Below are 57,249 nucleotides of genomic sequence, written 5' to 3' on the forward strand. Positions count from 1 at the left end.
TCGGCGGCTGGCGCCGGCGACTGCGCGAAGCCCGAGACGCTGGCCGTCAACAGGCCCACGCCCAGCGCGAGGGAGAGGAGGAACTTTTTCATTGGGGTGTTCTTTCGTGCCATGAAATGCGTGAAATCAGAGGGCTTCGCGGCCGGTTTCGCCGGTGCGGATTCGCACGACCTGCTCCAGGTCGTACACGAAGATCTTGCCGTCGCCGATCTTGCCGGTGCGGGCTGCGCCCTCGACGGCTTCGATCACGCGCTCGACCAGGTCGTCCGCCACGGCGGCCTCGATCTTGACCTTGGGGAGGAAGTCCACCACGTACTCCGCGCCGCGGTACAGCTCGGTGTGGCCCTTCTGCCGGCCGAAGCCCTTGACCTCCGTCACGGTGATGCCCTGCACGCCGATGGTGGAGAGCGCCTCGCGCACCTCGTCCAGCTTGAAGGGTTTGATGATGGCTGTGACCAGCTTCATGGTTTTGCTACTCCTGAGGAAGATATGGATGGCTCGACCCCTGCAAGGGCCGGGCCTGCTTTTCGTTTTTCTTAGAACGTCTTGGTCAGCGTCGCGATGAAGCGTGCCTTGTTCGGCGAGTAGGTCGTCGCGCCGATCGGGCCGAAGCCGAGGTCGAAGCCGGGGTGGTTCGCCACGGCATAGGCATCCTCGTGGTTGGCGCCCTGGACCGAGCCGGCCAGCGACAGGCCACCGCCGAAGTCCCAGCTGGCGCCGACGTTGTAGTCCAGGTAGTTGCGGTAGCCGAGGCTCTTGATGTCCGACGACATGAAGGTGTAGCCGACGGCGGCCTTCAGCGTGAGGCTGGTCAGCACGGTCTTGCTGTACGACAGGTTCAGGTAGCTGGTGTTCTGGCCCTTCTGGCCCGAGCCCGCCTTGTTGCCGGCGTAGTTGAAGTAGTCCTTCGACACGGTCCACGAGTACTTGGCGGTGAAGCTGCCGAGGACTTCGTCGGCCCAGGTGCCCGCGCCGTAGAGTTCGGTCGTGTTGCCGGCGGTATTGCCCGAGTAGTAGTACTGCAGCACGCCGAAGTCGAGGTCGACCGGGCCGGCCTTGAACTTGTAGCCGCCGTAGAAGTCGCTCTCGATGCTGTTGCCCGGCAGCCAGTTGACGCTGGAGTTCCAGTTGCCGACGTAGAAGCCGCTCTCATGCGCGTAGTCGAAGCCGCCCTGGATGGCGGGCTTGAATCCGCTGGTCTTCACCGGGCTGGTGAAGCTGTTGCTGATCATGTCCTGGTCCTGGCCACGGAACTTGTAGTTGGTGGTGAAGGAGACATTGGCCGTGAGCGGCGAGACGACAGGCGCGGGGGTGGCAGCAGCCGGATCTGCCGCGGGGGTGCTCTGGGCAAAAGCGGCGCCCGACGTCGCGAGCGTGGTGGCCAGTGCAACCAACGCCGTGGCAGTGTTACGGTGCATCATCGAGAAACTCCTACGTGTATTTGAAAGGGTGGGAACCCGTTCAAAGCAGGGAGCGTGCCAAAGGGTTGCGGAGGGTGCTGGAAAACCCGGAGGCTCATTCACAAACGTACACAAAAGGGCGGATAAATAGTCACACAAGTGTCTTCTTGAACAACGGTTGAATCGAAAAGAAAACAAGAGCGCACCACCGAGGTGGATGCACCGTTTTGGTGAGGGAGTGGAAATGAGTTTGTCTTTGGTGCAAAGCCGTGCTTTGCTGGGCCTGGAAGCGGCCAGCGTCACGGTCGAGGTGCATCTGGCCAATGGTTTGCCCAGCTTTACGCTGGTCGGGCTGGCCGATGTGGAGGTGAAGGAAGCGCGCGAACGCGTGCGATCGGCCATCCAGAACGCGGGGCTGGAGTTTCCGAACAACAAAAAAATCGTCGTGAACCTGGCGCCGGCGGATTTGCCGAAGGACTCCGGGCGTTTCGATCTGCCGATCGCGCTGGGCATCCTGGCGGCCAGCGGGCAGGTGGATGCGGCCCAACTGGCGGGTCATGAGTTTGCCGGCGAACTGTCCTTGTCGGGGCACCTGCGGCCGGTGCGCGGGGCGCTCGCGATGGCGCTGGCGCTGCACAGCCGGGGCATCGCGACCCGGCTGGTGCTGCCGGCCGAGAGCGCCCAGGAGGCGGCGCTGGTGCCGGGCTCGGAGGTGTATGGCGCGCGTCACCTGATCGACGTGGTACGGCACTTCCTGCCTGCGGGAGCGGATGCTTCCGTTTTGCCCGAGCCTGAGGTCGACGGCTGGGCGCGCATTCATCCGGAAGCCGGTGCTCACATACCAAGCTATCCGGACTTGTCGGAGGTGAAGGGCCAGGCCGCCGCCAAGCGCGCACTGGAGATCGCGGCGGCTGGCGGGCACAGCCTGTTGATGGTCGGGCCGCCGGGGTCCGGCAAGTCGATGCTGGCCCAGCGCTTTGCGGGGTTGCTGCCGGCGATGACGGTGGACGAAGCGCTGGAGAGCGCGGCGGTGTCGAGCCTGTCGGGGCGATTCGGGATCGAGAAATGGGCCGTCCGGCCGACCTGTGCGCCACACCATTCCGCCAGCGCGGTGGCCCTGGTCGGCGGAGGATCGCCGCCGCGGCCCGGCGAAATCTCGCTCGCACATCACGGCATCCTGTTTTTGGACGAGTTCCCGGAATTCCAGCGGGCCGCGCTGGAGGCCCTGCGCGAACCACTGGAGACCGGCACGATCACCATCGCCCGGGCAGCACGACGTTCCGAATTCCCCGCACGATTCCAGCTCATCGCGGCGATGAACCCCTGTCCTTGCGGGTTTTCAGGCTCACCGCTCAAGGCCTGCCGCTGCACGCCGGACCAGATCGCGCGCTACCAGGGCAAGCTGAGCGGCCCCTTGCTTGACCGCATCGACCTGCACATCGAGGTGCCGGCCGTATCCGCGCAGGAACTGCTGACCGCGCCGCAGGGCGAAGCGACGGCCGGCATCCGCGACCGCGCGGCCACCGCGCGCGAACGCGCCATCGCGCGGCAGGGCGTGCCCAACCAGGCGCTGCGCGGCGCGCAGATCGACGTGCACGCGGGGCTCGACGACGCCGGCATGCGCTTCATGCAGACGGCTGCCACCAAGCTGGGCTGGAGTGCGCGCTCGACGCACCGCGCGCTCAAGGTCGCACGCACCATCGCGGACCTGGCCGGCGCCGGGCAGGTGCAGTCCGCCCATGTGGCCGAGGCCGTGCAATACCGGCGGGCGCTGCGTGACGCCGGATGACGGGACTTTTGATCAACGCGTCCGTATCGGGCGCTTTTGCAACAAGGGCTCGCTGATTCCTTGCACGCCGACCAAGCCCAGCACCGTCAGCAGCGAGGCTTGCGCGCCTTTCCATCCGTCCGTCACGTCGATCCATTCGGTCAGGGCATGGAAGCCACCCGTCTTGCCGCCACCGCCGACGATGATGGCCGGAATGCCGAGCGACATCGGTACGTTGGCGTCGGTGCTGGCGCCTGCGAGCAGCGTCTTGTTGCCGAACGCGCTGTTCGCCCGAACCGCGGCCTCCACGATCACCGAGTCGGCTGCGGTCTGCCCACCGGGACGATCCCCGATGAGCTTGTTCGTGACCGTCAGCGTGTTCACGCCCCAACGCTTGTTCTCCTCGACGACGCCCTCGTCCACGGCGGCCAGGACCTTCTTCTCGGTCGCCATGAGTGGCTCGTTGGCATCCGAGCGGATGTCGACCGCCATGCGTGCGTCCGGCGAGATGGTGTTGACGGAGGTACCGCCGCCGACCGTCCCGACGGTGAAGGTCGTCTTGGGAACCTCGGGGGTCTTGATGTCGGCAATCCTGGCAATGGCGCGACCCATGCCGTGGATCGCGCTCGGGACCTGCCCGAACGCCGCGTAGCTGTGGCCGCCGGGGGCCTTGAAGGTGAACTCGTAGCGACGACTGCCTGTGCCCAGGACCAGTACGCTGCCGTCAGGGGCCGGCTCGAGCCCCACCATGCCGTCGATGTCGCGGTGCTCGGCAAAGATGTGCTTCATGCCTCGCAGGTTGCCCAGCTCCTCTTCGCCCACATTGCCCACGAACAGCAGGTCGCCCACCGTCTCGATCTTGTTGTCGTTGAGAACCTTGAGCCATGACAGCAGCACCGACAAGCCGCGCACGTCGTCGGAAATCCCGGGCGCATAGAGCTTGCCGTCGCGTTCCTTCACCTTGACGTCGGTGCCGGCCGGAAACACCGTGTCCAGATGCGCCGAGATCAACAGCTTGGGCCCGTTGCCCGTGCCCTTGCGCAAGCCGACCGCGTTGCCTTCGCTGTCGATGCGCGCATCGGCGAGGCCCAGCGCCTTCATGCGCGCAACGTAGGCCTCGGCGCGCTTTTGCTCCTTGAACGGCGGCGCCTCGATCTCGGTCAGCATCTTCAGGTCTTCGATCGAGCGCGCATGGTCGGCCTTGACGGCGTCGAGCAGCGTGGCAATGGCCGGCGCTTGCATGAGTCGCGTGTAGGCCAGGTCGACCGCCGGCTTCACTTGCGCCGGCGTCGGCGCGACCGCATTGAAGCTCTGGGCCTGTGCAGCACTGGCGGCCAGCAATGCGACGGCCGGGACCAGGGAGGCAAGCAGGGGAGAGAAGTTGCGGGACATGGGATCTCCGGGAGGGACAGCAAGCCGCATTCTTTCGCTTCCTGGCGCGAGCGGCCCCGATTTATTTGCAACCGATCAGGTGTGGATCGACGCAACGAGGAAATCGATCAGCACGGCCAGTGAGCCCTCGGCCTCGCTACCCCGAAAAAGCATGCCCAGCGGCTCGATCGGCGCATGCAGTTCAAGTGGCAGTTCAACGATCCCATGACGCCCAAGCCGGTCGAGCAGCGAGTGCGGCACCGGCACCACCACGTCGGGCTGCGCCAGCATGCTGCGCAGCAGGTGCGGCGCCAGCGTCTGCACGTTGTGCGCGCTCGGCGGATGCGCCTCTTGCGCCCACAGCGCATCGAGCGCACGCCGCACCGCATAGTGCGCGGGCGGCAGGATCCAGCGCGACTGCGCGAGGTCCGCCAGCCGCAAGCGGCGTCGGCGCGCCGCCGGGTGCGCGGTGCTGGCGACCACCACCACGCGGTCGCTGCGCAGCGCGACGAAGCGATGCCCGGGTTCGAGTTGCACCGGCTCGCGCACCAGCACCATGTCGAATGCGCCGTTGCGCAGGCCCGCGCTCAGGCGCTCGATGTTGCTTTCCTCGATCTCCAGGCGCAGTTCGGGATGGGCGGCAAGCAGGGGCAACAGCACGGGCTCCAGCACGCTGGCGATGGCAGCGTCGATGGCGCCGACCCGCAGCGGCTGCACCCGCTGCGTGGCGAGCGCGGTGAGTTCCTCGGTCGCCACGCGCAAGGCATCGATCGACATGCGCGCATGCCGTGCCACGAGCCGGCCAGCCTCGGTGATGCGCATGCCGCGCGCGTGGCGCTCGAACAATGCCATGCCCAGCGTGGCCTCGAGCTCGCGCAGCATCTGCGTCGCGGCGGGTTGCGTCATGTGCACCGCCGTTGCCGCGCGGCGCAGGTTGGCCTGTGTCGCGAGCGCATCGACCAGCTTCAGGTGGCGCAGGCGCAGTCGCGCGAGCAGGCGTTCGAGCAGCAGTTCGGCGGCGGTGACATCGGGCGAGTTCATCGAAGCGATAAGGCCGGATTATCGAGCGATGGAAATCCGATTGGCCTGGCGCACACGCTGCCCCTACGCTCCAAGGCTTCGCCCTCCTCTCAACCCTTCTTTCGCATCACCTCCATGTCCGCACCCTTCCGCTCCACCGCACGGCTGTGCCTGCCCGTCGCCCTCGCCACTGCCGCGCTGTGCGCGAGTGCCCAGGACAGGTCCGCCGCACCGTCCGCGACCGCACCCGCCGCCGCGCAGGCGCTGTACCCGCAGATGGCCGAGCGCCTCAAGGCCGTGGAGCCGAAGGTCATCGCCTGGCGCCGCGACATCCACCAGCATCCCGAGCTCGGCAACCAGGAGAAGCGCACCGCGGCGCTGGTCGCGGCCCACCTGAAGGCGTTGGGCTTCGAGGTGCGCGAAGGCGTGGCCGTGACCGGCGTCGTCGGCATCCTCAAGGGCGGCAAGCCCGGCCCCGTGGTGGCACTGCGCGCCGACATGGACGCGCTGCCGGTCAAGGAGCAGGTCGACCTGCCCTTTGCCTCGAAGGCGCGCGCAACGTGGGCCGGCAAGGAAGTCGACGTGATGCACGCCTGCGGCCATGACGGCCACGTCGCGATGCTCATGGGCGTCGCCGAGGTGATGGCGTCGATGAAGGACCAGTTGCCCGGCACCATCAAGCTGATCTTCCAGCCGGCCGAGGAGAAGCTGCCCAACGCCGAGATCGGCGGCGCGCGCCGCATGCTGGCCGAGGGCGCATTCGACGCGCCCAGGCCCGACGTGGTGTTCGCGGCGCACCTGGTGTCGAACCTCAACACCGGCGAGATCGGCTACAAGGCCGGCCCGATCACCGCGGCATCCGATGCCTTCCGCGTCAGCGTCAACGGCCGCCAGACGCACGGCTCCGCGCCGTGGAGCGGCATCGACCCGATCGTGCTCGGGTCGCAGATCGTGCTGGGCTTCCAGACCATCGCGAGCCGCCAGGTCAACGTGACCAAGGAGCCCTCCGTGCTCACCGTGGGCACCTTCCAGGCCGGCACGCGCTACAACATCATTCCCGATTCGGCCGAGATGAGCGGCACGCTGCGCACCTACGACGAGTCGATGCGCAAGTTCATCATCCAGCGCATGGGCGAAACCGCCGAACTCATCGCCAGGAGCGGCGGCGGCAGCGCCCATGTGCATATCGAGGAGGACGGCTACGCCGCCACCATCAACGACGCGGCGCTGACCGAGAAGATGGCGCCTAGCCTGGCCCGCGTGCCGGGCGGCAAGGCCATGGTCGTGCAGAAGGGCACCGGCGGCGAGGACTTCTCGTTCTTCGCGCAGAAGGTGCCGGGCCTGTACGTGGTGATCGGCAACACGCCGGTGGGCCAGGATGCGAGCAAGGCCGAGGCCAACCATTCGCCGCGCTTCTTCGTCGACGAGGCCAGCCTGGCGATCGGCACGCGCACGCTGTCGCAGCTGACGCTCGACTACCTGGCGATGGGCAAGTCTGCAAGCCCGGCGCTGTAGGAGTCCATAGAATCCCGGCGACTTGAACTCGCCACCCGAACGCCCCGCCTACGATCGCCGCATGGTGGGCTGGCTGTCGGTCGGGCAGCTGATCACCTGGGGCAGCGTGTTCTACGCGTTCGCGCTGTTGATGGAGCCGGTCGAGCAATCGCTGGCCCTGACGCGGGCCCAATCGTCATTGGCCTTCAGCCTCGGCTTGCTGGCGGAGGGCGTGATGGCCTGGCCGGTGGGACGCTGGATCGATCGCGGCCATGAGCGCGCAGTGATGACGGGCGGGTCGCTGGTGATGGCGGGCGCATTGCTGGCCCACAGCGTGGTGCAGGACGCCGCCGGCTTCTACGCCGTGTGGATCGTCCTCGGCGCGGCGCTGGCGGCCACGCTCTACACGCCGGCCTTCGCCATCGTGACGCGACGCTTTCCCAGCGACTTCCGGCGCGCGATCATCACGCTCACCTTCCTTGGCGGACTGGCCAGCACGGTGTTCATCCCGCTGGTTGCGTGGCTCGTGAACGCGCTGGGCTGGCGGCACGCGCTGTGGGTGCTGGCTGCGATCCACCTCTGCATCTGCGTGCCCTTGCATGCCACCATCTTGCTTGGCGCACCACGGCCGCAGGCGCGCCACGAGGCCGGCGCCGCGCCGACGGCACAGCGATCCGCCTCGCACTTCCTGCGCAGCAAGCCCTTCCTGCTGATCGGTGTGTTCTCGGTGCTACTGATGGCCGTCACGGCCGCGCTGCCACCGCACATGGTGAGCCTGCTGCGCGGCAGCGGCCTGCCGGAGGCGTGGGCCATCGCGGTGCCGGCCAGCATCGGCATCGTGCAGGTGTTCGGGCGGGCGCTGCTGTATTTCTTCGAGCACCGCTTTGACCTGCATCTGGCGAACCGGCTGATCCCCTGCCTGATACCGCTGGGCTTGATGGCGCTGCTCGCGGGCAGCGGGCACGCGGGCGCGGCGCTGTTGTTCGTCGCGCTGTATGGCATGGGCAACGGCATGCTGACCATCGTCAAGGGCACGGCCATTGCGCAGTATGTGAGCCGCGAGCATGTGGCCACGCTGAATGGCGCGCTTGGCTTGCCGATGGCGATTGCACGCGCCCTCGCACCCCTGATGCTCGGCGTGCTGTGGTCACCCGCGAACGGCTATGCCGCCGGGCTGTGGATGCTGCTCGTCGCCAGCGTGGTCGCCGTGCTGGCGCTGGTCGCGGCGCAACGCGCGCGCACGCACTGAGCCGATCGAGCGCCTGGGCGACGCTCAGTGCACCCAGTGGCAGCTGCGATGGTGGTGATGGTCGTAGTGGCAAACCTCGTGACCGTGATGATGATGGTCATAGGACGCCGCAGAGGCGAGGCCCGGAATGAAGGTGGCGAAGCCGCCGAGGAGGATGGCGACGGAGAGGACGATGCGCTTGGTATTCATGTGGCCTGCGATGTGGTTTGTGAAAGACGGATCACATCGTGCTGCGCCACATCGTTACGAGATGTAGGAAGGCGCCCGCAGGTTTCGTGAGCATGAGGGGCGACAGCAGGCCGCGCACGGCCGGGTTGCGCATCGAAAGGCAAGCGTGGTGGCGGTGCTGCCGCCAGTGGCGGCGCAGTGAAGTGCAGCATGCCGAGCGTTGCCCTGCAGCGCCCGGACGCCTCACACGCCGACGCGCGAGTCCATCACTTCATCCACAGGCAACCCATCCGAAGCCGGCCGCCCGCGCAGCGCCACCGCCCACAACAGCAACCCCGCCACCAGCCATCCCGCACCCACTTCCAGCGCCAGCGGACTCAAGCTCAGCATCAGCCCCACGCTCACCAGCAAGCCGATGCACGGCACCAGCCGATGGCGCACGAATCGCACGCTCTTCTCGCGCTTGCCAAAGAAGCGCAGCACCGACAGATGCAGCAGCAGGAAGCCCCCGAGCGCGCCGAAGTTGATCATGGTCGACAACTCATCCGCATGGTCCACGCCCACCAGCGCCACGACCAGCGCGATCACCGAGGTCAGCAGCATCGCCACATGCGGCGTGCCGTGCTTCGCATGGACGCGGCCGAGCACGCGCGGCAGCTGGCCGTCGAGCCCCATCGCGTACATGAGGCGCGCCACGCCCGCGCAGATCGGCACCATCGCGACGATCGCTGCGACCACCACGGTCCACGTCATGACCGCACCCAGCGTCGGGCCCAGCGTGGCATTGGCGACGTCGTAGGCCAGCGATGCCGGATCGCGGATATCGAAGCCCACCATCAGGTCACTCAGCAACGAGGCCTGCACCACGAACAGCACGCCGGTCAGCAGCAGGCTCAGCATGATGGCGCGCCCGATCAGGTGGCGATGCTCCGGCCGCACCTCTTCGCTCAGCGTCGAGATGCCGTCGAAGCCCAGGTACGACATCACGCCCAGCGCCACGCCCGGAAGCAACGACTGCCAGACGATGTGCGACGGCCAGAGCGATTGCATGCCCACCTGGCCCGCACCCTTGCCACCGTTGAGCGCGATCACCGCCGCGATGACGAAAGCCCCGACCGCCGCCACCGACACCCAGAACAACACCGCGCTGATGCGCGCGCTGACGCCGATGCCGAACCAGTTGACCGCCAGGGTCACGAGCACCAGCCCCACCACCCAGGCCTCGCGCGGGATCGCCGGGATCTGGCTGTTGAGCCCGATCGCCGCGAACACGCAGGTCAGCGCCGGAAAGAGGATGTAGTCCAGCAGCATCAGCCAGCCGGCCATGAAGCCCGCGAACGGCCCGAGGGCGACGCGCGCATAGGCGTACACCGAGCCCGCGCGCGGCACGCGTTCCACCATGGTCGCGTAGCTGGCCGCGGTGAAGGCCATGCAGCCCATGCCGAGGAGATATGCGAGCGTCGGCGTACCGCCCGACGTGACGTGCAGGAAGCCGAAGATGACCCACGGCGCCACCGGCACCATGTAGGTCATGCCGTAGATCAGCAGGTCGGAGAAACGCAGGACCGGTCGCAGCTTGCCGTGGGCTTGGCTCATGTGGACTCCAGGGATGGACGTTGCGCTGAAGAAGGCGGACCGTTCGATGCGGCGCCGGATGCCGGCGTCCAGGGTGCTTCGACACGACGGCGAGCGCGTTGTGCCAGGTAGTCCTCGACCACGCTGCAGGCGAGTTCGATGAGCATCGGCGTCAGCTCGATCGCCGTGGCCGTGCCCTTGCGCTCGTGCACCCAGCCGAGGTACGTGGTGCTGCGCGCGGCGAGGAACATCGGCAGGCTGGCCAGGGCCTGGTCGCCCAGGTCACGGTGGCGCCGATAGCCTTCGATCAACGCGGCTTGCGCAACATCGAAGTACGGCTCCAGCTTGAGGAAGTAGAGCGAGGTCGCCACGTCGAACAGGTGCCAGCCGAAGCCCGCATCGTCGAAGTCGATCACGCGCACGTCATCGCCATCGACGAGGAAGTTCTCCGGCACCAGGTCCGCATGGATGAGGCCGTACACCTGCGCGGACTTGCCGATGGCGAGCAGGTCTTCGCGGATCGCCATGCGCGCGGAGCCGAGCAGGCTGCGCTGCGACGGCAGCAGCGCATCGAGTTCCCAGAAGCGCCCCCACAACGGACGCAACCCGGCCAGTCCTTCCTCGCACCAGCTATGCCGCACGAAGCCCTTCGCCGGCTGCCAGCGGCTCGACTGGTTGTGCATGCGCGCCATGGTCTCGCCGACGATGCGGTACTTGCGCGCGATCTCGGCGTCGCCGCCGCTGACGCCGGCCTCGACCGAGCCGAGTTGGCGGCCGTCGATCCACTCGATGATGTCGACCTGGTGGCCGATCGCGCTGCTGGTCGCGCCGATGAGTTCGAAGGGCCGGCCATGTCGCGATGGGATGACCCGTGGCACTTGCAAGCCATCACGTTCCAGCGCGGCCAGCCATTCGGATTCGGAGCGCAAGGCATCGTCGGAGTGATAGCCCTGGCGATGCACGCGCAGCACCGCCTTGCGGCCATCCGCGCAGTCGACGCGGAACACCGCGTTCTCGCGCACCTTGATGAGGCTGATGCCGGTCGGCCGCAGGTTCCAGTGGATCAGGGCCTGCAGCGCGATCTGCCGGAAGGCGTGTTCGTCCGGCGACGAAGGCATGGCGTCGTTCACGTCGTGCGGTTTCGTGTGTTCCGGTGCGTCAAGCCGTGACGCGCAGCGTGGACATCACGCGGTCGAGCGTGTCGATCAGTTGGTCCGCGTTGGCGCCGGTGAACGGCATCGGCGGGCGGATCTTCAGGATGTTGTCGAAGGGTCCGATGCGGCTGATCAGCACGCCGGCGCGGCTCATCGCGTTGATGATTTCCTTGGCGGCATCGGTGGCCGGAGCCTTGGTCTCGCGGTCCAGCACGAGTTCCACCGCGAAGAAGAGGCCGCGTCCGCGCACGTCCCCGATCAGCTCGTGCCGACCCGCGAGATCGCGCAGTTGTGCCAGCACTTGGTCGCCGGTGGTCTTCGCGTTGGCGACCAGGTCTTCGTCCTCCAGCACGTCCATCACGGCCATGCCCGCCGCGCACGACACCGGGTTGCCGGCGAAGGTGTTGAAGTACATCGGGTTCAGCTCGGTGAAGCGCTCGACGATGTGGCGGCGCGCGATCACCGCTGCCATCGGATGGCCGTTGCCCATGGGCTTGCCCAGCGTCACGATGTCGGGCACCACGCCCTGCACCTGGTGGCCCCAGAAGTGGCTGCCGAAGCGGCCGAAACCGCCCTGCACCTCGTCGGCGATGAAGTAGCCGCCGGCCGCGCGCACCTGCTCGGCGACGCGGCGCATGTAGCCCGCCGGTTGGGTCGGCAGGCCTTCGGAAGACAGGCCGGTGCAGAGGATCATGCCGGCGAACTTCTTGCCGTTGTCCTCGAAGCTGGCGATGGCCTGGTCGACCTCGGCGCAGTAGCCATCGACGAGCGTTGCGTCGTCCTGCTGGCCGCGGTCGCGGTACGGGTCGATGACCGGGATCATGCGCACGTCCGGGCCGCGCTGGTCGGGCGTGCTGAGGATGGCGCTCACCTGCGACACCGCTGCCGTGTTGCCGTGGTACGAGTGCGCCGTAGAGATCACGCCCGTGCCACCGCTGCATTCGCGCACCATGCGCAGCGCGAGTTCATTGGCCTCGCTGCCGCTGCAGCAGAACATCACCATCATGTCGGGCTGCGCGAAGGTGGCGGCGAGGCGTTCGGCGTAGCGCACGATGGTCTCGTGCAGATAGCGCGTGCTGGTGTTGAGCGTGCGCGCCTGGGCGCAGATCGCATCGACCACGCGCGGGTGGCAATGGCCGACGTGCGCGACGTTGTTGTAGGCGTCGAGGTACTTCCTGCCGTCGGCGTCGTGCAGCCACACGCCTTCGCCGCGCACGATGTGCAGCGGCTTCTCGTAGAAGAGCGGTGCGCGCTTGCCGAGGATGTCGAAGCGGCGCTGGAGGAGTTCGGTGGATGACATGCGATGTCCTTGGCGTGTGATGTGTGTGTCGGGGTCAGCGGCTGGCGGCATCGACAGGGCCGCTGCGCGAGAGCAGGATGGCCTTGTCGTCGGGCAACAGCGTGGCTGCCGTGAGGCTGAGGCGGTCCTCGCGCAGGGCGGGTTTGAAGTGCGCGCCGCCGTCCTGGCTGTCCAGCACGAGACCGTCCAGGCCCACGGCCAGCACGCGGCTGCCGCGCGCGGCCAAACCGGTGATCGATGAGGTGCTGTGGGTGTCGATGCGGTCCCAATGCGCGCCGTCGTCGGTGCTGCGATAGAGCGAGCCGCGCAGGCCGGCGACGACCCACGCGCCATCGGCGGCCACACCGGTCCAGAACGAGCCCTTGTAGCCCGTCTCGATGTAGCGCCACGCGTGGCCCTGGTCGTCGGAGACCAGCAACATGCCCTTCTCCGCGGTCGCGAGGAGCCGACCCTTGCCATCCGCGAACAGCGCGAGCAGGTTCAGGTCCGCGGTCTTGCTGCCGGGAGGCGGCGTGAGCTTCTGTTCCTTCCAGCTCTTGCCGCCGTCGTCGGTGACGAGCACCAGCGACCACAGGCCGACCGCCACGCCGTGGCTGGCGTCGAAGAAGTGAACGGCGAACAGCGGCCGGTCTTCCTGCGCGGCCATGCGCTGCAGCGCCCAGGTCTCGCCGCCGTCCTGCGTGTGCAGGATCACGCCGCGATGGCCTACGGCCCAGCCCTGCTTCGCGTCGACGAAGCTGGTGCTGTTCAGCTTGACGTCGACCGGCACCGACTTCGCCTGCCGCCATGCCTTGCCTGCGTCATCGCTGAGCAGCACGACGCCGTGGTCGCCGACGGCGACGAAGCGCGGGCCGGCGCCGGCGATGCCCAGCATCTCGGCCTGCAGGGCATGCGCCACACGTTGCGCCGGGACCGCCACGGGCGGGGCGCCGTCCGCGGAAGCCTGCGCGATGGCTGCGAGGCTCGCCAGGCCGCAGCCCAGTGCGACGAGCGAGGCACGCAGGGTGCGCGTGATGAATGCGTTGTTCATGGTCTTGCTCCGCATCTCAATGGCTCAGCAGGCCGGGCGCGCGCATCGGCACCTTGCGCGGGAAGATCCGCTCCAGCCACACGGCAAAGGCCGGCAGCGCAGTCATCGCCATGATCATGTTGACCATGAACATGAAGGCCAGCAGCTTGCCCATGTCGGCCTGGAACTTGAGGTCCGAGAACGACCAGGTCGCCACACCCACCGCCAGCGTGATGGCGGTGAAGATCGTCGCGGTGCCCACCTCCAGCATCGCGTGCTCGATCGCCTTCTCGATCGGCTCGCCCTGGCTCAGGTGCAGTTGCAAGCGGTTGTAGATGTAGAACGCATAGTCCACGCCGATGCCCACCGCCAGCACCATCACCGGCAGCGTCGCGACGGTCAGGCCGATCTGCAATTCCTTCATGAACCAGTAGCCGATGAAGGTGCCGACCGTGAGCGGCAGGCAGCAGGCCAGCACGGCGCGGAAGTCGCGGTACACGGCGAACACGAGGATCACGATGGCCGCGTAGACGTACAGCATCATCGGCAGTTCGCTGCGCTCGACCTCCTCGTCCACCGCGGCCAGCACGCCGGCATTGCCGGAGGCGAGGCGGATGGTCACGCCCGGCTGCGGGTGGGTGTCGCGGAACGACTTCACCGCATTCACCACGCGCTGGATGGTCGCGGCCTTGTGGTCGGTGAGGAACAGGTGCACGGCCGTCATGCTGCAGTCCTTGCGCATCGTGCCGCGGATGCGCGAGATCTCGGCGGCCAGCGCGGCATAGTTGCCGGGGTCGGTCGGCACCACGCTCATCTTCGGATTGCCTTCGTTGTAGCCCTCGTTGTAGAGGCGCAGCTGCTGCGAGAACGACGACACCGAGAGCACGCCTTCCACCGGCTGCAGCGCCCAGGCGAAGCGGTCCTGGTAGAGGCCGATGTCGATGTTGCTGCAGCTTTCCGGCGCGGCCTCGAACACCACCGTCAGCCAGTCCAGGCCGGTGTCGTAGTTGGTCGAGATGGCCACCGCGTCGCGGTTGAAGCGCGACTCGGGCCGCAGCTCCGGCGCGCCCGGCTGCAACGTGCCGACCACGCGATCGCTGCTCTGCCACACCGCGGTCGCGAAGATCGCGCCGACGACCAGCAAGGTGATCGCGGCATTGCGTGGCTGGGCCACTTTCACGAGCATGTGCAGCCAGCGCGCGCGCTGCTCGCGCTGCACCATCGCACGGTCGGCATACGACTTCGGCACGTCGAAGAACGACGCGGCCACCGGCAGCATCACGAGGTTGGTGATGATCTTGAAGCCGACGCCGAGCGAGGCCGTGATGGCCAGCTCGCGCACCATCGGAATGGGGATCAGCAACAGCGTCACGAAGGAAACGAAGGCCGTGACCAACGCGAGCGTGCCGGGGATCAGCAGGCCGGTGAAGCTCGCGCGGCAGGCGTCGTAGCAGCTCTTGCCGTGCGAGATCTCGCGCACGATGAAGTTGATCTGCTGCACGCCATGCGACACGCCGATGGCGAACACCAGGAAGGGCACCAGCACCGCCAGAGGATCCAGCCCAAAGCCTAATAACCGCAACGCGCCGAACTGCCACACCAGCGAGGTCAGCGAGCACAGGATCGGCAGCACCGTGAAGCGCACCGAGTGGCTGTACCAGTACACCGCGCCCGCCGTCAACAGCAGCGCCAGCGCGCAGAACTCGATCACGGCCGACGCGCCATCGGCTATGTCGCCGATCTGCTTGGCGAAGCCGATGATCTGGATCTCGAAGCCCGCATCCTCGAACTTCTGGCGGATCTTCTCTTCGAGGATGCGGTTGTAGGCGATGTAGTCGAGCTTGTGGCCGTCCTTGTCGAACTCGATGAGTTCGGCGGTGATCATCGCGCTGGTCTGGTCGCGCGAGACCAGCGAACCGACGAAGCCGCCCTGCGCGCTGGCCTGGCGGATGGCTGCGATGCGCTCGGGCGTGAGCTGGTCGGGGGTGATGGTGCCGTCGATCAGCGGGTCGGCCCGGAAGCCCTCCTCGGTGATCTCGTTGACGAAGCTGTTGGGCGTCCACAGCGACTGCACGCCGAGCCGCTCGACGCTGGGCAGGAAGGTCACGGCCTGCGTGACTTCGTAGAGGCGCTTGAGGCCGGCCGGCGTCCAGATGGAGCCGTCGCGCGCCTTCACCACGATGTTGAGCCGGTTCGCCCCGAGCACGTCGTTGCGGTACTGCTGGAAGGTGCGGATGTACTCGTGGCCGATCGGCATCTGCTTCTCGAAGCCGGCATCCATGCGCAGTTGCAGCGCGAGCCCGCCCATCACCGCGGTCAGCAGCGCGAGGACGATGAGCAGCGGCTTGCGCCGCGTGAAGAAGAAGTCCTCGAGACGGGCCAGCAGGCGCACCGCGAAGGAGGGAGCAAGGGATGAAGATGACACGGCGTGAAACCCGTTGAGGGCCGGGCGAGGGACACGCAGCCCCGTCGCCCGGCGGGAGCAGGAAGCCTTAGAAGTTGCGCGAGGCGTAGACGCCCACGAAGTCGCGGTCACGCAGCGGCTGGTCGAACACCGATTCGCCACCCCAGAACTTGGCGTAGTTGACGCCGAACTGCCAGGTCGCCGGGTTCTTGATGAAGCTGACCGTCAGGTTGACCGACTTCGCGCCCTTCATGAAGGTGGCAGCGAGGTTGGGCGTCCGGCCGCTCAGTGCCTGGAAGTAGTAGACCTCCGGCACCACCTGCCAACCCGGGATCAGGTTGCCGTCGTAGGTCCAGCTGAAGTCGAAGTTGAAGCCGCTGGAGTACTTGCTGCCGACCGGGTATTGCGCGTTGGTCGCCGCATTGATGGCCAGCTCGTTGCCCCAGCCCCAGCCGCCCGCCGCCACCGGGTCGCCGCCATAGGTCTGCTTCAGGTTCGGATAGCCAATCACGACGGCTTCGGCCAGCAGCGTCGCGGTCTGCGCGCCGAGGAACTTGAGCACCGGCTCGGCGTTCGATGGCGTGAGGCTCAGCATCCCCGTCAGCGCCCACTGGAAACGGCTCGAGTCGACCCAGCAGTTGCCGCCCTGGCTGGAACAGCCCGAGACGTTGGGCGAGATGAAGACCGCGTCCTTCGGACGGTACGACAGCTCGCTGCCGATCGCCCAGTCACCCACCGGCAAGTTCATGCTGACGCCGAACATCTTGCGGTCTTCCAGGTACTTCCACTGCGGGCCGTATTGGGTCAGCGCGAGGTTCGGTGTCTTGTCGGTGTAGCTCATCGCGTACAGGCCGAGGTTCAGTGCCGTGCCGTCGGGCTGGTAGCGCAAGGCCACGCCGCCCTGCCCGGTCTGCTTGGGCTGGCTGTCCTGGATGCCGTAGGTGTTGGCGCCCTTGCCCAGGCCGTTGGTGACGGACCAGTAGCTGCCGCTCGGCGGGAAGTAGCTCTTGTTCCAGTCGGTCTGCACATAGGCCTCGGCCGCGAAGCCGTGGCCCAGGCCGGAGGCAACGCTGATCATCGGCGCGGGCAGCACCGCTTCCTTCAGCTGCGTGCCCGGCTGCGACAACCGCATGATGTCCATGGCGTTGGTGGCATTGATGCCGCCCGGCAGGAACAGGCTTTCGCCCCAGCTGATCACCTGGTTGCCGACGCGCACGCGCACCTGCTCGTCGCCGACAGAGAAGGACTTGCTCACCCACAGGTCGAGCAGGCGGGCCTTGAAGTTCAGGTCGCTGCGCGCGTCCGGGGCGAGCCCGTCGGCGGAATTGATCGGCGGCGTGGAGCTGATGAAGCCAGTGGTGTTCGTGGCCGTGAGGTCCCTCAGCCAGGTAAACCGGCCCATGACCGTGACGCCTTCGGGCATCTTCAGCACCAGTTCATGGCTGCCCTTGAGGTAGGTCGTGAAGGCATCGCCCTTGGCATAGTTCAGGTTGCCCTGGTCGCCCATGCCCGACAGCGGCGAGAGCTCGCCCGCCGGGCCGCCTGTGTTGCCGGCGTTGATGAGCGTGGTGCTCGGGTCCTTCAGGCGGACGCCTGTCCCCGCGCTGACGGTGGAGTCGAAGCTGCCCGAGAGGCTCTCGGTCTGGAAGGTGACGGCGTGCGCGCCCGACATGGCGAAGAGCGCACAGGCGGCGGCGATGCAGGTGGGAGCGAGGCGATGAAGCATGGTGTGTTGCACGGTGCCGCTGCCTCAACGCTCGCTGATCGCGCGCAGGTTCTCGGAGGTGTAGAAGTTCTCCTTGAACTTCGGCTCCTTCGACTCGACGACCCAGCGGATGTCCTTGCCGGCGGCCAGCGGCGTCTGGTCGAACAGGTAGCGGCCTTCGGGCAGGTTGTATTGGACGAAGGCCGGGTTGTCGCAGCTGCCTGTCTCGTAGACCGGGATCACGAAGGACTCGCGCACCTTGTAGAGCTTGCCCTGCGCGTCGTAGTCGTCGGCCACCACGGCAGACCAGCTGTCCTCGTCGAGGTAGAAGGTGCGCTTGGGCGCCGAGTGGCGCACGCCCGCCTTCACGGTGGCCTCGACCACCCACACGCGGTGCAGCTCGTAGCGGCGGCTGGCCGGGTCGATGGAATCCTGCTTCGCCACCTGCTCGAACTTCACCGACGGGTCGTACATGCCGAAGGCGTTGTAGCCGACGTAGATTTCCTTCTTGCCGACCAGCTTCCAGTCGAAGCGGTCCATGGTGCCGTTGAACACGCGCGGTTCGTCCACGGTGTACTGGTTCTCGAAGCCGACCTGCGGCGCGTCATAGGCGTAGGTCGGCATGCGGCGCACGCGGCGCTGGCCGGGAAAGTAGTAGAAGGCTTCGCTCGGCTTGTCGGTGTAGAGCACGTACACCAGGCCCTGGCCCGCGAGTGCGGCTGGCGACTCGTAGGCGAAGTAGGTGTAGTACTCGACCGGCGGCAGGGTGGACAGCAGCGTCGAGCCCTTCTTGCCCCACGGGAAGTAATAGCTTTCGGTCGCGCCGGCCTGGACCCATTCGGTACTGCCCTTGCGCGGCGACAGCGACACGTAGTTCAGCGGCCATTCGAAGCCCACGCCCGCGTACTTCATCTTGTAGTTCCACATCGCCTCGGCGCCGTTCGAAGGCATCGGGAACGGCACGCCGGGCACGACCGCCTCCTTCAGGCTCCAGCCGTCGTCGCCGAGCCTGGCGACGCCGATGTTCTTCTTCGTGTTCTCCTGCACGAAGTCGGGCACGCTGCAGGTACGGCGCGTGGGGTACACGTCCATGCGGTAGCCCTTGGTCTGCTTGATCAGCGCGACCTGGCCGGGCGAGAGCTTGTCGGCGTACTTGTCGACGTTGCCCGCGTCGATGGAGAACAGCGGCTTGTCGCCCTTGAACTTGAAGAAGTCCTCGCGCTTCTTGCCCTGCGACCAGCCGCCCGTGGACGGATCGGCAGCGGCAAAGGCCGGGATCACGCCGTCCTTGCTGGCGGCCTTCTCGGCGCCGGTGGCCGTCAGCTCCGCACCCAGGCGGGAAGCGTCGGCAGCGAAGGACGAAGTCGCTGCCGACAACGAAAAGGCCATGGCGATCGCGACTGCGATGCCGGTGGGGGCGGATCTGGATCTCATGAAAAAGCCTCGCTTGGAGTGGTGCGCAAGCGTCTGAATCAGACGGGTGTGTGGCCGCTGGAGCGGACATGTCAAAGGTACGTGCGCACCCTCGCGGCCGCTTGGACTGGCGTGCACAACCTGCCGGACTAGCGTGCAAGCGCTGCGCGCGTGTTGCACGCGTGTCCGGCATGACGTGCACGCAAATGCCAGCCGCATCGAGGCGTGCTGCCTACGCTCGACGCCGAGGCAGGCCGGTGCGCCGCACCAGCGCCTGCGCCTCGCACGCTCACGGCATCAAGGAACACCATGATTGGAGATTTGAAGGGCAAGGTCGCGCTGGTCACAGGCGCGGGGCAAGGCATCGGGGAAGGCATCGCGCGCGGGTTTGCCGCGGCGGGCGCGAAGGTCGTGATTGCCACGCGCACCGCGCAGAACGGCCAGGCCGTGGCGCAGGCCATCCACGACGATGGCGGCGAAGCGCTGCTGGTGCAGGCGGACGTCGGCCGGCGCGAGGAGATCCGCAAGGCCGTCGCAGCGGCCACGCAGACGTACGGCCGGCTCGACATCGTCGTGCACAACGCGGCGGTGTACCCGGTGATCGCGATCGAACAGCTGAGCGACGACGACCTCGAACGCACACTGGCGGTGAACCTCAAGGCCGCCTTCTGGCTGATCCAGGAATCGCTGCCCGAATTGCGCAAGCAAGGTGGCGGGCGTGTGCTGTTCACGTCGTCGGTCACCGGCCCGCGCGTGGCGATGCCAGGCACCGCGCACTACGCGGCGTCGAAGTCGGGCATGAACGGATTGATCCGCACCGCGGCGCTGGAGTTCGCGCGCGAGAACATCACTGTCAACGGCGTGGAGCCGGGCTACATCATGACGCCGGCCATGTCGGCGCTGGGCGATGGCGACGAGCTGAAACAGATGGCCGCATGCATCCCGATCGGGAAGATCGGCAAGGCTGCGGACATCGCGAATGCGATGCTGTTCCTGGCGTCGGACGAGGCGTCATACATCACGGGGCAGACGATCGTGGTGGATGGCGGGTCGACGCTGCCGGAGAGTCCGATCGTGCTGGATGCGTTTTATCGGGGGTGATGGGGCTTGCCTGAACGGCAGGTGATGTTTTCGTCTGGAGCGGATTCGATTGGCTGCTCACGAGGGACTGGAACGACGCTGATGGGCCCTGTGCGGCCGTTCGTTGTTGCCGAAAGCAGTCATCCGGCAGTTCGCGTCACACGCAGCCGCCAGTCGGTGGCGTCGCGGAACCGCTCTCCATGATCACCGCTCCGAACCCGTTGCGGGCGTTGCAGGCCTGCCTTGGAGGACGCTTGTCGGCGGGTTGTATTGGAGGTTCGGACGGAGCATCAAAGAATGATGGCTTTCCTTTTCTAGATCGGCAGTGATCGCATCACACAACTTGTTCTGTTCTGAGTCGACCCACTCCCGAGCATGGCGAACAAGCAAATCCAGATTCCCGAACGCGCCGTTGTCCAGTGTCACGACCCGAAACATCGCGCACGCCACTTTGGCGATCTTGTGAGGATCGGCCGGATCATTGATCACAGCTCCCACCTCGATTAAGTTGAACGCACTTACATCGTGTGCGATGTGCTTGTTCCTCAGATCTAGAAACCACCTCCACGCCTCAAGCGCCTCCGGTGGATTGTCCGAGTACACCGGGTCGGGCTTGAGTGCTCTACGAACGCCTTTGCTGAAGCACTTGGTGTAGTGGATGATGGCAGAACGCCATAGGACGTCCTGCATGAACTCGGACGGTTGGTCGTTCATTACGGCCAAGCAATCCGCGGCGAAACGCAGGTCCTGAGCGTGCAGTGCAAGATCCCCAAGTTTGTGGGCTTTCTCACCGCCAACCTTGGCAAGCTTGACAGCGGTGGGGAAGCCCTCGACATGAAGGTTCCCGTCGGTGGCAATGATCTGTAGATTTTCCATGGGGCCGATCATGCATACAACAGTCCGGACAGGCACGACTGCCAATCCCTAATGTTGTGCTACGACCCCGTCCTAACCCTAACGGGGCCACATCGTCGAATGCCCGCTCCTGGCCGATTGCCCCCTCGCAGCAAGCTCTACCTGTCGGCTCGTATTTCCCCCGCCGCCACAACCGGCTTCGATTCGTCCACGACACCGCCGGACTTCGATGTCGGCGGAAGCGTGCGCTGTTCGATGACGCGAATGCGGCGAACGACAAGCTCGTCGATCTCCAGCCGCCGTATTCGTGCCCGGCCCACGAAGAGCCGGCCGATCGCCAAGGCACCGATGGCCAAGGCGCCAAGGGCCGCGGCGCCAATCACGATGGAGCCCAACGCGGCCGTGCCGATGGCGTGCGCGCCCGTTGCGGCAGCTGGCAGGGCTCGCGGGGACTTTGACGGCCTCAAGTTCATGGCAACTCCTGGAGGAAGCGCGATCGATCCGCCGCTCAGGGCTTCGTGACGGTCACGCGCAGGAAGGTGGCCGGAACCTCCGTGTGGTCGCTGCGGCCGCTCTGGTTCTGCGCCGCGAACAGGGTCTCCAGCTCGCCCTGCAGCAGCGCCTCCTTGCCATTCTTCGCGGCTGCGTCGAAAGCGTTCATCGTGGGGCCATACCACTGCCGGAACTCATCGACGAAACCGGCTGGCGAACCGTCGAAGCGAAAGACGAAGGTGTCGCGCGAATAGCTGATCGCGTCGGCCGGCACGCCCGCTGCCGAGAATCGCTCGAGCACATGGCTCTCCACACCCCAAAGCATCGGGCTGACGAAGCCCTCGGCGGGCGGCGGCGCGTAGGCGGCGCTGATCTTGAGGAGCTGCGCGACCAGCGTCGGGTCGTTCGGGATCCAGTTCCCCATGACGATGCGCCCGCCGGATCGGGTGACGCGAACCATCGCTTTCGCGACGTCCACGGGTCGCGGCGCGAACATGGCGCCGAAGATCGTCACAACCAGGTCGAAGAGCCCGTCGCCTATGCCTTCCAGGTCGCAAGCATCCCCCTGCCTGAAGGTGATGTTCGAGAGTCCCATCTGCACGGCGCGGCGCTGCCCGGCCTCGACCAGGTTGCGTGCGATGTCGACACCCAGCACTTCGGCGCCCAGCCTGGCCTCCGGAATCGCGGTCGTGCCGTCGCCGCACCCGAGGTCCATGACCTGCATCCCCGGGCGGATACCCAGCGTGTCGACCAGTGCTTCTCCGCTGGACCGCATGGTCGACGCCAGGCGCGTGAAGTCGCCCTTCTCCCACAGGGTTTGGTTGGGATTCATCTCGATTCCTCCAGGTTGTTGCGGGCAGTCGGATTGGCCGGGACGGCCGAAAGACTAGCCGATATTCCCGGTGCAAACCAGCCTGGACAATGCCACGCGCGTCGGCGCCGCCGCGCCCGCGCAACGCCGCTCAAGCTTCGCCTTCGACGCAATAGGTCTGGACCGGCTCCGCCTTCCCCTTGACCACGGCCGGCGGCATGGGCCGCAGCCGAAACTGATCTTGGACGGCGCGCCGGATGTCTTCCGTAATCAACAGGTCGACTTCGAACTTGCTGGTCAGTCCCTCGACGCGCGAGGCGACATTGATCGGATCACCCGTCACGCTGAACTTCGACAGGCCCGCGGTGCCGATCACGCCCGCCACCACTTCCCCGCCATGGATGCCGATGCCGAAGCGCAGTTCCGGCAGGCCCTTCTCGCGCAGGCCCGCGTTGTAGCGCGCCAGTTCCGCGCGCATGTCCAGCGCGGCCATGACGGCGTCGCGCGCCTGCCAGGGATTGGGCTCCATGGCGCCGAACAGGGCCAGCAAGCCGTCCCCCACGAACTCGGTCACGTGCCCGTGGTGGCGAAGGATGGCGGCCGTCATGTGGCGGAAGTAGCCGTTCAGGATGCTCACCGTGACGGTGGGGTCGAGCCGGTCGCACAGGGCCGTGAAGCCGCGCAGGTCGGCGAACAGCATCGTCACCTCGCGCCGCTCCGGCGTGAAGGCGTCACCGAAATGGGTGAGCCGCTCGACCACGTCGGCCGGGACGAAGCGCTCGAACTGGCCTTGCAGTTGCTCCAGCTTGTCGTCGGCCGCCAGCAACAGCCGCTCGAGTTGCCGGTTCTGGCGGCGCCCGCGCAGGACCAGCGCCGCCAGGCCGACGAAGGCAAGGGTGCCGAACGCGGCCAGGACCGACCAGGCCAGGGCCATCACGCCAGCAGCATGGCAAGCCGGACGGTCGCGTTCGCCAGCGAGGCGATGCCGATGGCTTCCAGCAGCTTGGCTTCGCCTATTTCGGCGCCGAGGGCCCGTGTCCGCTGCTGGATCGCGGACGGTTCGTAGTACACCGTGTCGCGCGCCCACGCCAGCAAGCCGCTTTCGCCCGCCGCCAGGCGGGGGCAGCGCAGCGTTGCCAGGGCGCTCTCGATCTCGGCCTGGTCCAGGCCTTCGTCGAGCAGCATCCGGGTCGCCGCGGCATCGCAGTGCGGGCATCCCATCGTGCGCGAGACCACCGCGAACATCAGCGCCTTCGCGCTGCGGCTCAGCGCCCCGGTCTGGAACGCACCGTCGAGCGCGGCCTTCATGACGTTCCCTGCCCGCAGGCCGGCCAGCGGCGCCACCACCACGCCGAAGGGGCCGGCGGCCAGCGCCGCATCATCGAGCGGCGCTTCCGCCGGCTTGCCCTTCGCGAACTTCTTCATCAAGGGCAACGCGAAGCCGAGTAGCCCCCGCAAGGGCCCGCTGGCCATGCGTTCGAAGTCCTTCTCCGGCGGGCAGGCCAGCAGGGTGGTGATGCGGTTGAAGAGGCAGCCTAGAGAGATCGCAAAGGCGATCTCTCCTATTTGCGCCTGCGTGTAGCCGCCCTTCAGCAGCGCGGCACGCTCGGCGGCGGCCGGGCGCGGCCTCGATCGGGCCAGGCTGCGGCAAAAGGCGATGTACGCGCGCTCCTTGTCGTCCAGTTCGGCCATCTGCGTGTCGCGCTCGACCTGCTGGATGAAGGATTCCGGATAGCCCAGGACCTTCATGTAGGCGCGCGTCGCGCCATAGCAGTAGCGGCATGCGTTCTCCTGCGCGGTCACCATGTTGCCGATGCGGTAGAGCCGCTCCGGCAGGTTGACGGGCACGTAGCTGACCGCTTCGTAGGCCGCCTCGCGCAGCCAGCGGATGGGCGCGACACGGCGGTCCACGTCCATGATGCGGGCGCCGCGACGCTTGAGTTCGGCTTCCCACTCCGCGTCGTGCGCCACCGGCAGGACCGGGTCGCTCCACTGGATTTCGTTCAGCAAGACAGCCATGGCCACTCCACCGAAGATGAACACAAGGGCTCTTCGCCGGCATTGTCGCGCGGAGCGTGGCTGCGCGGAGGCTTTCGAGATGCGGCCCCGCTGCAGGTGTTGGCGCAGGATGGCTGAGCGCCGGGCGCGACGATCCGGGGCGCAGCGAGCCGCGTGCGCCCCGCCCGCTAACGGTCACATCACCACGGTCACGACCTTCTCTTCCAGGTAGCCATCCAGCGCGCTCTGCGACAGGTCACGCCCGATGCCGCTGTCGCCGCGGCCGCCCCAGGGCAGGCGCGCATCGAGCGGGCTCCAGCCGTTGACCGCCACTGCGCCCACGCGCAACCGCCCCGCGATCTGATGCGCCTTGGCCACGTTCTGCGTCCACAGCGAAGCGGACAGGCCATAGACCGTGTCGTTGGCCATCGCGATGGCTTGTTCCTCGGTGTCGAAGGGCATGATGGTGCCGACCGGGCCGAACACTTCGTCGCGTGCGATGCACATCGACGGATCGACGTCCGCGAAGATCGTCGGGCGCACGAAGAAGCCGTTCTCCGGCAGCGCCTCTTCGCCGGCCACCATGCGCGCGCCCTGGCGCACCGCGTTGTCGATGTGCGCCTTCACGCGGGCCTGGTGCTTCGCGCTGATGAGCGCGCCCATCTGCGTCTTTGCATCGAAGGGGCAGCCAAGCTGGATCGAGCGGGCCGCGCCGCCGATGGCGCCGACGAATTCCTCGTAGCGCGAGCGGTGCACCAGCACGCGCGTGCCGGCCGCGCAGGTCTGGCCCTGGTCGACGAACAGGCCCATCGCCACGCCGCCGATCGCCTGCCCGATGTCCGCGTCCTCGAGCACGATCTGCGGCGCCTTGCCGCCGAGTTCCAGCGTGAGGCGCTTGAACCTGGGACCGGCCTCGCGGGCGATGCTGCGGCCGACCTCGGTGCTGCCGGTGAAGCTGACCTTGTCCACGCCGGCATGGTTGACCAGCGCACTGCCGACCTTCGCGCCGATGCCGTGCACCAGGTTGACGACGCCTTCCGGAAAGCCGGCCTCGTGCGCCAGTTCGACCAGCGCCGCGACCGCCAATGGTGCATCTTCCGACGGCTTGAGCACCACGGTGCAGCCTGCGGCCAATGCGGGTGCGAGCTTCCAGCAGGCGATCATCAGCGGTGCGTTCCACGGCACGATCAGCGCGGCCACGCCGACGGCTTCGCGCACGGTGTAGTTGAGTGTCGGGCGGCCCATGAAGCCGCCGGTCGGGATCTGGCGGCCTTCGAGCTTGTCGGCCCAGCCGGCGAAGTAGCGCAGCGTGTCGATCGACACGGGCAGGTCGAGCATGCGCATTTCCATCAGCGGCCGGCCCTGCTCGCGGGCCAGCACCTCGACCATCTTCTCGGCATCGCGTTCGAGCAGGTCGGCCAGCTTGTTCAGCAGCTTGCCGCGCTGGGCGCCGGGCATCCTGCTCCACGCGCCGCCATCGAACTGCGCACGCGCTGCGGCCACGGCGGCATCGACGTCCTGCGTGGTGCCGGCCGCGACGCGCGCGAGGACCTGGCCGCTGGCGGGCTCGAACTTGTCGAAGCAGGCACCGTCGGAAGCGTCGCGTTGCTGGCCGGCGATGAAGTGCCGGGTGGAATAGGTGGCGGTCGAGGTTGCGGTGGCGGACACGGAGTCTCCTGTCTTGGGAATGGCGTTGAACGAGGCCGGTGGAAGGCCGGCCCCTGCGTTTCCGAAGCTTAGGAAGATCGATGCGCAGCAGCTTGCACTGGCGTGCAGGGACTATGGGACTTGCGTGCAGACTCGCGGGAAGAGAGCCGAACAGTTGCGAGTCCTGCGGGAAGAGCGGCGCGCCGGCAGTGCGCGCCCGAGGCTCAATGTGCGAGCGCTTGCGCGCGGTACTTCGACGGCGTGCTGCCAAAGCGCTGGCGGAACACGCGCGTGAAGTAGGCCGGGTCGGAGAAGCCGAATTCGAGCGCCAGTTGCGTGATGCTCGGGCCCTGACCTCCGGCATGCGAGAGCACGTCCCGGCAGCGCTCCAGGCGCAGGCGCTGCACCATGGCCTGCGGCGTTTCGCCCGCCAGTTCGAAGGCGTGATAGAGCGTGCGACGGGACACGTGGATGGCCGCGGCGATCTGGTCGGGCGAGAGGTCGTTGCGGTCCAGGTTCTGGCGCACATAGTCCTGCGCCTCGCGCAGCAGCGCATCCTGCGCGCGCTTGCGGGCCGCGCCATTGCTGCTGTCGACGTGCTGGATTTCCTGGGCCAGCAGCGAGGTGACGAAGTCGGCCACGCCAGCCTGGCTCTGCGGCGCCACGCGACTCCCCTCCCCGCGCATCGCGGCCAAGGCGGCCAATGCCACGGCGGCGCCGCCCTCCGTCGGCATCGCTCGGCCGGCGACGCGCTGCGCCAGCGAGGCCAGGCCATCGTGGCCGCCGGTGTCGCAGACCATCGCCGTGAAGGTCGTGTCGCCTTCCATGCGCAACGCGTAGGAGCGACTGGCCTCGTAGACGGTCCAGTGGCCGGCCGGCAGGTCCACCGCGCGCGCACCCATGTCCAGGTGCCCGTGCCCGCGTTCCTGCCACAGCACCTTGATGTAGCGCTGCCCCAGGTGCCGGCAGTCCTCGCCGCTCATCGAGGCCGAGTGCGCGCCGGCGCGCACCTGGGCGACCTTGCAGCGCGAGAAGTTGCCGAGCTGCACGGACGCTTCGAACGGCTGGCTGCGGTCCACCGAAAGCTCCAGTGGAAAGAAATTGCGCCGGACCTCGGCGGCCCAAATGACCGGGTTCACTTCGGTCGGCGACATGACGGAGGCTGCGTGCGTCATCGTGTTTCTCTTGGCCAGTGGCGTGTGATGTGGAATGATATTTAGGTATGAATCAATTCAAATTCATGGTTTCCCCGCGGTTGATGCAAATTCCGGACCAAGAGCAACCAATGAATGACATTTCCTTCGCCACCCGGACTTCGCGCGATGTGGACGAACACGCCACCAGCGTGAGCGCCTGGGACCAGCAGTACGAGCAACTCACGCCCGGCCGCTTCGAGGGCCGCACCGAGGAGCTGCGCCTTGGCCCGGTGCAGCTGTTCCACGAATCGGCCAACCGCGCGGTGCTCCAGTGCGGCAGCTCGCGCCCCGGCACGCACACGCTCGGCCTGGTGCAGCCGGCGGGGGACGCCGGCTGGTTCTGCGGCCACCCGATCGAGGCGGACCGCCTGCTGGCGGTTTCCTCGGACCACGCGTTCGAGTTGATCGCCGGCGCGGGCATGCGCATCACGGGCGTCTCGATCGACACCGCGCACCTGCGGCGCACTGCCGCGTGCCTGCATGCCGGGGACGACGGGCCGCCATCGCGCCTCGGGCCCCGTGCCGTCGACATGCCGCCGCCGGTGCGCGAGGGACTGAAGGCGCTGATCGCCTCGGCCCTGTCGCTGGCCCGGCAGCAGCCGGCCCTGATGCAGCAGCCGACGGTGCAACACTCGCTCGCGCAGACATTGACCGAAGCCGCGCTCGACTGCATCGCGCCCGGCCCGCGGTCGGCATCGGTGCGGCCCGGCGCGGCGACGCGCCGTCGCATCCTCCACGGCGCGCGCGAGTACATGCGTGCCCACGTCGACGAGCCGATCACCGTGCCCGACCTCTGCGCGGCCACGGGCGCCTCGCGCCGTGCGCTGCAGTACGCCTTCGAGGAGACCCTGCAGCTGAGCCCCGTGACCTACCTGCGCGTGATGCGCCTCAACCGCGTGCGCAGCGAACTGGTCGCGCAAGCCCATGCGACCGTCGGCGACATCGCGGCGCGCTGGGGCTTCTGGCATCCGTCGCGCTTTGCGACCGAGTACCGGCGGCACTTCGGCGAACTGCCCTCGGCGACGCGGGCGCGGCGGGGGCAAGGCGGCTGCAACTCGCTTGTGCTTGCACAGGGGTCATCGGCAATTTCGATGAAATGACCGGCAAACTGGTCATTTATGGCGTGAATGTCTGGAATTCTGGACAGATGACTGCTCCCAGCGACTCAAGTTCGGTTCTGGATCGACAACTGCTCCTCCAGTTGGGCGAGCGGCTCAAGCGCGTTCGTCGGCAGCAAGGCCTGTCAGGCGCCGCCCTGGCTCAGCGCGCCGGCATCTCGCGCACCACACTCGCCGCCATCGAATCCGGCGACCCGTCGCCGTCCATGGGGAACTACGTGCGCGTGATGTCAGCGCTTGGCGTCTCGGCAGACGTGGCCCTGTTGTCAAGCGACGCCATGCAAGTCACCCCGCGTATCGCCGAAGGGCCGCGCGAGCGCCGGGTGCCCGCTGTTTCGGTGCTGGTCAAGGCGGATGGCAGTCACGACGCACAGGATCTTCAAAGCCTGACGCTGCACGAGAAGGCGATCAAGTTGATGCGCAGCGATCCGGCATTGATCGCGCAAGCCCTCGCGACCCTGGAAAACTGGCGCAACTCGGGAAGCACGCACTCACGCTTTCTGTGGGACGAATGGTCGGTCATCCTGCACCGGCGCGAATGGCGTCGCGCCCTCAGCATCTCTCGCCGAGGGAAGGAGTTGCGGCAAGCCTCGCCGGTGCCGACGATCCTGCCGCCGCTCGTCCGTGCTGCCGTCCTTGAACAGGTCGGCGCGCTGAAAAAGGGCGTACAGCTCGGGTCGAAGCCACGCGCAACACAGAAGGGGGTTGGATGAACCGGGAAGATCTCGAGCACACCATCCGAGCCGCTGCCGATGTGACCAACGAGTACGAGTTCATCGTCGCTGGCAACCGATCCATCCTGGGTCCGATCTCGACGATACGGACAAGCGGAACATGCGGGCGCGCATCAGACGCTGGTGAAGCTGCTGCGCGAGCGCGGTTATGCCGTACCGTAGCCCCGGCACGGTCAACACGGCAGCGCGGCGGGCCGCACGGTTCGCGTGAGCGGCCCCGTGCCGGATGTCCGACGCCCGTGCCGGCAGGCCGCTATGGCGCGCCACCAGCGCCGCGCAGCTCGGCCAGTCGCCGGGCCACGAGCAGCGACCACTTGTCGAACGCATTCCTGGCGTACGCCCAGCTCTGGAACGAGCTCATGTAGCCGTTCGCCCAGGTCTGTGCGGCGCCTGCTGTGCCGTTGTCGACGTCGGCCGCGTACTTCCGGCCGATCTCCGTGTCGCGGCATTCCGCAAGGACCTTGCCTGCGGCGCCGTCGCGGAACTGCATCTCCATGCCGGTCTGGCCAAGGTACGGCGTCGAGCCTGCGGGCCGGCCCGTGGCGACGCCGGAACCCGCTTCCGCAATGAAGGCATAGGGCACGAGGGTGCCGGTCACGCTCTCGGCGACACCCGTGGGCACCAGGTCCGTGAGCGCGACCCGGATCACCACGACGCCCGGGCCGGCCTGTTCGACGACCTGCATATTGGCCTGGAGGGCCGTCTGCAACGAACGGTAGAAGTAGTCGGTCAGCGTCTTCAGGTCGCTGGGGTCGACGGTCGACGGCGCTGCGTTCTTCGCGGGCGCGAGCGACACCACGATGCGCGAGACCATGGCCTTGTCGTAGCGCTTCGGGTCGAGGGCCGCGTCGCGCCAGCATTCGATGCCGTCGAGCCCGGCCGCCGGCTTGAGCCTTGCGTAGTCGCTCAGGAATCCGCTTCGCGTCATGCGCGTGGCGTCGCTGGCTGTCACCGCGGTGCCGCTGCCGAGCGCCGCGTTGTAGGCCTGGCATCCGGCCAGGCATGCCGCGGCCAAGGCAAGGAGCGCGAGGCGCGAGAGGCGTGCCGTTGCCCCAACCCGTCGGGACATGCGTCTACTTGTGGTCATCGATTTTTTCCATTCAGGGTTGCGCGCGATCGCGCGGAGTGGGCGGGCGAGGGACGCCCGTCCGAAGCGAGTCGCAGCGCGCCACGAAGTTGACCAGCACGCTCGCCGTCCAGGCAAAGGCGAAGATACCCGACATCGCAATGACGGGCGGCACCATTGGGGCCCACGAAGTGGGCCGGTCACGGCGGATCGCTGGATCTCGACTGTCCCGACCAGGCCGAATCAGGGCAAGCCAATCCGCTGGAATTTGGTTAACGTCCGGCGGCGGGGAGCAGACACCATCCAAAGGAGTTCGCTGTGCCCGAGACTGCCCATCGCGGGACCACGCAGGCCCGCCCCGCCGCGCCGACCCTGATGTCACGCGCGCCCGCCTGAGGTCCCGCCTCCCCTTGCCGGCTCATCCCTTGCCCATGTCGCTTGCGGCGCTCCCGCAGCGGCTGCCGTCGCGCCAACCGCGTTCGGGGCTTTGGCTGCATCTGGTCGCACTCTGCTTGCTCCTCGCGTGTGGCAGCGCCACGGCGCAAGCCAGCCGTAATGTCCTCGTCCTGTATTCCAACGGCAGGCTGGTGCCCGGCAACGTCGATGTCGAGGCCGGACTGCGAGCATCGATCGTCAGCACCATCGACAGGCCGGTGCACATCAACAGCGAATTCCTCGACCGGCCCGAGTTCGTGGGAGCCGCCTACGAGCAGGTGATGCTTGCGTACCTGCGCGAAAAGTACGTGGAGCATCCGCCGCAGTTGGTCGTGGCGGTCGGCCGCGATGCGCTGGACTTCCTGCTGCGCCAGCGTTCGCAGCTCTTTCCGGGCGTGCCCGTGGTGCATGCCGCGGTCATCGCCGCGATGCCGCCACGCCTCGGCCCGCTGCCCGACGACGTGGTCGGCGTTCCGATCGACTACGACATCCAGGGCACGGTGCTGCAGGCCTTGCGCTGGCATCCCACGGCGACGCACTTGCTCGTCGTCACCGGATCGACGAAGCGCGACCGCGAGTGGGAGTCCATGCTGCGCGAACGCACCGCGCCGTTGCGCGATCGCGTGCAGATCGAGTTCGCAGCCGGCGTGCCCACCGACCAGCTCGAGCGGCGCCTCGGCAGCCTGGATCGAGACTGGCTGGTGCTGACAGGCGGCTTCTACCAGAGCGGCAACAGCCTGTGGTCCACGCCGCGTGACGCGGCCGCGTTCATCGCGCAGGCATCCGCCGTGCCCGTCTACGGACCGATCAGCACCTTCATCGGCACGGGCGTGGTCGGCGGCCGGGTGCCGCGCTTCCAGAACGCCGGCGACCAGGCCGGCGAGATCGTGAACCGGCTGCTCGACGGTGAGCCGCCCGCCTCGCTCAAGCTCCCCGCGGTGATGGCCAATACGCTGATGGTCGACTGGCGGCAGGCGAATCGCTGGGGCATCGCCGACGAGGACATCCCGCTCGACGCCGTGGTCCAGTTCAAGCGGCCTTCGTTCTGGGAGACCTACCGGACGGCCGGCCTGCTGGGCGGTGCGGCCATTCTTCTGGAGACCGGCCTGATCGCGCTGCTCCTGTTCGAGCACCATCGCCGACTCAACGCGGAGACCGCGCTCGCCCAGCGGGGCACCGAGCTGGCGCACGCCTCGCGGCTGGCGGTCGCCGGCGAACTCACCGCATCGATCGCGCATGAGATCAACCAGCCGCTGGCCGCCATCCTGTCCAACGCCGAAGCGGCCGACCTGCTGCTCAAGTCGGGCCGCGGCAGCCCCGAGATGCTCGATGCCATCCTGGCCGACATCCGGCGCGACGACATCCGCGCCAGCGAGGTGATCTCGCGATTGCGCACGCTGCTGGCCCGGGAGGTCGGCAAGCGCGAGCCCTTCGAGCTCAACGCCGCGATCGCGGATGGTTGCGAGTTGCTGGCTGCGGAAGTGCGACGGCGCGACATGCGGCTCGCGGTGCGTCCTTGCGCAGATCCGGTGCAGGTCGTCGGCGACGCGGTGCAGCTCCAGCAGGTTCTCATCAACCTCGTCATGAACGCGATGGATGCCATCGGCGACCGACCGGAGAACCGCCGCTCGATCCGGGTGGCGACCGTCGAGCAAACCGAACATGTCGAGATCAGGGTGAGCGATCGCGGCGAGGGCGTGACCCCGGAGAACCTGGCCAGGTTGTTCGATTCCTTCTTCAGCACCAAGAGCCGCGGCATGGGCCTTGGACTGTCGATCTCGCGCAGCATCGTCGAAGCGCACGGCGGAAGAATCTGGGCCGTGAGCACGCTCGGCGTGGGCACCACGTTCCACATCCAGTTGCCGAAGTACGTCCAGGCGAACGGCTCGCCGATGCAGCACACGGGCCCCGAGGCGAGCCATCCGGGAGAGCCTCATGCGGGCCACGCCGCTGGCGATCCTGCCCGGGCATGAAGTCCTGCAGCGGCCTGCGTGCTCGTGCTGGGTCCTGGCGAAGATGGGGGCTTGGTTGCCATTCATCTCTCCATTGGTTGCAGACCTTCGGCGCAGCATCGTGGCAGGGCATGCGGCCTTTGGAAATCAGAACGACGGGCAGCCGATTTGCCTCGAAGGGCAATCGCTCGCCAGGCTGTAGACGCGTGCCTTCGCTGCATGCATAGTCGCGTCCGAACGCGCCATGAACGATCCATCCGCACCATCGCCTACACCATCGCCCGCCCCAAGGTCCGCGAACGACCTCGCGCAGGAGCGCACCGACCTCGCCATCGATCGCACAGTAATGGCAGCGGACCGCTCGCTGATGGCCTGGGTGCGCACCGGCCTGTCGATGATCAGCTTCGGTTTCACGATCTACAAGATCATCGAAGGCTTCACGCAGCAAGGCGGCCAGGTGCACAGCGCCAGCATGGCGCGCAACGTCGGTCTCTTCCTCACGGGCCTCGGCACGGTGGCCGTCGTGATGGGCACCGTCGAATACTGGTATCGGCTCAAGGGCCTGCGCCGCGACCGCCCGAACCTGCGGATCCTGCAGCCCTCGCTCGTGATGGCGCTCATCATGTCGGTTGCGGGCGTGCTCATGTTCCTCGGCATCGTCTCGCGCGTGCTCTGATGCATGAGCTGCTCGAACCCTTCGTCCGCACCTGGGCGGACATCACGAACGGCAGCCACAGGCATGTGCCGCTGGCTTTCCGCTTCATCCTGCAGCCCTGCGTCGCGGCCTTCTTCGCCTGGCGTGCCGGCCGGCAGGACGCGCGCGAAGGCCGTCCGCTGTACTTCTGGGGCCTGCTCACGGACTCCGCCCGCCGGCCCGACGCGCTGCGGGAGGGCTGGAAGCACATTGGCAAGGTCTTCAGCCTCGCGATCGTCATGGACTGCGTCTACCAGCTCATCGAGCTGCGCTGGATCTACATCGGCGAGGCCTTGATGATCGCGACGCTGCTCGCGGTGCTTCCCTACCTCGTGGTGCGGGGCCTGGTGCATCGCGTGCTGCGGTCGCGAAAGTAGGGACTGCGCCTGCGCTGCCCCAACGTGCAATTGGCGGCGATGCGATGCCTCGGGAGAATGCCCACTCCCCGCCACTCCCGCTGCGCATGCGCCAGAACCCTGTTGTCCACGTCATCGACGACGACGACGCCCTGCGCGTCGCGCTGCTGCGACTGCTCGATGCGGCCGGCCATGAAGCGCGCGGCTATGCATCGACTGGAGAATTCCTCCTCCATGCGCTGCCGCCCGAGCACGCCGGCTGCCTGTTGCTCGACGTCAACCTGCCCGGCCCGTCCGGCCTGGAACTGCAGGAAGTGCTGGAGCAGCATGGCTGCACCTTGCCCGTGGTCTTTCTCACCGGCCGCGCCGACGTCGCCTCCGGCGTGCGAGCGATGAAGGCCGGCGCGGTGGACTTCCTGCAGAAGCCGGTGCAGCGCGAGACCCTGCTCGGCGCGCTCGAGCGCGCGCTTGCCAAGGATGCCGCCCAACATGCACTGCGCGACGAGTCCCGGGAGCTGCATGCCTTGTTTGCCAGCCTGACCCCGCGCGAGCGCGAAGTGTTCGACCTCGTGATCGGGGGCAAGCTCAACAAGCAGATCGCGGACCAGCTCAAGACCAGCGAGCGCACGGTCAAGACGCATCGCGCGCAGTTGATGCTGAAGCTCGGCGCCGAGTCCGCAACGGATCTGGGCGCGCTCGCCGAGCGGCTTCGCCGGACAGGCTGAGCGCATACCCCGCGCGGGGACCAAGTCGAGATGGCAAAGCCACATCAACTCAAGATCTTGGGCCGCGGCTGCAGCACGCCCGCCAGCGTGGGGAACAGCAGCACGCTCAGCAGCGCGGCGCCGACCAGCGCCGCCGAGGCGTCCGGCCTCATCGAGCCGGTGTGCGCGCCGATCTCGCCGATCACGACGACGATCGACAACGACGGCACCGCAGAGGACAACGCGAAGGGCAGCGACTCCCCCTTGGCCAGCTGCCCGCGATAGAGAAGCACCGGCACGCCACGCACCAGCAGGAAAAGCAGCACGAACGCCGGCACCAGCAGCATCGTCCTGGTGTCGCGAGCGAGCGCGGTGATGTCGAACTTGATGCCGGTGCCGACGAAGAAGAAGGGATAGAACCAGGCGAAGGACAGGGTCTCGAGCTTGTGGCGCAAGGGTTTACCGACCGGCCCGCGCGTGGCCTGCCCCACCACCATGCCGGCGGCGAACGCACCCAAGATGTTCTCGAAGCCGAAGGACTGCGCGATCAGCAACATCACACCCAGCAGCAGCAACGAGAAGCGCACCGGCATCTGCGTGCTGCTGTTGATGTGCCGGTCCAGCATGGCCTGCAACCGTGGCGGCCGCGCGCGCAGGCCCGTGACGATCGCAGCGCCGACGATGACGAGGAAGACGAGCAGGAAGCCGGCCTCCTTCAGGCTGCTGTACTGGGTGGACAGCAGCACCGACATGGCGACGATCGGCGCCACCTCGCCCATGGTACCGGCCGCCATGAGGAGCCGGCCGAAGCGCGAGTCCATCCGTCCGTCGTCGCGCAGCGCGGGCACCAGCATGCCGAGTCCGGTCGTGCAGAGTGCCAGCACTGTCATCAGCGGCGCATCGACGTTCGGAATGAGGTGCATCGCCCCCACCACGGCGAGGCCCACCCCCACCGACAGGACCCAGCCGCCGACCCCGAGCAGCAGCGGCCTTCCCTTGATCTCGCCGAAGTCCAGTTCGATGCCGGCCATCAGCAGCGTGGTCGCCATGCCGAAAGTGAACATGTGCAGGACGAAGCCATCGAAGGTCGCGAAGCCGAGCACGTGCGGACCGATGACGATGCCCAGCAGGACCTCGAACACCACGACCGGCACCCTGGATCCGATCGGAATCTCGCCGAGCAGCGGCGCCAGCACCGATGCGACGAGGACCCAGAAGACCGGTATGTGGTTCACGGGAGTGACTGCGGGTGATGTGCCCGCCATGGTGCGATGTCGCGAGCCGCAGAACCATCGGCTCGAAGGGCAGGCGAGCTTCCCTTTCGGGCAGCCGGATTGCCCAACGACCCGCTTTCGTCGGGCCGGCGCGCGCGCAATGATGAGACGCGATGAACGCATCCATCGGAAAAGGACGGCAAGCCATGACCCTGCTCACCCGAAGCGTCGGCCGGCCCGGCAACCCCTGACGCGTTGCGGTCGCCACCGGTCCGCTCGATGAACCCGATCCCCAGCGGCGCAGTACTCGTGGTGGACGATGACGACAGCATGCGGCAGGCCATCGAGCGGCTGCTGCACGCAGCCGGATCGAACCCGCGAACCTATCCATCGGCGGAAGCGCTGCTGGCCGAGAGCCCTGTCGAAGGCGCCGCCTGCATCGTCACCGACTTCCAGTTGCCGGCGATGTCCGGTCTCGAACTGCTCACGGAATTGCGGTCACGGGGCAACCAGACGCCGGTGATCGTGGTCACCGCGCACGACACGCCAGCGCTGCGGCAGGAGGCGATGCGGCGCGGTGCGTGTGCCTACCTGGCCAAGCCCTTCCTTGGCAGCGACCTGCTCGCCGCGATCGAAGTGGCGCGCGGATCGGCGCCCTCACCTACCGCCGAGGATGCATGACTACTGCCGCGGGACGACGCGCGCGCCTTCGCCGCTGCCTTCGATGTAGACGCGTTGCCCCACGCGCAGGCCCGGATTGACCGGCTGCGAGATGGACAACAGCACGCCGCTGCCGGTGCGCACGACGACCTGCTGCCCCGGCGCGGGCTGGTCGTATCTCTTCTGCACCTCGTTGCCGGCCACGGCGCCACCCACGGCGCCCAGGACCATGGCCACGTCGCGCCCGGTGCCGCCACCGATCAGGCTGCCGATGCCCACGCCCGCGAGCCCGCCAGCGACGGCGCCGAGGCCTGCGTGATGGTTGCTCTGCAACTGCGTCGGGGTGATCTGTTCGATCGTGGCCTGGCGGACCTCCATCGCGCCGGGTTGCGCGCCAGGCGCCGCGCAGGCTGCAAGCGCCACGGTCAAGGCCACGGCGCCGATACGGGAAACGAGATGACCAGTCATGAATGCTCCTTGGGTTGGGATTCGTGCATGCAACGCAGGAGGAAGGCCTTTGAGTTGCACACGCGCGTGAGACCTTGAATTTACGCAATCCAACATATCGCTGGCCACAATTGTTGATCAATTGTTATAATAAAGTTCTAGGGTGTAGCGCCGCAATCGTGCGGTGCACAGGTCAAGCGTCGGTCGGGCCGCCACGCGGATGAACCACGACCATGCACCACAGGCCTCGCGCCCCGCGGCATTCCCACGCGACCTCGAATCAAACTTCGCACGATCATGTCGACTCGGCATGGCTGCCTGAGGGCTCGACCTCCACATCCACGCCGAGTGCCCGGCGGGCGCGCGATGAATTGCCGTGGCGCAAGTTGATGCGTGCAATTGCCGGCAAGAGGCAGCCATTCCATCGACGGACACCTCAAGAGCTCGCGCGGTTCCTGGAGCAACAGCACGCGGGCTGCAAGGCGCCGCTGCTTGCGGAAGATGTCCTGCAGATGCTCCACGAGGGCCGCGGCGAGTTGGTGGCAAGCCGATCGGCGCTGGCCTTCGTCGTCGACCACGGGCCGCAGGTGGGCCTTGAGCTTCGATACCTGTTCGTCATGCCCGGCCACCGCAAGCGTGGTGCAGGCCGCGCCTTGATCGCAAGGTTGCGCGCCCGGTATGCAGACTTTCAATTCTTCTGCAGCTTCCGGGATGCGCACTGGATACGCTTCGCGCAGCTCGCCGGCTTCGAACCCCGCCAGCACGACGACGGCCTGTGGCATGTGACGACCGCGCCCGCTCAATTGCAGGGACATCCGGCACCCAGCCAGTCGCTTCGCGCGCCCGGTTCGCATGCGCCGGGCTCCGCACCGGACGGCGCAGGAATCCAGCGCCCGGGTCGACCACGGGGCAGGTTCGCGCGATTCCTGGGCCGTCTGCGCGGCCGTAGCGACCGCCGCGGTTTCATGCCTTGAGGCCTGAACCGCCCGGCGCGGCAACATGCGCTGCGCCTGCAGGCGCTCGCGCCGGCTGGGCGCGTGAACCCCTGGGCCGAAGGCCGACTACGACTGCTGCCCGAGCAGCCCGCGCTTCGCCAGGTTGCGCATCAACGCCCCGATGCCGAAGGTCCAGCGCTCGGCCTGCTGCGAATGCACGACCCGGTTGGTCAGCGCGCCCAGTTCGGGCGCCGAGACCGTCACCCAGTCGCCCACCATGTGCGTGAAGCCTTGGCCCGGGCCGTGCCGGTCCTGCGTCGGCGCGAACATGGTGCCGAGGAACAGCATCAGGCCATCGGGGTAGTCGTGATGCCGGCCGATGGCCTGGCTCACCAGGTTGAGCGGATCGCGGCTGATCTTCGAGAGCGAACTCGCGCCTTCCATCTCGAAGCCGTCCGGCCCGGTGACCTGCAGGCCGACCGTGATGCGGCGCACGTCCGCGATGCCGAAGTGCTCGTCGAACAGGCGAATGAACGGCCCGATCGCGCAGGAGGCGTTGTTGTCCTTGGCCTTGCCGAGCAGCAGCGCGCTACGGCCTTCGAAGTCGCGCAGGTTGACGTCGTTGCCCAGCGCCGCGCCGCGCACGTGGCCCTGGCTGTTGACGGCCAGCACGACCTCGGGCTCGGGGTTGTTCCAGACCGAGCCTTCGTGGATGCCCGCATCGGCGCCGGTGCCGACCGCGGACAGCACGGGCGCCTTGGTGAAGATCTCGGCGTCGGGGCCGATGCCGACTTCGAGGTACTGCGACCATACGCCCTGCGCGATCAGCACCTCCTTGACCTTTGCGGCTTCCGGCGAGCCCGGCACGATGCCGGCCAGGTTGTCACCGAGCACGCTGCTCAGCCCGGTGCGGATCGACTCGGCCTTGGCCGCATCACCGCGCGCCTGTTCCTCGATGACTCGCTCCAGCAGGCTGGCCACGAAGGTGACGCCGCTGGCCTTGATGGCCTGCAGGTCGCAGGGTGCGAGCAGCCACGGCTTTTCCGTGTCTCGCAAGCCTTCGTCGCTGTTGGCCAGCACGTCGTCGAGCGCGGCAAGGGACGGGGCGGAGCCGTCTTTCAGGGCCGCACGGACCTTCGCGACCGGCACGTCGAGTTCGAGCAGCTGGCTGGCGGTGGGCGCGATGTGCGACAGGTCATGCAATTGCCCCTGGTGCACCGCCACCAGCACCGGGCCGACATCCGGCTGCCACATGCGCCCGACCAGCGTGGCGCGCTCGGCATCGGCTGGCAAGGCTTGCTGGGAATTGAACGTGGCTGTGGGCATGGAGGTCTCCGGAGGCGGTGGTTTCGGGAAGGCGATCTGCGACGCCGGCATGCAGGGCCGGCGCGCGTGCTGCGTTTCGGCAGCGTTGTGCGAGCTGCCGATTCAACCACGCTGAGGCGCATTGCGCACGCATCGAGGTGCGAGCGGCCAGGCTGCGGTCGCGGTGTGGCATCGGGCAGTCATCGGCTCGCTTGCGGAGACTCTGGACACGGCCCCATCAGGCGCTTCGCTACTTGCGAATCACCGCCGATCCATCCGGCTCGGTGCAACCTGCGCGGTAGACGCCGTAGACGTGGTGGGCAGCCTCTTGACCGCGACGGCCCGTTCGGCCCACGGACTCAACGTGCAGCGGTCTGCGCGGCATGCGCTTGTGCGGCACGCACCCGCGCAACCTGCGCCGGCAGATCGGCCCACGCCGGTTCCTGCGGCGCGAAGCGTGCGCGCGTGTAGGCGGCCAGCTCCGCAATCTGCCGGTCGTCGAGCGCCTCGCGAAACGCCGGCATGAAGCCGATGTCGCGCGATGCCGGCTCGCGCACGCCGTCGAGAATCGTTTGCAGCAGGTTGTCAGGCGAGGCGCTCGTGAGGTTGCTGTTGAGCGCGAGCGGCGTGTTGACGCCGAGCAGGGTCGGGCCGTTGCCGTCATGGTGGCAACTGGCGCAGGCGCTGTCGAACATGCGTTGCGCGGGGCCCAGCAGCAGGCCTTGGCGGCTGGCTGCGTTGGCAACGACCTGCCTTGCCTTCATGGCGGCGGCCGCTTCGGTCGATGCCGGGTTGAACGACGCGAGGTAGGTGGCCATGGCGCGGATGTCGGCATCCGGCACCGCGCCGAGTTCGCGCACCACCTCGGCCATCGGGCCGCCGGCGATGCCGTGCTGCGCGCTGTGCCCGTTGCGCAGGTAGCCGTACAGTGCATCGGCATTCCACGGCACCGCGGATGACGAGCGCGCGGTGAGCGAGGGCGCCTCCCAGTCGTCGACCATCGTGCCGGCAAGGTAGGCGTTGCCGCCCTGCTCCGCGCCGAGCGCGTTGCGCGGCGTGTGGCAGGCGCCGCAGTGGCCGAGTCCGTTGACCAGGTAGGCACCACGGTTCCATTCGGCGCTCTGCGTGGTCACGGGTTGATACGGCGTGGGGTCATGGAACATCGCGTTCCAGAAGCCCATGAGCGGGCGCACACTGAACGGGAACTTGAGTTCGGATGCCGGCGTTTCGTTGCGCACCGCGGGCTGCGACATGAAGTACGCATAGAGCGCGGTGAGGTCGTCGTCGCTGGTCTTCGCGAAGGCGGTGTAGGGGAAGGCCGGGTACAGGCGATGGCCGTCGCGCGAGATGCCTTCGCGCATGGCGCGCTGGAAGGCGCTGAAGGACCACTGGCCGATGCCCGTGTCAGGGTCCGGCGTGAGGTTGGTGCTGTAGAGCGTGCCGAAGGGCGTTTCCATCGCGCGGCCGCCGGTGTTGGGTTGCCCGCCGGGCGCGGTGTGGCATACGGCGCAGTCTCCGATGGACGCGAGGATGCGGCCGCGTTCGATGGTGGCTTCGGTGTAGACCGAGGCACTCAAGGCCACGGGCGCGATGGTGGAGCGCCAGCCGAACAGGGCGGCGATGGCGCCGATGCTGCCAAGGACAAAAGCCGTCGCCCAGGCGGTCTTGCTCCTTCTCCCTCCGGGAGAAGGCTGGGATGAGGGTGCGGCTGAGTCAGCGCTTGGCGACCGCTTGCCCTCACCCCTGCCCTCTCCCGGAGGGAGAGGGAGTAAATCCGGTGCACCTTGTCCTGGAGGGAGCGGATTCAACGCCGCCAGCACCACCTCCGGCGTGAACGGCGGCGAGCGGAAGCGCACGCCAGTAGCGTCGAAGATCGCATTGGCAATGGCCGCCGTCCCCGGCACTGACGACGACTCGCCTGCCCCCAACGCCGGCTCTCCGGGGCGCGGCATGTGGACGACATCGATCACCGGCACTTCGCGGAAGTTGATGATCGGGTAGCTGCCCCATTCGCGACTCGCCACCGTACCGGCGTTCGGCGTACCCTGCGGCGTGAACCACACCTTCTCCTTGAGCGCACGGCTGGTGGTCTGGATCACGTTGCCGTGGATCTGGTGTTCGACGCCGGCCGGATTGATGACCAGCCCGGCGTCATGCCCGACAACCACGCGGCGCACATGCACCTCGCCGGTCTTCTGGTTGACCTCGACATCGGCCACCCAAGCGGCCCATGCGGCGCCGAAGCCCGGCCACTTGCTGTGCATGTAGCGGGCATAGGCCACGCCCTGTCCGAAGAGGATGTCGCCACCGGCCCCAAGCCCGCCATCGGCGTTCCCCCGCGGCCCGGTGCGCATGCGCCAGCCGGCCCTTTGCGCGGTGGCGCGCAGCAGTTCGGCCGCGCGCGGATCGGGCAGGTGTCGCAGCCGGAATTCGACCGGGTCGATGCCCGATGCGGTCGCCAGTTCGTCGACGTAGGACTCGTGCGCGAACGAACTCGGCAGCGCCGACACACCGCGCAGCCACGATGCGCGCACGATCGGCGGCATGTCGTTGACCTTGACGCGCAGGTTCTCGTACGCATACGGCGGGCGCGCGGTGCGGTCGCCCATCTCGAAGGCCTGCGCGACCGGCTCGATGGTGCGCGTCAGCAGCAGCGCGAGCGTGGGCGCGCCGTTCGAGGGGTACGAGGTCTCGAAGTCGTAGGCGGCCACGCTGCCATCCGCCGCCAGCCCGCCGTTGACCTGCATGAGTTGCGCGGCGCCCTTGGGCTCCCACACGTGCTCCTGCTCGCGCGTGAGCTGCACCCGCACCGGCGCATGGACCGCGCGCGAGAGCAGCGCGGCATCGGCCGCCACATCGTCGGCACCATTGCGGCCGTAGCAGCCGGCCGCTTCCATGCGGATGACTTCGATGGCGACATCGGGCTGGCCGGTGAGTCGCGCGAGATCGGCGCGCAGCACGTGCGGGTTCTGCGTGCCGGCCCAGACGGTCAGTACCGGGCCGCCATGCGCATGCGGCGAAGCGTCGCCGCGCCAATCCGCCAACGCGCACGACGGGCCGATCGACGCATGCATCTGGTACGGCCACACGTAGGTGCGCGGCATCGGCTGGGCCGCGCCGGCGAGCGCGCCTTCGACATCGCCCTCGTCGACCAGCAGGCGCTGCGTCGACGGATTCGCACGCAGGGCGCCTTCGAGGTCATCCAGCGAAGGCAGGCCCGGCCACGCCTTCCATGTCACGCGCAGTTCGCGCAGCGCCTGCTCTGCATGTTCCTCGCGCTCAGCCACGACGCCGACGAAATCGCGGATGACGACGACGGCGCGAATGCCGGGGATGTGCGCGATCGACGACTCGTCGACCGATTCCAGCGTATTGCCGATGAAGTCGCCGTGGTCCGCGCCGGCATACGGCGGCCGCACGACGCGACCGTGCAGCATGCCGGGCACCCTCATGTCGTGCACGAACACGGTGTCGCCCGCGAGCTTGGCCGGGATGTCGACGCGCGGCACGCGGGTGCCGACCAGGCGGTAGTCGGCTACCGGCTTGAACCGGATCTCGCCTTCGAGCATCTGCACGCTGCGCTGGCCTTGCAGCAACTCGGCGAAGCTGCGGCCCACCGTGGCATCGGCGCGCGCATGCACTCGGCCTTCGGTCACGGTGAGTTCGGCCTCCTGGATGCCGAGCCATTCCGAGGCCTGCGCGATGAGCCAGTGGCGTGCCTGCGCAGCCGCCATGCGCAGCGGCGCGGCATGGATCTGGATGGAGGCGCTGGCAATGGTGGCGCCCTGATTGGGAGCGCGCGAGGTGTCGCCGAGCACCATCTTCAAGCGCGCCAGCGGCAGGTCGAGTTCCTCGCACACGATCTGCGCGAGCGAGGTCTGCAAGCCGGTGCCGAGGTCGACGTGGCCGTTGAGCGCGGTGGCGCTGCCGTCGTCCCAGAGTGCCAGCAGGATCTCGGGGCCTTCGGCGGGATTGCCCGGCACGCCGGGGGGCTGGCCCGGCGCCGGTGCGGGCGGGGGCGGGGTGTCGCGCACGATGACGAGGGCGCCATCGGCCTGGAGGAAATCCGCGCGGGTGCGGGGCTGGTCGGCGCGGCGTGTCACTCCCTCTCCCTTCGGGAGAGGGCTGGGGTGAGGGTTTGCGGCGGTGGCATGGGCCGCGCTTCTTCGACCGCTGCGGCCCTCCCCTTGGCCCTCTCCCCGAGGGGAGGGGGGATAAATCCGGCGCTCATGATTTGGCGCTCATCAGCACGGCGGCGCGCCGCACGGCATCGAGGATCTCGACGTGCGTGCCGCAACGGCACAGGTTGCCCGACAGCTCGGCGCGGATGCGTTCCTCGCTCGGCTGCGGATCGCGTGCCAGCAGGGCCGCGGCCTGCATCACCATCCCGTTGAGGCAGTAGCCGCACTGCGCGGCCTGCGCATCCTCAAAGGCCTGCTGGACCGGATGCCAGTCGCCGCGTGAGCCCAATCCTTCGAGCGTGGTGATGGCGCGCCCGGCCACGCCATGCGCCGGGATCACGCAAGCGCGCGCCGCCACGCCATCGACCCAGACGGTGCAGGCACCGCACTGGCCCAGGCCGCAGCCGTACTTGGGTCCGTTGATTCCGAGGTCGTTGCGCAGCATGTGAAGCAACGACGCCTCGCGCGACACGCCGGGCAGCTCGACATCGCGTCCATTGACCGTGCATGCGAGCCCGCTGCTTCTCATGCGTCCGTCGTCAGGCGATGTCGGAGGACTGGATGCGCTTGACGCCCTTGGCCGTCATCTGCTTCCACGCTGCGGCCAGCGAGCCGTTGAGGTCGATGCCGCGTGTCGCGTCCTCGATCACGTAGACCTCGAAGCCGGCCTTGCGCGCGTCCATCGCGGTCCAGGCCACGCAGAAGTCGGTCGCCAGGCCGGTCACGAAGATGGTCTTGATGCCTCGCCCCTTGAGGTAGCCCGCCAGCCCGGTCGCGGTCTTGTGGTCGGCTTCCTCGAAGGCCGAGTAGCTGTCCATGTCCTTGTGGAAGCCCTTGCGGATGATGAGCTGCGCGGTGGGCAGCGCGAGCTCCTTGCCGAGGCCGGCGTCGTCCGTGCCCTGCACGCAATGGTCCGGCCACAGCACCTGCGTGCCGTACTTGAGCTTCGTGGTCTCGAAGGGCTTCTTGCCCGGATAGGTGCTGGCGAAGGACGCATGGCCTGCCGTGTGCCAGTCCTGCGTGACGACGATGTTGTCGAAGGCCGGTGCGAGCTTGTTGATGACCGGAATCACCTCGTTGCCGCCCTTCACCGCGAGCGTGCCGCCGTCGAGAAAACAGTTCTGTACGTCGACCACGATCAATGCGGAATTGCCGGCCGGCTTGACCTTGGCGGCCGCCCAGACGAGTTGCGGTGCGATCGCGGCCAGCCCGAGTGCGGCGCCGGCGTGGAGGATGGTTCTGCGTTGCATGGTGGTCGCTCCTGTGACGGTTGAGGAAACTTCTTCGGTCAAACGCTGATGTCAAACGCTGAGGTAAGCGCGGCGCACTTCGTCGTTCGCCGCAAGTTCGTCCATCGAGGCCTGGTAGCGGATCTGGCCTTTCTCGAGCACATAGGCACGGTCCGACACCAGTTCCGCGAAGTGCATGTTCTGCTCCGACAGCAAGATGCTCACGCCCTGCGCCTTGAGTTCCAGGATCATGTGCGCCATCTGCTCGACGATCACAGGCGCCACGCCTTCCGACGGTTCATCGAGCAGCACGAGATATGGATTGCCCATCAGCGTGCGCGCCACGGTCAGCATCTGCTGCTCGCCGCCGCTCATGCGCCCGCCCGGGCGGTTCGGCATCTCGCCGAGATTGGGGAACAGCTTGAACAGCCGCTCCGGCGTCCACACCGGTGCGACGGAGCCGTCGGCCCAGCGGCGCTCGGGCTGCTTGCCGACTTCGAGGTTCTCCATCACCGTGAGATCGGTGAACACGCGCCGGTCTTCCGGCACGAAGCCGAGTCCCAGCCGCGCCGCCACATGCGGCTCGCGCTTCGAGATGTCATGGCCCAGGAAGCTCACCGCGCCACGCCGCTTGGGCAGCATGCCGATGATGGCCTTGAGCGTGGTCGACTTGCCCGCGCCGTTGCGCCCCATGAGCGCGACCACCTCGCCGCGCCGCACTTCAAGGTCCACGTCGTAGAGGATCTGCGCGGCGCCGTACCAGGCGCACAGCGCCTTGGTAGTGAGCAGGGTTTCCGGGGTGCTCATGAGGTTTCCTGAATGCGGACTTGACCGTACGCGAAGGGCGCGAAGATACGCGAAGGACGCGAAAGAAGACAAAAAAATTCTTTGCGGTTCTCTGTTCTTCCTTGGACCTCTTTTCCTCTTTGGTTTTCTTTCGCGTCCTTCGCGAAACCTTCGCGTCCTCTGCGTACGGTTCCCGATCCCGTATTCATACCGCCTCCGCCTTCTCAAAGGTCTTTCCAGTGCCGAAGTACACCTCCTGCACCTTCGGATGGTCGCGGATTTCCAGCGGCTTGCCCTGCGCGATGAGACGACCGCGCGCCAGCACGATCATGCGGTCGGCATAGGCGAACACGACGTCCATGCTGTGCTCGGTGAACAGCACCGCCAGGCCGCGCTGGATCACGAGCTCCTTGGTCAGCGCCATCAATGAATTGCGCTCCTTCGGCGCCATGCCAGCCGTGGGTTCGTCCATGAGCAGCAGCTTGGGCGAATTGGCCATCGCGATGGCAAGCTCGACCCGCTTCACGTCGCCATACGCGAGTTCGCTGCAAGGCCGGTCGGCCTGCGCCTTCATGCCGACCTGGTCGAGCAGCGCCAGCGCCTCGTCGCGCTTGTGGTCCGCCGCACGGCGCCACATCGCATAGAGCTTGCCGTCGTGCGACAGCAAGGCCATCTGCACGTTCTCGGCCACGGTCAGCGAGGCGAAGGTCTCTGCGATCTGGAAGGTGCGGCCCACGCCGAGCTTCCAGATCGCGCGCGGCTTCTGACCGACCAGTTCATGCCCGTCGAACTTGATCGAGCCCTGGTCCGCACGGAGCTGTCCATTGACCATGTTGAAGGTCGTCGACTTGCCCGCGCCGTTCGGGCCGATCAGCGCCAGCAGTTCACCCGCCGCGAGGTCGAAGCTGATGCCATCCACGGCCTTCACGCCGCCGAAGGACTTGCCGAGGTTGTTGACTTGAAGCAGCGTCATGTGGATTGGCTCCCGCTCGCGCCCGCTGTGGACGGTGGCGCCACAGACTTGCGCCCCCCGGTGGCCCGTTCGAACAACTGCTTCGCGAAGCCCGCGATGCCCTGCGGGAAAAGCAGCACCAGGATCAGGATGATCGCGCCCAGCATCGCGCGCCAGTAGTCCGTGTTGCGCGCCACCGTGTCATGCAACCAGCTGAACGTGACCGCGCCCACCACCGGCCCGGCCAAGGTCTGCACGCCGCCGAGCAGCACCATCACCAGGCCGTCGACCGACTTGTCCACGCTGAGCGTCTCCGGCGAAATGCTGCCCTTGGAGAACGCGAAGAGCGCACCCGCCAGGCCCGCCGCCGTGCCCGCGATGACGAAGGCCGTCCACTGCATGCGCTTCACGTCGATGCCGATGGCGTCGGCGCGCAGCACCGAGTCGCGCCCCGCGCGCAGCGCATAGCCGAAGGGCGAGAACAGCACGCGGCGCAGCAGGAGGATGCCGGCCGCCACGAGCACCAAAGTGAGCCAGTAGTAGGCCCGCTTGTCCGACAGCCATTCCGACGGCCACACGCCCGTCAGGCCGTTGCTGCCGCCGGTGAACGCATCCCACTGGTAGACGATGGCCCAGGTGATCTGCGCGAAGGCCAGCGTGAGCATCGCGAGGTACACGCCCGACAGCCGCACCGCGAACCAGCCATAGACGAAGGCGCCGATGGCCGCGACCAGCGGCGCGACGACCAGCGCCAGCTCCATCGGCATGCCGCTCGACTTCACGAGCAGCGCCGCGCCGTAGGCACCGAGGCCGAAGTACGCCGCATGGCCGAACGAATGCATGCCTGCCGGCCCCATGATGAAGTGCAGGCTGGCGGCGAAGAGCGCGGCCACCAGCAGGTCGATCATCAGCACCGTGGTGTAGGGCGAATCGGCCGTGACCAGCGGCAGCGCCATCAGCGCGATGCCGAAGGCGGCCATCGCCCACGCATAGCCCTTGCTCGCGCGGCGCAACGGCTCCTCCGCCATGCCCACATAGCGGCTCGGCGCCTGCGGCCGGCCGAACAGGCCCCACGGACGCCACACCAGCACGATCGCCATCACGACGAAGTCGGCCACCAGCGTGAGCTTGGAGAAGGACACGTCGTAACCCAGGATGTTGACCACCCCGAGCCAGATGCAGACCGCCTTGATTTCCGAAAGCAGCAGGGCCGCCGCATAGGCGCCCGGGATCGAGCCCATGCCGCCCACCACCACCACCACGAAGGCCGCGCCGATGGTGTTGAGGTCCAGCACCAGCGTCGCCGGCTCGCGCGGCAGTTGCAGCGCGCCGCCGAGCCCCGCGAGCGTCGCGCCCAGTGCGAACACCGCCGTGAACAGCCACGCCTGGTTGATGCCCAGCGCGCTCACCATCTCGCGGTCCTGCGTGGCCGCGCGCACCAGCGTGCCCCAGCGCGTGCGGGTCAGCAGCAGCCACAGCAGGCCGAGCACCACCGGCCCGACCACGATCAGGAACAGGTCGTAGGTCGGGAACTGCCGTCCCAGGATCTCGATCGAGCCCTTGAAGCCCGGCGCGCGCGGCCCGAGCAATTCATCGGGCCCCCAGAGGTACAGCACCACATCCTTGATGACCAGCACCAGCGCGAAGGTCGCGAGCAGCTGGAACAGCTCGGGCGACTTGTAGATGCGGCGCAGCAGCACCATCTCGATCAGCGCGCCCAGCACGCCGACCGCCAGCGCCGCCAGCACCACGCCGGGCCAGTAGCCGACGCCGCCGCCGAGCCGGTCGACGATGGTGTACGCCAGGTACACGCCGAGCATGAAGAACGAGCCGTGCGCGAAGTTGACGATGCGCGTGACGCCGAAGATCAGCGACAGCCCCGCCCCCACGAGAAACAGCGAGGAAGCCGAGGACAGCCCGGTGAGGAATTGCAGCAGCAGCGACGAGAGACTCATCCGGACTTCCCTTGAGACGGCTAACGATCAGGTCAGACGCGAGGCGTGCGGCCTCGGCTTAGTTGGCGGCGCGAGCCTTCTTGATCTCGGCCGCCGGCGGCTGGAACTTGGCACCGTCAAGGTACACGTAGTCCACCATCACGCCCTTGCCGTTCTCGTTCTTCGTCTTGCCGACGAAGGCGCCCATGGTCGATTGGTGGTCTTCGGCGCGGTAGGTGATTCGGCCGAACGGCGTGTCGACAGGCAGCCCCTTGAAGGCTTCGACCAGCTTGGCCGAATCGGTGCTCTTCGCCTTCGCGATGCCGGCCGCGACCGACTTGATCATGCTGTAGCCGACGACCGAGCCGAGGCGCGGATAGTCCTTGTACTTCTCGTGATAGGCCAGGAAGAAGGCCTTGTGCTCGGGCGTCTGGATGCCGTACCACGGGTAGCCGGTCACGATCCAGCCGTTGGGCGAATCGTCCTTCAGCGGGTCGAGGTACTCGGGCTCGCCGGTGAGCACGCTGACGACGGCGCGGTCCTTGAACAGGCCGCGCGTGTTGCCCTCGCGCACGAACTTCGACAGGTCCGCGCCGAACAGCACGTTGAAGATCGCATCGGGCTTGGCATCGGCCAGCGCCTGCGCCACCGCGCCCGCATCGACCTTGCCCAGCGGCGGCGCCTGTTCGGCGACGAACTCGACGTCGGGCTGCGCGGCCTTCAGCAGGTTCTTGAACGCGGCCACGGCCGACTGGCCGTATTCGTAGTTGGGGTACACGATGGCCCAGCGCTTCTTCTTCAGCTTGACCGCCTCGGGCACCAGCATCGCGGCCTGCATGTAGGTGCCGGGGCGCAGGCGGTAGGTGTAGTCGTTGCCGCCCTGCCAGGTCATCTTGTCGGTGAGCGGTTCGCCGGCCAGGAAGAAGATCTTCTTCTGCTTGGCGAAGTCGGCCACGGCCAGGCCGGTGTTCGACAGGAAGGTGCCGGTCAGCACGTCGATCTTCTCGCGCGCCACCAGTTCCTCGGCCACGCGCACGGCGTCGCCGGGGTTGGCGTTGTCGTCGCGCGTGATGAGCTCGACCTTCTTGCCGTCGATGCCGCCCTTGGCATTGATTTCCTCGACCGCCAGTTCCATGCCCTTCTTGTAGGGATCGAGGAAGGCGGGCTGCGCCTTGTAGCTATTGACCTCGCCGATCTTGATGACGCCCTGCGCATGCGCGGGAACGAGGGCGGTGGCCAGCGTCGCGATCGCCGCGGCGGTGAAGGTGTGGCGCAGGGGGTTCATGGAAAGCTCCTTAGGGAATGGAAAGATCTTGAATTCGGACTTGACCGTACGCGAAGGTCGCGAAGATACGCAAAGGACGCGAAAGAAGACAAAGAAAACCCTGAAGATCTTTTCGGTTTTCTTTCGCGTCCTTCGCGAAACCTTCGCGTCCTCTGCGTCCGGATGTCCGCATCTGTATTTGCAGCATTTGACGCGCCTCAGCGCAAGCCATCCTGGCCCTTGATCTCAGACACCTGCAATCCGCCGATGCGCGGCAGCGGGCGGCCGCTGTCGGTGACGGCGACGGCGACGACGATCTCGTTGGCGCGCGGCGCATCGGACACGCGGGCCTCGACCGCATCGAAGTGGCTGCGCACGAACGCAGCGTCCTTGTGGCCGAGCGGTACGTCGATGGCGGTGCCCAGCGTGCCGCGCTTCTTGCTCGACGGCACGAGTGCGGCGCCCTTCTCGACGGCCACGCGCAACGGTGCGCCGAGCTTGGGGTGCAGGATGGCGGCGGCGTGTTCCAGCTCGCCGGCCTCGCCGACGATCGCGGCCTTGCCGTAGCTCTGCGCCTCGCCCGGCGCGATGCCGAGCGCCTTCACGCACTTCTCGCCAAGCAGCGCACCCAGCTCCTCGCCGATGGCAATCAGCTCGTCGAGGTTTTCGGAATAGCGTCCCGCGTAGGGGTTGTCGATCACGGCGATGGCAACGGCACGGCGCGTCGGCGGCTCGATGGCCTTGCCCATCTCGATGCGGGTCTCGTCCACCTGAACGACGAGCTTGCGAATATTGGCTGGCATGTCTGTCCTTACTCTTTCATGTCTTCTTTTGCGACTTCTGCGAAACCTTTGCGACTTCTGCGTTCGGCTGCCCGGATTCGGAGGTTCAACGCAATCCATCCCACTTGCTGATGTTCTCCGCCAGCAGCCCACCGACACGCGCGTGGACGCGATAGCCCGTCGTCATCGCGAGGATGAACACGATCTCGTCGGCCGCCGGCGCGCCGGGCACGCGCACTTCGATCGCGTCGAACTGGCCGCGCACATAGCTTGCATTGATGTTGGTGAGCGGCACGTCGAGCGTGGCGCCGGGCGCCCCGACCTTCTTGGTCGAGGGCACGATCGACAGCGCGTTGCCGGGCTGCCCAGTCTTCTCCTCGACCTTGCCCGCACGGTAGGCGGCGCGATCGCCCTTCCATCCGAGCAGTTCGCGCATCGCGTAGCCGCCCGGCACATGCCACAGCGCGCCGTGTTCCAGTTCGCCGGCGGCGCCGACGATCGCGCCCTTGCCGTAGGTGGCGATCTGCTCGACGCTCACGTCCATTGCGGCCAGCAGCTTGTGCGCCATCTCGACGCCCACCGGGTCGAGCAGGGTCATCATCGGCAGGATGTCGGGCTCGTAGCGGCCGGCGAACGGATTGGTCAGCACGGCACCGATGGCGCCACGCACCAAAGGCGTGTCGGCGCGCGGGCCGAACTCGTGGTGGATCTGCTCGACCTGGGTGAAGACGCGGCGGATTTCGATCATGCGGATTTCATTAAGCAAATACTGAACCAACTGCCATCGCCGGCGCCGATTCAGGCGCTGCGGCAATGGAGCATAAGGGCTCGACGACACGGTGCTGGTTCTGGCAAACCAGCACGGCCGAGAAGATGAGGCCGGCGCGTTGCAGCTCGCGTGCACGTGCCACGCCCGCATCGAGTGCGCGGCGCACCTGCGCGGGCGGCAGGGTGTCCACGCCGACCGTCACCGGGATGTCGCCGAGATCGCTGTCGTCCTTGCATTCGCTGGCCGGCCGGCGATGGATGCCGGCATCGTCGACGTTCACGGCGTTGCCGATGATGGTGGCCGCTGCATCGGCCTGTGCGGCGGTCGCGGCGAGCACCGTCGCGCTGTCGGCGATGCCAAGGGAAAAGCTGCGCCCACGCCAGCCGCTGGTGGCCACGCCACGAACCGGCATGTCGGCCGTGATGTCGAAGTGGCCGTCGACGTCGATGCGGCCCGCGTCGCGCGGATCGAAGCGCGCGATGTCGGCGAACAGCCCGACACGCGCCGACTGTCCTGACGCGAGATGCAATGCAATGTCGCCTCCGTTGTTGAGCCATGCGCGCTCGATGCCGGGGCGTTGATAGAAGGAAATCAGCTCCTGCGCAACCGAGCCGGCCACGGCCGCCATCGGCGTGATGAAGCCTGCACGAAACGGTTCGCACGCACGCCACATCCGGCATGCCGCGACGCCCTTCACCGCGCAGTGCGCACCAACAGGCTGACGCAATGCCGGCAACTCGCCCACGAGTTCGCCCAGCACCGTGCCGAAGCGCTGCCATGCCGCCTCGTGCGCCTCGGCGACGACGTCAGGGGCGCCATGCGCCTCGGCCACGATGTCGATCGGGCCATGGCTCCAGTGCCAACGGTGGTTGTCGAGCGCGACGCGCTGTGCGTTCATGGCGACCCCGCCTAACCCAGCATCGGCGGCTGGCCCAATGGCCACGGATTGGCCACATCGACGGCCTGCCACTGCCGTGCCAACGGCGCCCCATCGTCCTGCCACGCACCCCGCGCCAAGGCCTGCTCCAACGGGAACACATGGCCCGTATGCCCGCCGAGCGCCGCATAGTCATCCAGCCGCATGCTGAACTCGATCGGCGCGACGATGGCCGGCGTGGGCACGGTGCCGAAGCTGTTGTCCGGCATGCGCATCACATCCACCATCACGGTGATGCCACCGCCCGGCCACACATAGGCCGGTGCGCCGCCGCAGGTCACGTTGACCAGCGCCTTCTTGATCGCTCGTGTGAGCAACACGGGGTTTTCGCTGACCCCCGCACGCAGGCTGCCGCCGGCGCCTCCGAGGAACAGCACGGTGCACAGCGAAGGCTCGCAGTTCTCGCCGATGCGCTCGACGATGCGGCGCACTTCGGGCGGCATCGGCTGCTCGATCGGCTTGAGCTCGTCGTCGAGCACATACCACTGCGCATGCTCGCCGGTGGTCGATGTCATCAGCAGGCGCAGGCCGGGCTTCGCGACGCCCTCTTCCCAGCCTTCGATGATCGACAGCGGATCGGCGATGTCGGTGCCGCCCCATCCATCGCCCGGGTTCGCCACCTGGAAATAGCGCCCCGGCGTGGACTTGCGCCCGCGCATCTCGATGCCCGACTTCGGCATGTCGAGGCAGCGCCCGGCCTGGTGCTCCGTCAGCACGCCCGTGATGTGGTCGTCCACCACCACCACCTCGTCCGCCACGCCCGCGAACTGCCGAGCGAAGATGCCCACCGCCGCCGAGCCGCAGCCCACGCGCATGCGGTGCTCTTCCACGCCATTGACGATGGGCGCCTTGCCCGCCTGCACGACCAGGCTGGCGCCGCCGTCGATGGTGATGTCCACCGGCTTCTTGTTCCCGAGCAGTTGCATCAGCTCAGCCGTCATGCGGCCTTCCTTCTTGCTGCCGCCGGTGAGGTGGTGCACGCCGCCGAGCGACAGCATCTGCGAGCCGTATTCGGCGGTCGTCACATGGCCCACCACCTCGCCCTTGTAGCGAACGTTGGCCTGCTCCGCGCCGAGGAAGCGGTCGGTGTCGATCTTGATCTTGAAACTGCAATAGCTGAAGATGCCTTCGGTGACCACCGTCACCATGTCGACGCCGTTCGCCTTCGAGCCGACGATGAAGGGCGCGGGCTTGTAGTCCGGATAGGTGGTCGACGATCCCACGCCGGTCACGAACACCTCGTCGGCCAGCAGCAGGTCGCCGTTCCAGTCCGGCTCGCTATCGGCCGGCGCTTCGGCCGCAGGACGCACGAAGGGCACCAGTTCGCCCGTTCCACCCGTTACCGCGCGGCGCAGCAGCACCACCGGATCCACCCGCACCAGCGTCCCGGCGCGGTTGGCATAGCGGTCGCACGCCCCGGTGCGGCCTTCGGAGATCTGGCACAGCACCGGGCAGGCGTTGCACTCGACCTTGGCCGTGCTCATCTTCTCGTTGCGCAGGGGTGCCCGCTCGGGGATGCCGGCGCTGATCACCGGCATGTCCATGCCGGGAAGCCCGTCAGTCTTTGTGTGTTCGGTCATCGTGGAAAATCGCTGGTTTCACCGGCACGGCCCGCGACGGGTGGTGCTTGTGATCGTCTTGCTCTTTGTGTAGCATTCACTCCAATTTGATGTTGTGAACGCTACATCAAACCAATGTAGCAAACGCGACGCCAATGTGCAACGGCGTTTTTACCGAACCAACCTCAAGCCAGCCATGAGCGCCTTCAGCGAAGAAACCGTCCTCACCGTCCATCACTGGACCGACCGCCTGTTCACGTTCACCTGCACGCGCGACCCGGCGCTGCGGTTCTCGAACGGCCACTTCACGATGATCGGCCTGCGCGTCAACAACAAGCCGCTGCTGCGCGCCTACAGCATCGTCAGCGCCAACTACGAGGAGCACCTCGAGTTCCTCAGCATCAAGGTCGAGGAAGGCCCGCTGACGTCGAAGCTGCAGCACATCCAGCCCGGCGACAAGATCATCGTCGGCCGCAAGCCCACCGGCACGCTGCTGATCGACTACTGCCTGCCCGCCAAGCGGCTCTACCTGCTGGGCACCGGCACCGGGCTCGCACCGTTCATGAGCGTGATCCGCGACCCGGAGACGTACGAGAAGTTCGAGCAGGTCATCCTGGTGCACGGCGTGCGCGAGGTCGACGAACTGGCGTACCACGACCTGGTGGTCGACCACTTGCCGGCGCATGAATTCCTGGGCGACCTGGTCAAGAAGCAGCTCCTCTACTACCCGACCGTGACGCGCGAGGACTTCCGCAACATGGGCCGCATCACGGAGCTGATCGAGAGCAACAAGATGACCGACGACCTCGGCCTGCCGCCGATCAACGTCGCCGAAGACCGAGTGATGCTCTGCGGCAGCCCGGGCATGCTGACCGACCTGAAGCACATGCTCGAATCGCGCGGCTTCAAGGAAGGCAACACGTCGACGCCGGGCGACTTCGTGGTCGAACGGGCCTTCGCGGAGAAATAAGGAATACGGGCAGCCGAACGCAGAAGGAAGACAAAAACTTCGCAGAAGTCGCAAAAGGACTTCCAGATTTCTTTCTGAATTCTTTTGCGTCCTTCGCGAAACCTTCGCGTCCTCTGCGTCCGGACCCCGTATTCATCGACCCATCCATGACCAAGGCCTCCAGCACCGTCAACAGCGCCCCGCGCCGAGGCACCGGCGTGCGTGACGCTGCTGCCCAGGCCACGCGCAAGGCCATCCTCAGGGCCGCCACCAAGGTCTTCGCGAAGTACGGCTACGACGGCGGCAGCGTCGAGAAGATCTCGAAGGCGGCCAAGTCGTACGACCGCATGATCTACTACTACTTCGGCAGCAAGGAAGGCCTGTTCATCGCGGTGCTCGAAGGCATCTACCGCGAGATGGACGAGGCCGAGAGCGCGATCCGGCTCGACGCCGACCGGCCCGTCGAAACGCTCACCGAGGTGATCCGTTTCGTGCACGGCTACTACCGCAAAAACCCCGAGTTCGTCACGCTGCTCAACACCGAGAACCTGCACAAGGGCCGGCACATCGCAAAGTCGTTGCGCGCCGGCGAATACTCGTCGCATGCGATCGCCGTGATCCACGAGGTGCTGGCCAGCGGCATTGCGAAGGGCATCTTCCGCGGCGACGTCGCGGCACGCGAGGTGTACCTGCTGATCGCATCGACCGGCTACTTCTATATGTCGAACCGGCACACGCTGACGGCCTTCCTCGGCGAGCCGCTGGAGACGGCGGAAGCGGTCAAGCGCTGGGAAGACTTCGCGGTCGAGACCGTGTTGCGCGCGGTCAGCGCCGGCACCTCCATCGCTTCCACGGCGCACGCCTGACGACCACCAAGGAGTCCTTATGCCCATCGAACTCTGGCTCGCTTTCGTTGCCGCATCGGCGGTGCTGCTGGTGATTCCGGGCCCGACGATCCTCACGGTCATCAGCTACTCGATGGCCCATGGCCGCCGCGCCAACGTGCCGCTGGTCGCGGCCGTCGCGCTGGGCGACTCGACGGCGCTGGTGTTGTCGTTGCTCGGCCTGGGCGCGTTGCTGTCGGCCTCGGCCTTCTGGTTCACGGTGATCAAGGGGGCCGGCGGCCTGTACCTGCTGTACCTCGGCATCAAGATGCTGCGCGCGGGGGTCTCCTCCGCCGAGATGGTTGCGCCGGCCGCGCCGCATTCGCGCTGGCGCCTGTTCGCCAACACCTGGCTGGTCACCGCGCTGAATCCGAAGGGCATCATCTTCTTCGTCGCCTTCCTGCCGCAGTTCATCAGCCCGGCGCGGCCTGTGGGACAACAGATGTGGGTGCTGGCAATCACCTTCGTCGCGATGGCCACGCTCAACGCCACCTTGTATGCGGTGTTCGCGGCGTCGGCGCGCAAGCTGCTCGCTTCGCCACGGGCGCAACGGCGCTTCAACTTGGCGGGCGGCTCGCTGCTCTCCGGGGCGGGCATCTGGGCGCTGCTTGCGAAGCGGCCGGCGTAGGCGACAGACAAGAACGAGATTCACAACCCACGAGGACAGTCCCATGGCAGAAGCAGTTGCAGGCGCGAAATCCGGCAAGGTCGTCATCCAGAACATCGGGCTGCTGCTCTCGGGCGACATCGACAAGCCCATCCTCGACGCCGACACCATCGTCGTGAACGACGGCGTCATCGTCGCGGTCGGCAAGCTCAAGGATTGCGACGTCGAGGGCGCGAAGACCGTCATCGACTGCAAGAAGACCTGCGTCGCGCCCGGCCTCATCGACAGCCACGTGCACCCGGTGTTCGGCGACTGGACGCCGCGCCAGGGCCAGATCGGCTGGATCGATTCGACGATGAACGGCGGCGTGACCACGATGATCTCGGCCGGCGAGGTGCACCTGCCCGGCCGGCCCAAGGACATCGTCGGCCTGAAGGCGCTGGCCATCACCGCGCAACGCGCCTTCGACAACTTCCGCCCCGGCGGCGTGAAGGTGCTGGCCGGCGCGCCGGTGATCGAGAAAGGCATGGTCGAGAGCGACTTCAGGGAACTGGCGGAGGCCGGCGTGGGGCTGCTGGGCGAAGTGGGCCTGGGCTCGGTCAAGGCCGGCTACGAGGCGAAGGAGATGGTTGCCTGGGCGCGCAAGTACGGCATCCAGAGCACGATCCACACGGGCGGCCCGTCGATCCCGGGCTCGGGCCTGATCGACAAGGACGTGGTGCTCGAAGCCGACGCCGACATCATCGGCCACATCAACGGCGGCCACACCTCGCTGCCGGAGGCGCATGTGTGCGAGCTCTGCGAGAAGTCGTCACGCGCGATCGAGATCGTGCACAACGGCAATGAGAGGGTGGCCATCGCCGCCGCCAAGGCGGCGCTGGAACTCAAGTGCCCGCACCGCGTGATCCTCGGCACCGACGGGCCGGCCGGCTCGGGCGTTCAGCCGCTCGGCATCCTGCGCATGGTGGCGATGCTGTCGTCGATCGCGAACATCCCGGCGGAGTTGGTGTTCTGCTTCGCGACCGGCAACACGGCGCGCATCCGCAAACTCAACTGCGGGCTGATCGAGGTCGGCCGCGATGCCGATTTCGTCTTCATGGACCGCGCGCAGCATTCGCCCGCGGCCGGCCTGCTCGAGAGCGTGCAGCTCGGCGACATCCCGGGCGTGGGCATGGTGATGATCGATGGCATCGTGCGCTGCGAGCGGAGTCGCAATACGCCGCCTGCCACTGAGATCCCAGTGGTCGTCTCAGGGGCTCACTGAATACGGACATCCGTACGCAGAGGACGCGAAGGTTCCGCATTCAATGCGCTACCGGTGCGCCTTGAACACCAGATACCGTGCCGACAGGAAGTTGACCGTGAGCCCCGACAAGCTGCCCAGCGCCACACCCAGCGCCGCCACCCACACGCCCTCCAGCCAATGCAGGGTCAGCACATACACCGTGTAGTTGACCGCCGCGCCGCCCAGCATCGCCATGAGGTAGCCCAAGTACTCACGCAACAGGGACGCGTGCCGCGCGGCATCCGCGAAGGCGTAGTTGCGGTTCACCAGCCATGTCGTCGTCGCCGCCGCAAGGAAGGACAGCACGCGCGCCGCATACCAGCCGAACAGCGGCGCCAGCACGTACAGCACCACCACGTCGACCACCAGCCCCAGTACGCCCGCGACGACGAACCACGCAAA

At 67.2% G+C, this 57,249-nt stretch carries 51 protein-coding genes (1 of these 51 only partly in view); 16 read left to right on the forward strand and 35 right to left on the reverse strand.

All coding sequences use genetic code 11. From position 1 onward, the window contains the following. Positions 1-126 precede the first annotated feature (126 nt). Both glnK and HCU76_RS15885 read right to left on the reverse strand, forming a co-directional pair. A complete protein-coding gene (glnK, locus tag HCU76_RS15880; RefSeq protein WP_213954512.1) occupies positions 127-465 on the reverse strand; it encodes a P-II family nitrogen regulator in 339 nt (112 codons plus the stop codon). 71 nt (positions 466-536) lie between these two features. Further along, positions 537-1,421 (reverse strand): TorF family putative porin, encoded by an 885-nt coding sequence (locus HCU76_RS15885; RefSeq protein ID WP_213954513.1) that lies wholly within the window; start codon positions 1,419-1,421, stop codon positions 537-539. A 223-nt stretch (positions 1,422-1,644) separates the two neighbouring features. Between HCU76_RS15885 and HCU76_RS15890 the strand changes: the two genes are divergently transcribed. Next, positions 1,645-3,189, forward strand: coding sequence for a YifB family Mg chelatase-like AAA ATPase (locus tag HCU76_RS15890; protein WP_218509939.1), 1,545 nt, complete (start codon positions 1,645-1,647; stop codon positions 3,187-3,189). Between the two features lie 12 nt (positions 3,190-3,201). On the opposite strand, the gene HCU76_RS15895 is transcribed toward HCU76_RS15890, so the two are convergent. Further along, the gene (locus HCU76_RS15895) at positions 3,202-4,560 is read right to left on the reverse strand and encodes a M20/M25/M40 family metallo-hydrolase (protein ID WP_213954515.1); all 1,359 of its coding nucleotides are present in this window, start codon (positions 4,558-4,560) and stop codon (positions 3,202-3,204) included. A 75-nt stretch (positions 4,561-4,635) separates the two neighbouring features. Then, on the reverse strand, positions 4,636-5,580 hold the full coding sequence (locus HCU76_RS15900; protein ID WP_218509940.1) for a LysR substrate-binding domain-containing protein: 945 nt from the start codon (positions 5,578-5,580) through the stop codon (positions 4,636-4,638). Positions 5,581-5,694: 114 nt separating this feature from the next. Between HCU76_RS15900 and HCU76_RS15905 the strand changes: the two genes are divergently transcribed. Together HCU76_RS15905 and HCU76_RS15910 are read left to right on the forward strand one after the other, a co-directional pair. Continuing rightward, entirely contained in the window at positions 5,695-7,074 is a 1,380-nt protein-coding gene (locus HCU76_RS15905; RefSeq protein ID WP_218509941.1) for an amidohydrolase, read from the forward strand. Positions 7,075-7,096: 22 nt separating this feature from the next. Next, positions 7,097-8,302 (forward strand): MFS transporter, encoded by a 1,206-nt coding sequence (locus HCU76_RS15910; protein ID WP_256354221.1) that lies wholly within the window; start codon positions 7,097-7,099, stop codon positions 8,300-8,302. Positions 8,303-8,326: 24 nt separating this feature from the next. On the opposite strand, the gene HCU76_RS15915 is transcribed toward HCU76_RS15910, so the two are convergent. The 8 genes from HCU76_RS15915 to HCU76_RS15950 all read right to left on the reverse strand — a co-directional run bounded on the left by HCU76_RS15915 (position 8,327) and on the right by HCU76_RS15950 (position 19,051). Further along, a complete protein-coding gene (locus HCU76_RS15915) occupies positions 8,327-8,491 on the reverse strand; it encodes a hypothetical protein (RefSeq protein ID WP_218509942.1) in 165 nt (54 codons plus the stop codon). Between the two features lie 222 nt (positions 8,492-8,713). Beyond that, entirely contained in the window at positions 8,714-10,066 is a 1,353-nt protein-coding gene (locus tag HCU76_RS15920) for an APC family permease (RefSeq protein ID WP_218509943.1), read from the reverse strand. Then, positions 10,063-11,175: a phosphotransferase gene (locus HCU76_RS15925; RefSeq protein WP_218509944.1), complete on the reverse strand. Its 1,113-nt coding sequence runs from the start codon at positions 11,173-11,175 to the stop codon at positions 10,063-10,065. The genes HCU76_RS15920 and HCU76_RS15925 overlap by 4 nt, the downstream gene beginning before the upstream one ends. 28 nt (positions 11,176-11,203) lie before the next feature. Continuing rightward, positions 11,204-12,499 carry an aspartate aminotransferase family protein gene (locus HCU76_RS15930; protein WP_218509945.1) on the reverse strand — a complete coding sequence of 432 codons (1,296 nt, stop codon included), beginning with the start codon at positions 12,497-12,499 and terminating at the stop codon, positions 11,204-11,206. Between the two features lie 34 nt (positions 12,500-12,533). After that, on the reverse strand, positions 12,534-13,529 hold the full coding sequence (locus HCU76_RS15935; RefSeq protein ID WP_218509946.1) for a YCF48-related protein: 996 nt from the start codon (positions 13,527-13,529) through the stop codon (positions 12,534-12,536). Positions 13,530-13,545: 16 nt separating this feature from the next. Next, positions 13,546-15,933, reverse strand: a complete 2,388-nt coding sequence (locus HCU76_RS15940; RefSeq protein ID WP_371319836.1) for an RND family transporter — start codon at positions 15,931-15,933, stop codon at positions 13,546-13,548. A 67-nt stretch (positions 15,934-16,000) separates the two neighbouring features. Then, complete coding sequence (locus HCU76_RS15945) at positions 16,001-17,638, reverse strand: DUF1302 domain-containing protein (protein WP_213954523.1); 1,638 nt, start codon at positions 17,636-17,638, stop codon at positions 16,001-16,003. A 24-nt stretch (positions 17,639-17,662) separates the two neighbouring features. After that, positions 17,663-19,051, reverse strand: coding sequence for a DUF1329 domain-containing protein (locus tag HCU76_RS15950; RefSeq protein WP_218509947.1), 1,389 nt, complete (start codon positions 19,049-19,051; stop codon positions 17,663-17,665). Positions 19,052-19,339: 288 nt separating this feature from the next. Here HCU76_RS15950 and HCU76_RS15955 point away from each other — a divergent pair, with 288 nt between their 5' ends. Beyond that, positions 19,340-20,131 (forward strand): SDR family oxidoreductase, encoded by a 792-nt coding sequence (locus HCU76_RS15955; RefSeq protein WP_218509948.1) that lies wholly within the window; start codon positions 19,340-19,342, stop codon positions 20,129-20,131. Positions 20,132-20,314: 183 nt separating this feature from the next. On the opposite strand, the gene HCU76_RS15960 is transcribed toward HCU76_RS15955, so the two are convergent. The 7 genes from HCU76_RS15960 to HCU76_RS15990 form a co-directional block, all read right to left on the reverse strand. Further along, the gene (locus HCU76_RS15960) at positions 20,315-20,986 is read right to left on the reverse strand and encodes a hypothetical protein (protein WP_218509949.1); all 672 of its coding nucleotides are present in this window, start codon (positions 20,984-20,986) and stop codon (positions 20,315-20,317) included. A 137-nt stretch (positions 20,987-21,123) separates the two neighbouring features. Beyond that, positions 21,124-21,360, reverse strand: coding sequence for a hypothetical protein (locus HCU76_RS15965; RefSeq protein WP_218509950.1), 237 nt, complete (start codon positions 21,358-21,360; stop codon positions 21,124-21,126). A 113-nt stretch (positions 21,361-21,473) separates the two neighbouring features. Continuing rightward, entirely contained in the window at positions 21,474-22,289 is an 816-nt protein-coding gene (locus HCU76_RS15970; protein WP_218509951.1) for a class I SAM-dependent methyltransferase, read from the reverse strand. Between the two features lie 130 nt (positions 22,290-22,419). Continuing rightward, a complete protein-coding gene (locus HCU76_RS15975) occupies positions 22,420-23,202 on the reverse strand; it encodes an adenylate/guanylate cyclase domain-containing protein (RefSeq protein WP_218509952.1) in 783 nt (260 codons plus the stop codon). Next, complete coding sequence (locus tag HCU76_RS15980; protein WP_218509953.1) at positions 23,202-24,287, reverse strand: carboxymuconolactone decarboxylase family protein; 1,086 nt, start codon at positions 24,285-24,287, stop codon at positions 23,202-23,204. The genes HCU76_RS15975 and HCU76_RS15980 overlap by 1 nt, the downstream gene beginning before the upstream one ends. 174 nt (positions 24,288-24,461) lie before the next feature. Further along, positions 24,462-25,934, reverse strand: coding sequence for an aldehyde dehydrogenase family protein (locus HCU76_RS15985; RefSeq protein ID WP_218509954.1), 1,473 nt, complete (start codon positions 25,932-25,934; stop codon positions 24,462-24,464). Between the two features lie 203 nt (positions 25,935-26,137). Beyond that, the gene (locus HCU76_RS15990) at positions 26,138-27,088 is read right to left on the reverse strand and encodes a helix-turn-helix domain-containing protein (protein WP_213954535.1); all 951 of its coding nucleotides are present in this window, start codon (positions 27,086-27,088) and stop codon (positions 26,138-26,140) included. A gap of 110 nt (positions 27,089-27,198) precedes the next feature. Between HCU76_RS15990 and HCU76_RS15995 the strand changes: the two genes are divergently transcribed. Both HCU76_RS15995 and HCU76_RS16000 read left to right on the forward strand, forming a co-directional pair. Beyond that, complete coding sequence (locus tag HCU76_RS15995) at positions 27,199-28,209, forward strand: helix-turn-helix domain-containing protein (protein ID WP_218509955.1); 1,011 nt, start codon at positions 27,199-27,201, stop codon at positions 28,207-28,209. Continuing rightward, positions 28,206-28,940: a helix-turn-helix domain-containing protein gene (locus tag HCU76_RS16000; RefSeq protein WP_371319837.1), complete on the forward strand. Its 735-nt coding sequence runs from the start codon at positions 28,206-28,208 to the stop codon at positions 28,938-28,940. The genes HCU76_RS15995 and HCU76_RS16000 overlap by 4 nt, the downstream gene beginning before the upstream one ends. A 274-nt stretch (positions 28,941-29,214) precedes the next feature. Here HCU76_RS16000 and HCU76_RS16005 read toward each other — a convergent pair whose 3' ends face one another. Then, on the reverse strand, positions 29,215-30,030 hold the full coding sequence (locus HCU76_RS16005; protein ID WP_213954537.1) for a DUF3313 domain-containing protein: 816 nt from the start codon (positions 30,028-30,030) through the stop codon (positions 29,215-29,217). Between the two features lie 509 nt (positions 30,031-30,539). Between HCU76_RS16005 and HCU76_RS16010 the strand changes: the two genes are divergently transcribed. The 4 genes from HCU76_RS16010 (at position 30,540) to HCU76_RS16025 (ending at position 34,189) form a co-directional block, all read left to right on the forward strand. Further along, entirely contained in the window at positions 30,540-32,435 is a 1,896-nt protein-coding gene (locus HCU76_RS16010) for an ATP-binding protein (RefSeq protein ID WP_218509956.1), read from the forward strand. A 223-nt stretch (positions 32,436-32,658) separates the two neighbouring features. Continuing rightward, positions 32,659-33,090: a YidH family protein gene (locus HCU76_RS16015; RefSeq protein ID WP_218509957.1), complete on the forward strand. Its 432-nt coding sequence runs from the start codon at positions 32,659-32,661 to the stop codon at positions 33,088-33,090. Further along, positions 33,090-33,485 carry a hypothetical protein gene (locus HCU76_RS16020; protein ID WP_218509958.1) on the forward strand — a complete coding sequence of 132 codons (396 nt, stop codon included), beginning with the start codon at positions 33,090-33,092 and terminating at the stop codon, positions 33,483-33,485. Before HCU76_RS16015 ends, HCU76_RS16020 begins: the two co-directional genes overlap by 1 nt. 86 nt (positions 33,486-33,571) lie before the next feature. Continuing rightward, complete coding sequence (locus tag HCU76_RS16025; RefSeq protein ID WP_218509959.1) at positions 33,572-34,189, forward strand: response regulator transcription factor; 618 nt, start codon at positions 33,572-33,574, stop codon at positions 34,187-34,189. Positions 34,190-34,233: 44 nt separating this feature from the next. On the opposite strand, the gene HCU76_RS16030 is transcribed toward HCU76_RS16025, so the two are convergent. Beyond that, entirely contained in the window at positions 34,234-35,403 is a 1,170-nt protein-coding gene (locus HCU76_RS16030; protein ID WP_218509960.1) for a cation:proton antiporter, read from the reverse strand. A gap of 258 nt (positions 35,404-35,661) precedes the next feature. Between HCU76_RS16030 and HCU76_RS16035 the strand changes: the two genes are divergently transcribed. Beyond that, positions 35,662-36,063, forward strand: a complete 402-nt coding sequence (locus HCU76_RS16035; protein WP_218509961.1) for a response regulator transcription factor — start codon at positions 35,662-35,664, stop codon at positions 36,061-36,063. Here HCU76_RS16035 and HCU76_RS16040 read toward each other — a convergent pair whose 3' ends face one another. Next, the gene (locus tag HCU76_RS16040; RefSeq protein ID WP_218509962.1) at positions 36,064-36,510 is read right to left on the reverse strand and encodes a glycine zipper 2TM domain-containing protein; all 447 of its coding nucleotides are present in this window, start codon (positions 36,508-36,510) and stop codon (positions 36,064-36,066) included. A 368-nt stretch (positions 36,511-36,878) separates the two neighbouring features. Here HCU76_RS16040 and HCU76_RS16045 point away from each other — a divergent pair, with 368 nt between their 5' ends. Continuing rightward, positions 36,879-37,463, forward strand: a complete 585-nt coding sequence (locus tag HCU76_RS16045) for a GNAT family N-acetyltransferase (RefSeq protein ID WP_218509963.1) — start codon at positions 36,879-36,881, stop codon at positions 37,461-37,463. An 87-nt stretch (positions 37,464-37,550) separates the two neighbouring features. Here HCU76_RS16045 and HCU76_RS16050 read toward each other — a convergent pair whose 3' ends face one another. The 12 genes from HCU76_RS16050 to HCU76_RS16105 form a co-directional block, all read right to left on the reverse strand. Next, positions 37,551-38,750, reverse strand: coding sequence for a fumarylacetoacetate hydrolase family protein (locus tag HCU76_RS16050; RefSeq protein WP_218509964.1), 1,200 nt, complete (start codon positions 38,748-38,750; stop codon positions 37,551-37,553). Between the two features lie 338 nt (positions 38,751-39,088). Further along, positions 39,089-42,832 (reverse strand): molybdopterin cofactor-binding domain-containing protein, encoded by a 3,744-nt coding sequence (locus tag HCU76_RS16055; protein ID WP_218509965.1) that lies wholly within the window; start codon positions 42,830-42,832, stop codon positions 39,089-39,091. A gap of 124 nt (positions 42,833-42,956) precedes the next feature. Continuing rightward, the gene (locus HCU76_RS16060) at positions 42,957-43,439 is read right to left on the reverse strand and encodes a (2Fe-2S)-binding protein (protein WP_218509966.1); all 483 of its coding nucleotides are present in this window, start codon (positions 43,437-43,439) and stop codon (positions 42,957-42,959) included. 10 nt (positions 43,440-43,449) lie between these two features. Further along, positions 43,450-44,160 (reverse strand): bifunctional nicotinamidase/pyrazinamidase, encoded by a 711-nt coding sequence (gene pncA / locus HCU76_RS16065; RefSeq protein WP_213954549.1) that lies wholly within the window; start codon positions 44,158-44,160, stop codon positions 43,450-43,452. A 51-nt stretch (positions 44,161-44,211) separates the two neighbouring features. Further along, a complete protein-coding gene (locus HCU76_RS16070) occupies positions 44,212-44,946 on the reverse strand; it encodes an ABC transporter ATP-binding protein (protein ID WP_213954550.1) in 735 nt (244 codons plus the stop codon). A gap of 184 nt (positions 44,947-45,130) precedes the next feature. Further along, positions 45,131-45,898: an ABC transporter ATP-binding protein gene (locus tag HCU76_RS16075; protein ID WP_218509967.1), complete on the reverse strand. Its 768-nt coding sequence runs from the start codon at positions 45,896-45,898 to the stop codon at positions 45,131-45,133. Further along, a complete protein-coding gene (locus tag HCU76_RS16080; protein WP_218509968.1) occupies positions 45,895-47,832 on the reverse strand; it encodes an ABC transporter permease in 1,938 nt (645 codons plus the stop codon). Before HCU76_RS16080 ends, HCU76_RS16075 begins: the two co-directional genes overlap by 4 nt. Positions 47,833-47,890: 58 nt before the next feature. Continuing rightward, the gene (locus tag HCU76_RS16085; RefSeq protein WP_218509969.1) at positions 47,891-49,096 is read right to left on the reverse strand and encodes an ABC transporter substrate-binding protein; all 1,206 of its coding nucleotides are present in this window, start codon (positions 49,094-49,096) and stop codon (positions 47,891-47,893) included. Between the two features lie 197 nt (positions 49,097-49,293). Further along, complete coding sequence (locus HCU76_RS16090; protein ID WP_213954554.1) at positions 49,294-49,878, reverse strand: amino acid synthesis family protein; 585 nt, start codon at positions 49,876-49,878, stop codon at positions 49,294-49,296. 85 nt (positions 49,879-49,963) lie between these two features. Continuing rightward, complete coding sequence (locus HCU76_RS16095) at positions 49,964-50,605, reverse strand: amino acid synthesis family protein (RefSeq protein ID WP_213954555.1); 642 nt, start codon at positions 50,603-50,605, stop codon at positions 49,964-49,966. 10 nt (positions 50,606-50,615) lie between these two features. Next, positions 50,616-51,524: a UPF0280 family protein gene (locus HCU76_RS16100; RefSeq protein ID WP_218509970.1), complete on the reverse strand. Its 909-nt coding sequence runs from the start codon at positions 51,522-51,524 to the stop codon at positions 50,616-50,618. 11 nt (positions 51,525-51,535) lie between these two features. Further along, positions 51,536-53,143, reverse strand: coding sequence for a 6-hydroxynicotinate reductase (locus HCU76_RS16105; RefSeq protein WP_218509971.1), 1,608 nt, complete (start codon positions 53,141-53,143; stop codon positions 51,536-51,538). 175 nt (positions 53,144-53,318) lie between these two features. On the opposite strand from HCU76_RS16105, the gene HCU76_RS16110 reads away from it, so the two are divergent. The 4 genes from HCU76_RS16110 (at position 53,319) to HCU76_RS16125 (ending at position 56,826) form a co-directional block, all read left to right on the forward strand. Then, positions 53,319-54,092 carry a ferredoxin--NADP reductase gene (locus HCU76_RS16110; RefSeq protein ID WP_213954558.1) on the forward strand — a complete coding sequence of 258 codons (774 nt, stop codon included), beginning with the start codon at positions 53,319-53,321 and terminating at the stop codon, positions 54,090-54,092. A 146-nt stretch (positions 54,093-54,238) separates the two neighbouring features. Beyond that, complete coding sequence (locus HCU76_RS16115) at positions 54,239-54,937, forward strand: TetR family transcriptional regulator (RefSeq protein WP_218509972.1); 699 nt, start codon at positions 54,239-54,241, stop codon at positions 54,935-54,937. Positions 54,938-54,956: 19 nt separating this feature from the next. Further along, a complete protein-coding gene (locus HCU76_RS16120) occupies positions 54,957-55,583 on the forward strand; it encodes a LysE family translocator (RefSeq protein WP_218509973.1) in 627 nt (208 codons plus the stop codon). 43 nt (positions 55,584-55,626) lie between these two features. Continuing rightward, positions 55,627-56,826 (forward strand): amidohydrolase family protein, encoded by a 1,200-nt coding sequence (locus HCU76_RS16125; protein WP_218509974.1) that lies wholly within the window; start codon positions 55,627-55,629, stop codon positions 56,824-56,826. 48 nt (positions 56,827-56,874) lie between these two features. On the opposite strand, the gene HCU76_RS16130 is transcribed toward HCU76_RS16125, so the two are convergent. Continuing rightward, a protein-coding gene (locus tag HCU76_RS16130; protein ID WP_218509975.1) for a GtrA family protein crosses the window boundary here: on the reverse strand, positions 56,875-57,249 show its 3' portion. The gene runs 18 nt beyond the window's last position; 375 of the gene's 393 nt are visible here — the last part of the coding sequence; its start codon lies beyond the right edge, outside the window; it ends in the stop codon at positions 56,875-56,877.

Source organism: Variovorax sp. dw_308, assembly GCF_019207085.1.
Taxonomy (GTDB): domain Bacteria; phylum Pseudomonadota; class Gammaproteobacteria; order Burkholderiales; family Burkholderiaceae_C; genus Variovorax.

Bases quoted from the DNA above. Each gene is read 5' to 3' on its own strand.
- glnK (WP_213954512.1), bottom strand. From the start codon at position 465: ATGAAGCTGGTCACAGCCATCATCAAACCCTTCAAGCTGGACGAGGTG.
- HCU76_RS15885 (WP_213954513.1), bottom strand. From the start codon at position 1,421: ATGATGCACCGTAACACTGCCACGGCGTTGGTTGCACTGGCCACCACG.
- HCU76_RS15890 (WP_218509939.1), top strand. From the start codon at position 1,645: ATGAGTTTGTCTTTGGTGCAAAGCCGTGCTTTGCTGGGCCTGGAAGCG.
- HCU76_RS15895 (WP_213954515.1), bottom strand. From the start codon at position 4,560: ATGTCCCGCAACTTCTCTCCCCTGCTTGCCTCCCTGGTCCCGGCCGTC.
- HCU76_RS15900 (WP_218509940.1), bottom strand. From the start codon at position 5,580: ATGAACTCGCCCGATGTCACCGCCGCCGAACTGCTGCTCGAACGCCTG.
- HCU76_RS15905 (WP_218509941.1), top strand. From the start codon at position 5,695: ATGTCCGCACCCTTCCGCTCCACCGCACGGCTGTGCCTGCCCGTCGCC.
- HCU76_RS15915 (WP_218509942.1), bottom strand. From the start codon at position 8,491: ATGAATACCAAGCGCATCGTCCTCTCCGTCGCCATCCTCCTCGGCGGC.
- HCU76_RS15920 (WP_218509943.1), bottom strand. From the start codon at position 10,066: ATGAGCCAAGCCCACGGCAAGCTGCGACCGGTCCTGCGTTTCTCCGAC.
- HCU76_RS15930 (WP_218509945.1), bottom strand. From the start codon at position 12,499: ATGTCATCCACCGAACTCCTCCAGCGCCGCTTCGACATCCTCGGCAAG.
- HCU76_RS15935 (WP_218509946.1), bottom strand. From the start codon at position 13,529: ATGAACAACGCATTCATCACGCGCACCCTGCGTGCCTCGCTCGTCGCA.
- HCU76_RS15945 (WP_213954523.1), bottom strand. From the start codon at position 17,638: ATGCTTCATCGCCTCGCTCCCACCTGCATCGCCGCCGCCTGTGCGCTC.
- HCU76_RS15950 (WP_218509947.1), bottom strand. From the start codon at position 19,051: ATGAGATCCAGATCCGCCCCCACCGGCATCGCAGTCGCGATCGCCATG.
- HCU76_RS15955 (WP_218509948.1), top strand. From the start codon at position 19,340: ATGATTGGAGATTTGAAGGGCAAGGTCGCGCTGGTCACAGGCGCGGGG.
- HCU76_RS15960 (WP_218509949.1), bottom strand. From the start codon at position 20,986: ATGGAAAATCTACAGATCATTGCCACCGACGGGAACCTTCATGTCGAG.
- HCU76_RS15970 (WP_218509951.1), bottom strand. From the start codon at position 22,289: ATGAATCCCAACCAAACCCTGTGGGAGAAGGGCGACTTCACGCGCCTG.
- HCU76_RS15975 (WP_218509952.1), bottom strand. From the start codon at position 23,202: ATGGCCCTGGCCTGGTCGGTCCTGGCCGCGTTCGGCACCCTTGCCTTC.
- HCU76_RS15980 (WP_218509953.1), bottom strand. From the start codon at position 24,287: ATGGCTGTCTTGCTGAACGAAATCCAGTGGAGCGACCCGGTCCTGCCG.
- HCU76_RS15990 (WP_213954535.1), bottom strand. From the start codon at position 27,088: ATGACGCACGCAGCCTCCGTCATGTCGCCGACCGAAGTGAACCCGGTC.
- HCU76_RS15995 (WP_218509955.1), top strand. From the start codon at position 27,199: ATGAATGACATTTCCTTCGCCACCCGGACTTCGCGCGATGTGGACGAA.
- HCU76_RS16000 (WP_371319837.1), top strand. From the start codon at position 28,206: ATGACCGGCAAACTGGTCATTTATGGCGTGAATGTCTGGAATTCTGGA.
- HCU76_RS16005 (WP_213954537.1), bottom strand. From the start codon at position 30,030: ATGTCCCGACGGGTTGGGGCAACGGCACGCCTCTCGCGCCTCGCGCTC.
- HCU76_RS16015 (WP_218509957.1), top strand. From the start codon at position 32,659: ATGAACGATCCATCCGCACCATCGCCTACACCATCGCCCGCCCCAAGG.
- HCU76_RS16020 (WP_218509958.1), top strand. From the start codon at position 33,090: ATGCATGAGCTGCTCGAACCCTTCGTCCGCACCTGGGCGGACATCACG.
- HCU76_RS16025 (WP_218509959.1), top strand. From the start codon at position 33,572: ATGCGCCAGAACCCTGTTGTCCACGTCATCGACGACGACGACGCCCTG.
- HCU76_RS16035 (WP_218509961.1), top strand. From the start codon at position 35,662: ATGAACCCGATCCCCAGCGGCGCAGTACTCGTGGTGGACGATGACGAC.
- HCU76_RS16040 (WP_218509962.1), bottom strand. From the start codon at position 36,510: ATGACTGGTCATCTCGTTTCCCGTATCGGCGCCGTGGCCTTGACCGTG.
- HCU76_RS16045 (WP_218509963.1), top strand. From the start codon at position 36,879: ATGCGTGCAATTGCCGGCAAGAGGCAGCCATTCCATCGACGGACACCT.
- HCU76_RS16050 (WP_218509964.1), bottom strand. From the start codon at position 38,750: ATGCCCACAGCCACGTTCAATTCCCAGCAAGCCTTGCCAGCCGATGCC.
- HCU76_RS16060 (WP_218509966.1), bottom strand. From the start codon at position 43,439: ATGAGAAGCAGCGGGCTCGCATGCACGGTCAATGGACGCGATGTCGAG.
- pncA (WP_213954549.1), bottom strand. From the start codon at position 44,160: ATGCAACGCAGAACCATCCTCCACGCCGGCGCCGCACTCGGGCTGGCC.
- HCU76_RS16070 (WP_213954550.1), bottom strand. From the start codon at position 44,946: ATGAGCACCCCGGAAACCCTGCTCACTACCAAGGCGCTGTGCGCCTGG.
- HCU76_RS16075 (WP_218509967.1), bottom strand. From the start codon at position 45,898: ATGACGCTGCTTCAAGTCAACAACCTCGGCAAGTCCTTCGGCGGCGTG.
- HCU76_RS16080 (WP_218509968.1), bottom strand. From the start codon at position 47,832: ATGAGTCTCTCGTCGCTGCTGCTGCAATTCCTCACCGGGCTGTCCTCG.
- HCU76_RS16085 (WP_218509969.1), bottom strand. From the start codon at position 49,096: ATGAACCCCCTGCGCCACACCTTCACCGCCGCGGCGATCGCGACGCTG.
- HCU76_RS16090 (WP_213954554.1), bottom strand. From the start codon at position 49,878: ATGCCAGCCAATATTCGCAAGCTCGTCGTTCAGGTGGACGAGACCCGC.
- HCU76_RS16095 (WP_213954555.1), bottom strand. From the start codon at position 50,605: ATGATCGAAATCCGCCGCGTCTTCACCCAGGTCGAGCAGATCCACCAC.
- HCU76_RS16100 (WP_218509970.1), bottom strand. From the start codon at position 51,524: ATGAACGCACAGCGCGTCGCGCTCGACAACCACCGTTGGCACTGGAGC.
- HCU76_RS16105 (WP_218509971.1), bottom strand. From the start codon at position 53,143: ATGACCGAACACACAAAGACTGACGGGCTTCCCGGCATGGACATGCCG.
- HCU76_RS16110 (WP_213954558.1), top strand. From the start codon at position 53,319: ATGAGCGCCTTCAGCGAAGAAACCGTCCTCACCGTCCATCACTGGACC.
- HCU76_RS16115 (WP_218509972.1), top strand. From the start codon at position 54,239: ATGACCAAGGCCTCCAGCACCGTCAACAGCGCCCCGCGCCGAGGCACC.
- HCU76_RS16120 (WP_218509973.1), top strand. From the start codon at position 54,957: ATGCCCATCGAACTCTGGCTCGCTTTCGTTGCCGCATCGGCGGTGCTG.
- HCU76_RS16125 (WP_218509974.1), top strand. From the start codon at position 55,627: ATGGCAGAAGCAGTTGCAGGCGCGAAATCCGGCAAGGTCGTCATCCAG.